This window comes from Streptomyces canus, assembly GCF_001514145.1.
In the GTDB taxonomy this organism is placed as follows: Bacteria; Actinomycetota; Actinomycetes; order Streptomycetales; family Streptomycetaceae; genus Streptomyces; species Streptomyces canus.
On the sequence record NZ_KQ948666.1, the window covers coordinates 73,513 to 122,774 of the forward strand.

General features: G+C 71.5%; 48 protein-coding genes and 2 pseudogenes (1 of these 50 running past the window's edge). 27 read left to right on the forward strand and 23 right to left on the reverse strand.

Translation table 11 applies throughout. The features are described 5' to 3' along the window. Positions 1 to 652, forward strand: the 3' portion of a protein-coding gene (locus AQJ46_RS30990) for an aldo/keto reductase family protein (protein WP_059208698.1). 347 nt of this gene lie to the left of the window's left edge; the window shows 652 of its 999 coding nt (coding positions 348-999); the start codon falls outside the window, past its left edge; it ends in the stop codon at positions 650 to 652. A 260-nt stretch (positions 653 to 912) separates the two neighbouring features. Here the strand turns inward: AQJ46_RS30990 and AQJ46_RS30995 are convergent, their stop codons facing one another. Together AQJ46_RS30995 and AQJ46_RS31000 are read right to left on the reverse strand one after the other, a co-directional pair. Then, complete coding sequence (locus tag AQJ46_RS30995; RefSeq protein WP_059208699.1) at positions 913 to 1,290, reverse strand: peptidase inhibitor family I36 protein; 378 nt, start codon at positions 1,288 to 1,290, stop codon at positions 913 to 915. A gap of 45 nt (positions 1,291 to 1,335) precedes the next feature. Continuing rightward, complete coding sequence (locus AQJ46_RS31000) at positions 1,336 to 2,013, reverse strand: hypothetical protein (RefSeq protein WP_059208700.1); 678 nt, start codon at positions 2,011 to 2,013, stop codon at positions 1,336 to 1,338. Positions 2,014 to 2,413: 400 nt separating this feature from the next. On the opposite strand from AQJ46_RS31000, the gene AQJ46_RS31005 reads away from it, so the two are divergent. The 4 genes from AQJ46_RS31005 (at position 2,414) to AQJ46_RS31020 (ending at position 6,252) form a co-directional block, all read left to right on the forward strand. Continuing rightward, positions 2,414 to 3,883, forward strand: a complete 1,470-nt coding sequence (locus AQJ46_RS31005; protein WP_059208701.1) for a purine-cytosine permease family protein — start codon at positions 2,414 to 2,416, stop codon at positions 3,881 to 3,883. Next, a complete protein-coding gene (locus AQJ46_RS31010; RefSeq protein ID WP_059208702.1) occupies positions 3,880 to 4,422 on the forward strand; it encodes a cysteine hydrolase family protein in 543 nt (180 codons plus the stop codon). Before AQJ46_RS31005 ends, AQJ46_RS31010 begins: the two co-directional genes overlap by 4 nt. A 101-nt stretch (positions 4,423 to 4,523) precedes the next feature. Further along, the gene (locus AQJ46_RS31015; RefSeq protein WP_059208703.1) at positions 4,524 to 5,753 is read left to right on the forward strand and encodes an acyl-CoA dehydrogenase family protein; all 1,230 of its coding nucleotides are present in this window, start codon (positions 4,524 to 4,526) and stop codon (positions 5,751 to 5,753) included. 109 nt (positions 5,754 to 5,862) lie between these two features. Beyond that, a complete protein-coding gene (locus AQJ46_RS31020; RefSeq protein ID WP_057617732.1) occupies positions 5,863 to 6,252 on the forward strand; it encodes an SseB family protein in 390 nt (129 codons plus the stop codon). A gap of 258 nt (positions 6,253 to 6,510) precedes the next feature. Here the strand turns inward: AQJ46_RS31020 and AQJ46_RS57390 are convergent, their stop codons facing one another. The 11 genes and pseudogenes from AQJ46_RS57390 to AQJ46_RS31070 all read right to left on the reverse strand — a co-directional run bounded on the left by AQJ46_RS57390 (position 6,511) and on the right by AQJ46_RS31070 (position 16,245). Continuing rightward, a complete protein-coding gene (locus AQJ46_RS57390) occupies positions 6,511 to 6,999 on the reverse strand; it encodes a helix-turn-helix transcriptional regulator (RefSeq protein WP_225887430.1) in 489 nt (162 codons plus the stop codon). 67 nt (positions 7,000 to 7,066) lie between these two features. Then, positions 7,067 to 7,555 (reverse strand): annotated as a pseudogene (locus tag AQJ46_RS58510) (AraC-like ligand-binding domain-containing protein); the annotation flags it as partial. A gap of 24 nt (positions 7,556 to 7,579) precedes the next feature. Next, positions 7,580 to 8,956, reverse strand: coding sequence for an FAD-binding oxidoreductase (locus AQJ46_RS31030; protein WP_059208704.1), 1,377 nt, complete (start codon positions 8,954 to 8,956; stop codon positions 7,580 to 7,582). Next, positions 8,953 to 10,059: an acyl-CoA dehydrogenase family protein gene (locus AQJ46_RS31035; RefSeq protein WP_059208705.1), complete on the reverse strand. Its 1,107-nt coding sequence runs from the start codon at positions 10,057 to 10,059 to the stop codon at positions 8,953 to 8,955. Before AQJ46_RS31035 ends, AQJ46_RS31030 begins: the two co-directional genes overlap by 4 nt. Continuing rightward, on the reverse strand, positions 10,056 to 11,051 hold the full coding sequence (locus tag AQJ46_RS31040) for an ABC transporter substrate-binding protein (protein WP_059208706.1): 996 nt from the start codon (positions 11,049 to 11,051) through the stop codon (positions 10,056 to 10,058). The genes AQJ46_RS31035 and AQJ46_RS31040 overlap by 4 nt, the downstream gene beginning before the upstream one ends. Positions 11,052 to 11,061: 10 nt before the next feature. Then, positions 11,062 to 12,162: an LLM class flavin-dependent oxidoreductase gene (locus AQJ46_RS31045; protein ID WP_059208707.1), complete on the reverse strand. Its 1,101-nt coding sequence runs from the start codon at positions 12,160 to 12,162 to the stop codon at positions 11,062 to 11,064. 19 nt (positions 12,163 to 12,181) lie between these two features. Continuing rightward, positions 12,182 to 13,147 carry an ABC transporter substrate-binding protein gene (locus AQJ46_RS31050; protein ID WP_059208708.1) on the reverse strand — a complete coding sequence of 322 codons (966 nt, stop codon included), beginning with the start codon at positions 13,145 to 13,147 and terminating at the stop codon, positions 12,182 to 12,184. Continuing rightward, entirely contained in the window at positions 13,144 to 13,860 is a 717-nt protein-coding gene (locus AQJ46_RS31055; protein ID WP_059208709.1) for an ABC transporter ATP-binding protein, read from the reverse strand. The genes AQJ46_RS31050 and AQJ46_RS31055 overlap by 4 nt, the downstream gene beginning before the upstream one ends. A gap of 2 nt (positions 13,861 to 13,862) precedes the next feature. Then, entirely contained in the window at positions 13,863 to 14,717 is an 855-nt protein-coding gene (locus tag AQJ46_RS31060) for an ABC transporter permease (protein ID WP_059208710.1), read from the reverse strand. Continuing rightward, complete coding sequence (locus tag AQJ46_RS31065; RefSeq protein ID WP_059208711.1) at positions 14,714 to 15,553, reverse strand: sulfurtransferase; 840 nt, start codon at positions 15,551 to 15,553, stop codon at positions 14,714 to 14,716. The genes AQJ46_RS31060 and AQJ46_RS31065 overlap by 4 nt, the downstream gene beginning before the upstream one ends. After that, positions 15,550 to 16,245, reverse strand: coding sequence for an alpha/beta hydrolase (locus AQJ46_RS31070; protein ID WP_059208712.1), 696 nt, complete (start codon positions 16,243 to 16,245; stop codon positions 15,550 to 15,552). Before AQJ46_RS31070 ends, AQJ46_RS31065 begins: the two co-directional genes overlap by 4 nt. A gap of 316 nt (positions 16,246 to 16,561) precedes the next feature. Between AQJ46_RS31070 and AQJ46_RS31075 the strand changes: the two genes are divergently transcribed. Further along, positions 16,562 to 17,497, forward strand: a complete 936-nt coding sequence (locus AQJ46_RS31075; protein ID WP_079072495.1) for a LysR family transcriptional regulator — start codon at positions 16,562 to 16,564, stop codon at positions 17,495 to 17,497. On the opposite strand, the gene AQJ46_RS31080 is transcribed toward AQJ46_RS31075, so the two are convergent. From AQJ46_RS31080 to AQJ46_RS31095, 4 genes are all read right to left on the reverse strand, one after another. Continuing rightward, positions 17,417 to 18,319, reverse strand: coding sequence for an acyl-CoA thioester hydrolase/BAAT C-terminal domain-containing protein (locus tag AQJ46_RS31080; protein ID WP_059208713.1), 903 nt, complete (start codon positions 18,317 to 18,319; stop codon positions 17,417 to 17,419). The genes AQJ46_RS31075 and AQJ46_RS31080 overlap by 81 nt on opposite strands. Positions 18,320 to 18,357: 38 nt before the next feature. Then, positions 18,358 to 18,747: a MarR family winged helix-turn-helix transcriptional regulator gene (locus AQJ46_RS31085; protein WP_057617721.1), complete on the reverse strand. Its 390-nt coding sequence runs from the start codon at positions 18,745 to 18,747 to the stop codon at positions 18,358 to 18,360. Between the two features lie 65 nt (positions 18,748 to 18,812). After that, complete coding sequence (locus tag AQJ46_RS31090) at positions 18,813 to 19,163, reverse strand: VOC family protein (RefSeq protein ID WP_059208714.1); 351 nt, start codon at positions 19,161 to 19,163, stop codon at positions 18,813 to 18,815. Positions 19,164 to 19,681: 518 nt separating this feature from the next. Beyond that, a complete protein-coding gene (locus tag AQJ46_RS31095) occupies positions 19,682 to 20,713 on the reverse strand; it encodes a LacI family DNA-binding transcriptional regulator (RefSeq protein ID WP_057617718.1) in 1,032 nt (343 codons plus the stop codon). A gap of 197 nt (positions 20,714 to 20,910) precedes the next feature. Between AQJ46_RS31095 and AQJ46_RS31100 the strand changes: the two genes are divergently transcribed. From AQJ46_RS31100 to AQJ46_RS57400, 14 genes are all read left to right on the forward strand, one after another. Then, on the forward strand, positions 20,911 to 22,932 hold the full coding sequence (locus AQJ46_RS31100; RefSeq protein WP_059208715.1) for a beta-galactosidase: 2,022 nt from the start codon (positions 20,911 to 20,913) through the stop codon (positions 22,930 to 22,932). Positions 22,933 to 23,991: 1,059 nt separating this feature from the next. Next, positions 23,992 to 24,279 (forward strand): ArsR/SmtB family transcription factor, encoded by a 288-nt coding sequence (locus tag AQJ46_RS31105; protein WP_057617716.1) that lies wholly within the window; start codon positions 23,992 to 23,994, stop codon positions 24,277 to 24,279. Between the two features lie 28 nt (positions 24,280 to 24,307). Beyond that, positions 24,308 to 25,270, forward strand: coding sequence for an SMP-30/gluconolactonase/LRE family protein (locus AQJ46_RS31110; RefSeq protein WP_059208716.1), 963 nt, complete (start codon positions 24,308 to 24,310; stop codon positions 25,268 to 25,270). A 165-nt stretch (positions 25,271 to 25,435) separates the two neighbouring features. Beyond that, a complete protein-coding gene (gene crcB, locus AQJ46_RS31115) occupies positions 25,436 to 25,891 on the forward strand; it encodes a fluoride efflux transporter CrcB (RefSeq protein WP_059208717.1) in 456 nt (151 codons plus the stop codon). Beyond that, positions 25,888 to 26,280, forward strand: coding sequence for a DUF190 domain-containing protein (locus tag AQJ46_RS31120; RefSeq protein WP_059208718.1), 393 nt, complete (start codon positions 25,888 to 25,890; stop codon positions 26,278 to 26,280). The genes crcB (AQJ46_RS31115) and AQJ46_RS31120 overlap by 4 nt, the downstream gene beginning before the upstream one ends. Continuing rightward, the gene (gene crcB / locus AQJ46_RS31125; RefSeq protein ID WP_059208719.1) at positions 26,277 to 26,651 is read left to right on the forward strand and encodes a fluoride efflux transporter CrcB; all 375 of its coding nucleotides are present in this window, start codon (positions 26,277 to 26,279) and stop codon (positions 26,649 to 26,651) included. Before AQJ46_RS31120 ends, crcB (AQJ46_RS31125) begins: the two co-directional genes overlap by 4 nt. Positions 26,652 to 26,724: 73 nt before the next feature. Further along, positions 26,725 to 27,561 carry an undecaprenyl-diphosphate phosphatase gene (locus AQJ46_RS31130; RefSeq protein WP_059208720.1) on the forward strand — a complete coding sequence of 279 codons (837 nt, stop codon included), beginning with the start codon at positions 26,725 to 26,727 and terminating at the stop codon, positions 27,559 to 27,561. Between the two features lie 92 nt (positions 27,562 to 27,653). Further along, positions 27,654 to 28,391: a FadR/GntR family transcriptional regulator gene (locus AQJ46_RS31135; RefSeq protein ID WP_079072497.1), complete on the forward strand. Its 738-nt coding sequence runs from the start codon at positions 27,654 to 27,656 to the stop codon at positions 28,389 to 28,391. Next, positions 28,388 to 29,836: an amino acid permease gene (locus tag AQJ46_RS31140; RefSeq protein ID WP_059208722.1), complete on the forward strand. Its 1,449-nt coding sequence runs from the start codon at positions 28,388 to 28,390 to the stop codon at positions 29,834 to 29,836. Before AQJ46_RS31135 ends, AQJ46_RS31140 begins: the two co-directional genes overlap by 4 nt. A 79-nt stretch (positions 29,837 to 29,915) precedes the next feature. Further along, positions 29,916 to 30,932: an asparaginase gene (locus tag AQJ46_RS31145; protein ID WP_059208949.1), complete on the forward strand. Its 1,017-nt coding sequence runs from the start codon at positions 29,916 to 29,918 to the stop codon at positions 30,930 to 30,932. Between the two features lie 115 nt (positions 30,933 to 31,047). Beyond that, on the forward strand, positions 31,048 to 32,457 hold the full coding sequence (aspA, locus tag AQJ46_RS31150) for an aspartate ammonia-lyase (RefSeq protein WP_059208723.1): 1,410 nt from the start codon (positions 31,048 to 31,050) through the stop codon (positions 32,455 to 32,457). A gap of 57 nt (positions 32,458 to 32,514) precedes the next feature. After that, positions 32,515 to 33,444: a glutaminase gene (locus AQJ46_RS31155; RefSeq protein WP_059208950.1), complete on the forward strand. Its 930-nt coding sequence runs from the start codon at positions 32,515 to 32,517 to the stop codon at positions 33,442 to 33,444. A 90-nt stretch (positions 33,445 to 33,534) separates the two neighbouring features. Next, the gene (gene mptB / locus AQJ46_RS55595; protein ID WP_059208724.1) at positions 33,535 to 34,938 is read left to right on the forward strand and encodes a polyprenol phosphomannose-dependent alpha 1,6 mannosyltransferase MptB; all 1,404 of its coding nucleotides are present in this window, start codon (positions 33,535 to 33,537) and stop codon (positions 34,936 to 34,938) included. Between the two features lie 11 nt (positions 34,939 to 34,949). Beyond that, a complete protein-coding gene (locus AQJ46_RS57400; protein WP_059208951.1) occupies positions 34,950 to 36,305 on the forward strand; it encodes a glycosyltransferase 87 family protein in 1,356 nt (451 codons plus the stop codon). Positions 36,306 to 36,388: 83 nt separating this feature from the next. Here AQJ46_RS57400 and AQJ46_RS52660 read toward each other — a convergent pair. From AQJ46_RS52660 to AQJ46_RS31180, 3 genes and pseudogenes are all read right to left on the reverse strand, one after another. Further along, positions 36,389 to 37,225: pseudogene (locus tag AQJ46_RS52660) on the reverse strand (D-alanyl-D-alanine carboxypeptidase family protein); the annotation flags it as partial. Positions 37,226 to 37,334: 109 nt separating this feature from the next. After that, positions 37,335 to 38,471, reverse strand: a complete 1,137-nt coding sequence (rho, locus tag AQJ46_RS31175; protein ID WP_059208726.1) for a transcription termination factor Rho — start codon at positions 38,469 to 38,471, stop codon at positions 37,335 to 37,337. A 240-nt stretch (positions 38,472 to 38,711) separates the two neighbouring features. Beyond that, positions 38,712 to 39,539 carry a class I SAM-dependent methyltransferase gene (locus tag AQJ46_RS31180; RefSeq protein WP_059208727.1) on the reverse strand — a complete coding sequence of 276 codons (828 nt, stop codon included), beginning with the start codon at positions 39,537 to 39,539 and terminating at the stop codon, positions 38,712 to 38,714. A 212-nt stretch (positions 39,540 to 39,751) separates the two neighbouring features. Here AQJ46_RS31180 and AQJ46_RS31185 point away from each other — a divergent pair, with 212 nt between their 5' ends. Genes AQJ46_RS31185 through AQJ46_RS31200 form a run of 4 tightly spaced genes read left to right on the forward strand, consistent with a single transcriptional unit; the run spans position 39,752 to position 43,468 of the window. Then, entirely contained in the window at positions 39,752 to 40,414 is a 663-nt protein-coding gene (locus AQJ46_RS31185; RefSeq protein ID WP_059208728.1) for a YciI family protein, read from the forward strand. Beyond that, positions 40,411 to 40,752, forward strand: a complete 342-nt coding sequence (locus tag AQJ46_RS31190; RefSeq protein WP_057617697.1) for a YciI family protein — start codon at positions 40,411 to 40,413, stop codon at positions 40,750 to 40,752. The genes AQJ46_RS31185 and AQJ46_RS31190 overlap by 4 nt, the downstream gene beginning before the upstream one ends. Then, complete coding sequence (locus AQJ46_RS31195; RefSeq protein ID WP_059208729.1) at positions 40,749 to 42,032, forward strand: RNA polymerase sigma factor; 1,284 nt, start codon at positions 40,749 to 40,751, stop codon at positions 42,030 to 42,032. The genes AQJ46_RS31190 and AQJ46_RS31195 overlap by 4 nt, the downstream gene beginning before the upstream one ends. After that, positions 42,029 to 43,468: an MFS transporter gene (locus AQJ46_RS31200; RefSeq protein ID WP_059208730.1), complete on the forward strand. Its 1,440-nt coding sequence runs from the start codon at positions 42,029 to 42,031 to the stop codon at positions 43,466 to 43,468. The genes AQJ46_RS31195 and AQJ46_RS31200 overlap by 4 nt, the downstream gene beginning before the upstream one ends. Before the next feature lie 265 nt (positions 43,469 to 43,733). Here AQJ46_RS31200 and AQJ46_RS31205 read toward each other — a convergent pair whose 3' ends face one another. Continuing rightward, positions 43,734 to 44,141 carry a nuclear transport factor 2 family protein gene (locus AQJ46_RS31205; RefSeq protein WP_059208731.1) on the reverse strand — a complete coding sequence of 136 codons (408 nt, stop codon included), beginning with the start codon at positions 44,139 to 44,141 and terminating at the stop codon, positions 43,734 to 43,736. Between the two features lie 67 nt (positions 44,142 to 44,208). Between AQJ46_RS31205 and AQJ46_RS31210 the strand changes: the two genes are divergently transcribed. Both AQJ46_RS31210 and AQJ46_RS31215 read left to right on the forward strand, forming a co-directional pair. Next, positions 44,209 to 44,772: a PadR family transcriptional regulator gene (locus AQJ46_RS31210; RefSeq protein ID WP_059208732.1), complete on the forward strand. Its 564-nt coding sequence runs from the start codon at positions 44,209 to 44,211 to the stop codon at positions 44,770 to 44,772. Positions 44,773 to 44,777: 5 nt separating this feature from the next. Then, positions 44,778 to 45,542, forward strand: a complete 765-nt coding sequence (locus AQJ46_RS31215; RefSeq protein WP_059208733.1) for a class I SAM-dependent methyltransferase — start codon at positions 44,778 to 44,780, stop codon at positions 45,540 to 45,542. A 36-nt stretch (positions 45,543 to 45,578) separates the two neighbouring features. Here AQJ46_RS31215 and AQJ46_RS31220 read toward each other — a convergent pair whose 3' ends face one another. Both AQJ46_RS31220 and AQJ46_RS31225 read right to left on the reverse strand, forming a co-directional pair. Further along, a complete protein-coding gene (locus AQJ46_RS31220; protein WP_059208734.1) occupies positions 45,579 to 46,745 on the reverse strand; it encodes a serine hydrolase domain-containing protein in 1,167 nt (388 codons plus the stop codon). A gap of 111 nt (positions 46,746 to 46,856) precedes the next feature. After that, positions 46,857 to 47,825, reverse strand: coding sequence for an acetylxylan esterase (locus AQJ46_RS31225; protein WP_059208735.1), 969 nt, complete (start codon positions 47,823 to 47,825; stop codon positions 46,857 to 46,859). A gap of 105 nt (positions 47,826 to 47,930) precedes the next feature. On the opposite strand from AQJ46_RS31225, the gene AQJ46_RS31230 reads away from it, so the two are divergent. Then, positions 47,931 to 49,262: 8-oxoguanine deaminase (locus tag AQJ46_RS31230; protein ID WP_063803864.1), on the forward strand; the 1,332-nt coding region annotated here is incomplete at its 3' end.

Sequence of the window (49,262 nt, forward strand, 5' to 3'; positions counted from 1 at the left end):
CCTGTACCAGGCCCACCGTTTCGACTTCAGTGTGCCGATCGAGGACACCGTCGAGGCGTTCCAGAAGGTCGTCGAGCAGGGCAAGGCCCGCTACATCGGCTTCAGCGAGTGGACCCCCGAACAGATCCGGGCCGCGATCGACGTCGCCGGCCCCGATCTGTTCGTCTCCTCCCAGCCGCAGTACTCCATGCTCTGGCAGGCACCCGAGGCCGAGGTGTTCGGCCTGTGCGCCGCCAACGGCATCTCCCAGATCGTCTGGTCTCCGCTGGCGCAGGGGGTACTGACCGGCAAGTACAAGCCCGGACAACCCGTCCCCGAGGGAAGCCGGTTCGCCTCCGCGGACATGGCGGTCTCCCAGGACCTGGTCTACAGCGACGCCATTCTCGAAGCGGTCCAACGCCTCGTCCCGATCGCGGAGGAGGCCGGGATGAGCATGGCCACCCTGGCGCTCGCGTGGGTCCTGCGCCGCGGCGAGGTCGCCTCCGCGATCACCGGCGCCTCCCGCCCCGACCAGGTCCACGCCAACGCCGCCGCCTCCGGCGTGGAGCTGTCCGACGACCTGCTGACCGCCGTCGACCAGGCCCTCGGCGACGTCCCCGTCACCGAACCCACCCTCGCCCCCGGCGCCGAGGCCGGCATCAAGCACCGCTGAACTCGTACGGCCGACCACCCTGGTCGGCCCGACCGGCACCCTGCCCGCCCTCACCCTCGCGGCCGGCCCCCGGGTTCGGTCTCGTGGATGCGACGCAGCAGCTTCCCGCAGCTCAGCAGGACCTGCCAGGCGGCTCCCGGAACGCGACGGCCTGTGCGGTCCGCGTGCAGCCCGCCACCACGGCACCGGCCGCGGCGTCGATGACGCCGGGCCGGCTGATGTGGCCGCCGCGGGCCGGCGCGCCCGCGGGGAGCGTGTGTTCAGCAGCTGCTGGTCCAGGTGTGCGAGTCCCCCCGGTCGTTGGCCGCTGCGTTGTACGGCACCTCCTGCCCCGGGCTCAGGCAGATGGTGACGCCGCCGCCCTGCCAGGCACTGGCGTACACCTTTACGTGGTCCTTGATGCCCGGGCCCGAGATGCCGTGGTTGGCCCACGAGCTGTCCTCGTCCGCGATGTTGCTCTCCCACCAGCCGTCGTCGCCTGTCCAACCCACCGACAGCCCACCGTAGTTGGCGTCGGTGTAGGCGCAGAAGCTCCCCTGGGCGCAGGGTGCGGCGGCCTGGGCCGTACCCGGTACGACGGCCAGGGCGGTGCCGGCGGCGAGGAACAGTCCGGCCGCGGTGATGAAGGTCTTGCGCATGATGTCGATCCCTTCGATGTGGTGGTGAGGTGACAGGAATGAGCCTCAGAGGCCGTGCCGCACGGCATACCGCAGCCCGTGGTCCCGCAGCTGCCGGTGCTCGGCGATCACGTCGGCGTACTCGGTGCGCAGCTCGGCGGCGTGCCGCTTCTCCAGCCGGGCACCGGTCCGGGCGAGGTCCGTGCGCCGCACGCACCGCGCCTCGGTCACGGCGAACCGCTGTTGCAGAGCGGTCGCTTCCCGCGGAGCGAGGTCACGGGCCCGGCGCTGCCACGCACTGCGCAGCTCCCCGGGGCTGTCGGCCTGCTGTACGGGGGCGACACAGCGCGACCAGCGCGCGAGCGCGGCCCGGTAGACCGGGTCCTGAGTCACCCGGCGGTGAGCGGCGGCACCGAGGTTGTTGACCGCTACCTCGGTGCGGAACCAGCGGCCCAGGTCGCCGTACAGAACCCGCTTCGCCTCGGCGAGACAACCGTCGCTGTTGGCCTGGACGACCAGTCCGGTGGCCGTGCGGGTGGACAGCTCGCGGCGCCCGGTGCCGAACAGGGCGTCGGACAGGCGTTGTTGCTCCTTGGAAGCGCTGACCCCCTGCTCCCGCGAGCCGTGCTCCACCGGGATGCCGAACCCGTGCCGGGCCGCCCAGCCAGGATCGTCGATCCCGTACGGGAACTCCCGCTGCGGTGCGACTCCCCGCCCCTGCCCGTCGCCGCCGTCGGAACGCACCGATATCCGACGCTCCGTCAGACACCTCCTTGCAAGGGTGGATTCGGCGCTCTTCAGCAGATCGTCCTGGGCGCGGACGGACCGCGGCACGGAACCCGGGCCGCCCCCGTCGCCGCCGTCCGCGCAACCGCCCGCCAAGGTGGTCACACACACGGACAGCGCCACTGCGGAGACAAACCTCGAAGCCCGCACCGCGGACACCCCCGTCCTTTGCCCGGCCGTACCCCAGCGGGCTCGGCCGTTTCCGACTCCTCGTCGGCTCGCCATCCAGTACAGGGGAGCGCGGGACGGCTGTGATCCTCGGAAGTCATAGGGCGGGTCTGGCGGGCGTCGCGTGATTGACGCCCCCGCGCCCCCTGCCTACCGTCGCCCCAACACATCTGAACAGGCAGGTTCGACGATGACAGACTCCTCGGGATCCCCCGACAGCAGATCCACCGTCCGGCAGCTCCAGGTGGAGACCCACGGGCTGGACGTGATCGGCGACGCCGAACGCAAGGGCACCCCGCGGACGTTGTTCTGGCCGTGGTTCGGCGCCAACGTGTCCATCCTCGGCCTGAGTTACGGCTCCTTCGCGCTGGGCTTCGGGATCTCCTTCTGGCAGGCGCTGGTGGCCGGCGTGATCGGGATCGTCTTCTCGTTCCTGCTGTGCGGCTTCGTCGCGGTCGCCGGCAAACGGGGCTCCGCGCCGACGATGGTGCTCGGCCGTGCCGCCTACGGAGTGCGCGGCAACCGCCTTCCGTCGGTGGTCTCCTGGGTGCTCACCGTCGGCTGGGAGACCGTGCTGTGCTCCCTCGCCACCCTGGCCACGGCGACCGTCTTCGGACGGCTCGGCTGGGGCGGCGGCACCGAGACCCAGGTGATCGCCCTGATCGTGGTCGCGGGGCTCACCGTCGTCGGCGGGGTGATGGGCTTCGACCTGATCATGCGGCTCCAGACCGTGATCACCGTGGTGACGGGCGTACTGACCGTCGTCTACGTCGGGCTGGTCGCCGACCACATCCACTGGAGCACCGTCAGCGCCCTCCCGGCGGGCTCCGCCCAGGAGTTCATCGGCGCGCTGGTCTTCATGATGACCGGCTTCGGACTCGGCTGGGTCAACGCCGCCGCCGACTACTCCCGCTATCTGCCGCGGACTTCGTCGAGCCGGGGCGTGGTCGGCTGGACCACCTTCGGCGCCTCCGTGGCCCCGTTGCTCCTGCTGGTCTTCGGACTGCTGCTGGCCGGATCGTCCACCGAGCTCAACCAGGCCGTCGCCGCCGACCCGATCGGCGCCCTCACCACCCTCCTGCCCACCTGGTTCCTGGTGCCCTTCGCCGTGGTCGCGGTTCTCGGCCTGGTGGGCGGCGCGGTCCTCGACATCTACTCCTCGGGCCTCGCCCTGCTCTCGGCGGGCCTCAGGATCCCGCGCCCGCTGGCGGCGCTCGTCGACGGCGTCCTGATGATCGCGGGCTCCCTCTACATCGTGTTCTTCGCCGATGACTTCCTCGGCCAGTTCATGGGCTTCCTCACCACCCTCGGCGTCCCCATCGCCGCCTGGTGCGGCATCATGCTCGCCGACCTCTCCCTGCGCCGCCGTGACTACGACGAGGCCGACCTCTACCGTCCGAGCGGCCGCTACGGCGACGTGCCGCCCACCCCGCTGATCCTGACGGTTCTCGCCACCGCCCTCGGCTGGGGACTGGTCACCAACTCGGCCGCGAGCTGGCTGGACTGGCAGGGCTATCTCCTCGACCCCTTCGGCCTCGGCGGCAAGTCCGGTTCCTGGGCGTACGCCAACCTCGGCGTGCTGGCCGCCCTGGCGCTCGGCTTCCTCGGCACGCTGGCCTTCGGCCGCGGGCGGGTCCGCGCGCAGGAGGGCGTCGTATGACGACCGGCCTGCTCGCCGTCATCGACATGCAGCGCGTCTTCGCCGAGCCCGGCAGTCCCTGGGCCACCCCGCGTTTCGCCGAGGCGGCGGCAGGCGTACGGCGGTTGCTGCCGGCCTTCGCCGAACGGGTCACGTTCACCCGCTTCGTGGCTCCCGACGAGCCCGCCGGCGCCTGGCGGGCGTACTACGCCCGGTGGCCCTTCGCCCTGCAGCCGCCGGACGCCCCGCTGTGGCGGCTCACCGACGAGTTCGCCGACCGGGCACCGCACATCATGGACGCGACCACCTTCGGCAAGTGGACCCCCGAACTCGCCACCCGTGTCGGCCGCGAAGGCCGCCTGGTGCTGGCCGGTGTCAGCACCGACTGCTGCGTCCTGTCCACGGCCCTCGCCGCCGCCGACGCGGGCGTCGAGACCCTGGTGGTGTCCGACGCCTGCGCCGGCGTCGACGACGACTCCCATGCCAAGGCGCTGGACGTGATGGAGCTGTACGGGCCGCTGATCCGGGTCGTCACCGTGGATCAACTGATCGGAGCCTGACGGCACTTGGCGATATCCGGTCGGTACCGGGCAGCGCTCGGCCGTGTTGAATCGCTCGTAACGCAGCACGAACGGACGGCTCCCACACGCCAGGAGGCATCGTGACCGCCGCACCCGAGACAGGCCTCACCGAGCGGGAGATCATCGAACGGGCCGTGGCCCTCAGGCCCGCGCTGCTCGCACGCCAGGCGGAGACCGAACGGCTCACGCACTACCCCGAGGACACCCACGACGACTTCCTGAGGGCCGGCTTCTACCGGATCCTGCAGCCGCGCCGCTACGGCGGCCACGAGTTCGGCCTGCCCGTGTTCTACCGTGTGGTCGTCGAGATCGCCCGCGGCTGCCCGTCCACCGGCTGGGCCCTGTCCCTGACCGCCGCCCATGTCCTCCAGGCCTGCACGGTCTTCGACGAGAAGGCCCAGGACGAACTCTTCGGAACCGACGGCGACTTCCGGGCCGCCTCCACCGTCGCGCCGGTGGGCATCGCACAACCCGACGGCCCCGACCACGTGATCCTCGACGGCACCTGGCCCTACTCCTCGGGCGCCCCCTACTCCACGCACTACCTGGGCCAGACCCTGCGCGCGGGCAGCCCACCGGGCCCACCCGTGCTGTTCGTCGCCCCGCGCTCGGCGTGGACGGTCCTCGACGACTGGCGGGGCGCTCTCGGTCTGCGCGGCACCGGATCCAACAGCATCCGCATGGACCAGGCCCGTGTCCCCGCGCACTTCACATGGGAGACGAGCCTGCTGGACCTGCCGGTGGAGGGCGGCAGCGTCGGCTCCAAGCTGCACGGCAACCCGATGTACGCGGGACGCGCGCCCAGCTTCTTCCACGGCGAGCTGGCCGCCGTGATGATCGGCATCGCGTACGCCGCCGCCGACGAGTACGCCCGGATCGTCGCCGCCCGCCCCCTGCTCCTGGAGCCCGACCGCACCCGCGCCGACCTGCACGACTACCAGCGCCACCTCGGCGAGGCCCTCGGCGTGATCCACCTGGCCGAGGCGGCCCTCAGGCAGACCGCCGAGGACTGGATGGAGGCCTGCCGCCGCAACGTCAGCGGCGAGGCACCCTTCACCGCGGTCGAGGACAACCGGCTCGCGCTGACGTTCCTGAACGCGGGGCGTATGGCGTGGGACGTCCTCCAGGGCATCCTGTTCCGCACCGCGGGCTCCCGCCACGCGCGCGACGGCGAACGGATGCAGCGCTACTTCCGGGACGCGGCCACGTACTGGACCCATGTGGGACCCAGCATGTACGAGCCTCTCCTGCGGCGGGTCGGATGCGACACCCTCGGTCTGCCCTCGGAGCACATCTCGCTGATTCCCTGACGTCCCGAACGCATGCTCTCGGCACGCTCGGGTACGCGAGCAGGACCGCGCCCCGGGCGATCATGTCCGTGGGCGGGGCCGCACGACCGCCGCTACCAGGGGATCTGCCATGGACACACCCGCCAATGACAACACCGCCACACCGGCCCAGCGGGCGCTGGACGCGCTGACGCAGAACACCGAGGACGCGACGGCGCTGGACACGCTCGCGACCAGCGACGTACTCATTCCGGTGCCCGACGACGCCGCCGACGAGGACACCACCGTGGCGCTGCCCGTGCTGGAACAGCAGGACGGCGCTCCCGTGGTGCCCGTGTTCACCTCGGAGACGGAGATGGCCGAACTGCTTCCGTTCGTGTCCCGCTACCGTCTGGTTCCGCTGGGCGCGCTCGCCGCGCAGTGGCCGGACGGCGATCTGTCACTCTCGATCGACGCCAGCTCCACGCATCCGCTGACCCTCACGTCCGAGGGCGTGCGCACACTGCTGGCTCGGCCCTAGCGCTGATCACACAGTGGGGCCCGGCCACCACATGCGACGGAGGGGGAGCGGCCGGGCCCGCAGAGGGGTGCGGACCTCTTCCCGCCGCCGCACCCCGGTTCTCGCATGCGAAAACAGAGATGAGCGGCGCCGACCCTGCTCATCCCCGGCGCGCTGTGCGATCACCGTGACCCGACCATAGGACCGATCCGGCAGGCCGTCGCTCCGGAATACGTGGCGCATGTCCGCAAAACGCGGCGGATAGGCGGACGTAACGGCTCACGCGGCGCGCAGTGTCTGCGAGGGTGACTCCCCGTAGCGCTCCCGGTACCGCCGCGCGAAGCGGCCCAGATGGACGAACCCCCACGCGTGAGCCACTTCCGTCACGGTCGTCGTGCCCGGCGTCGCCGCCCGCAGCTGCCGGTGGACGCGCTGGAGTCGTACCTCGTGGACGTATGCCATGGGCGACATGCCGACATTGCTGCGGAAAGCTTCCTGCAGTGTGCGCAGACTGACCTGGGCGATGGCCGCGAGCCGGTTCGCGTCGTACGGCTCGGCGGGCAGCTCCTGTACGGCGTCCATGACCCGCTTCACCGACGCCGGGCGCATCGGTGGGGGAGGGGCCTCCAGCGCGTCGCGGAAGGTGTGGTCGGTGGCCAGCAGCATTCCCTCCAGGAGGGTCTGTTCGAGACGGCCGCGGATCATCGGATGGCTCAGCAGTCCGAGCGGGACGTTCCGCTCGAGCAGGTTCCACATCGCCAGGCGCATCCAGCTCAGGCCCCCTGGAGACGTCCATGTACGGCCCGAAGCGCGGCGGGCGCCGCACCGACCGGCCCAGCAGCACCTCCAGTTGCCTGAGCACGGCCGCCTTTTCGATCTTGACGGTGAGTGCCTGGCAGTCGGCGGACCAGTTGTCGATGTGGATCTTCCGCGCCGGATCGAAGACCAGCGCCCGCTGCTCGGTCGCGAAATCCGTGACCCGGTGCCCCTCCTGGACGCTGAAGCAGCCGCCGAAGGGCACGGCGACGTGGTACACGCCCGGCTCGCCGAAGCTCATCGGCATCTCGGTGCCGAAGCGGACGTCGCCCACAGTGAGCGCGCCGAGGTCGACGACGCTGAGGCTGGTCTCGAACTCCGTGGCCCGGCCGACGACTTCGAGACGCATGTCGTAGTAGTGGGCCGCGATCGCGTCGTGCGCCTCCTCCAGGGAGTTCGTCGCGTAGCTGTGGAACCCGGCGGCCCGGTCCTCTCCCACGGCCAAGGCGTCCACCACCTTCCCCGCTCGGCGTCTGCTGTTCAACATGACCCGCGGACGGGCGGTCATGCCGGTCAGGAGCGGACGCGGGTTTCACAGCGCCTTTCCGGGGTTGAGAATGCCCCGCGGATCGAACACCTCCTTGATCCGGCGCTGCAACGCGTGTACGGCGGACCCGAGTTCCTCGGCCACCCACTGCCGCTTGAGCACGCCCACCCCGTGTTCGCCGGTCAGCGTGCCCCCGAGCCTGAGCGCCAGCGCGAAGATCTCTCCGGCCGCCTCCCACGCGGCATCCGGCAGCCGGTCCAGGTCCGGGTCGACGACGATGATCGGGTGCAGGTTGCCGTCCGCCGCGTGCGCGAGGGTGAACACCGGAACGTCGTGCCGGGCCGAGATCGCCCGGATCTCCCGCACGGCCTGAGCGAGCCGGGACCGCGGCACCGCGATGTCCTCGATCAGCGGCCGGCCCAGCCGCTCCAGCGCGGGCAGCGCCAGCCGGCGGGCAGCCAGCAGCGCCTCCGCCTCCGCGGGATCCTCCGTCGTCTCCACCGTCGAGGCGAGGGGCCCGAGCAGCCGGGCGACGGCTGCCGCCTCGGCCGCCGCACCCGCCCCGTCGCACTGCACCAGGAGCAGCGCGGCCCCCCGCTCCCGCAGCGCCGGGTCGATGGCGTGCAGCACGGGCCCGTCGACGAGCTCGGCCAGCGCGGGCTCGACACCGGCCCGGGCGATCGCGTACGACGCCTCGGCCGCCGCCTCGAAGGACGGGAAGTACGCGGCGAGCGTGGCCGTCGCCATGGGAACCGGCCTGAGCCGAAGCGTCGCCGCGGTGATCACCGCGAGGGTGCCCTCCGAGCCGGTCAGGAGCGCGGTGAGGTCATAGCCGGTGACCCCCTTGACCGTACGACGGCCGGTGCCGATCACCGTCCCGTCGGCGAGGACGGCCTCCAGACCGAGCACGCTGTCCCGGGTCACCCCGTACTTCGCGCACCGCAGCCCGCCCGCGTTGGTCGCGATGTTCCCGCCGATCGTGGACAGGGCCGCACTCGCCGGATCGGGCGCGTACCGCAGTCCGTGCGCCCCCGCCGCCCGGTCCAACTCGGCGGTGATCACGCCTGGTTCGACGACGGCGAGCTGGTCGTCGGCCGAGAGTTCGCGGATGCGGTTCATCCCGGAGAGATCCAGCACCAGGGCGCCCTCGTCCGCCGTCGCCCCGCCCGACAGCCCGGTGCCCGCGCCCCGGGGGACGACCGGGACCCGCAGTTCGTGGGCATGCCGCAGCGTGACGGTCACGTCCTCCCTGCGCCGGGCACGCACCACCGCCAGCGGCTCGCCGGTGGGCCGGGTGCCCGAGCGGTCGGTGGCGTGGGCGGCGAGCACGCCCGGGTCCGTGCTCAGCCTGTCGGGCGGCAGATCGCGGGCCAGCAGCCCCAGGAAGCGCGCCGACACGGTGGTGTCCTGCGTTGCCGTCATGGGTTCAGCGCCTTCGTTCCGATCGTGAGCAGGGAGATGTCCTCCTGGGGCGCGTGCACCGGCGCGCACTGGATGTCCCGGAAGTGCCGCTCCAGAGGATTGCCACGGGACAGCCCCGGATTACCCAGCAGCCGTACCGCCAGCTCCACGGCCCGCACACCGTGCCGGTCCGCCAGCACGCGGGCTCCCAGGGCCTGTTCCGGCGCGTACGACGTGTCGCCGGTGTCCAGTTTCGCGGCACCGTCGAACACCAGCTGCTCGGCGGCGGCCAGCAGCACCTCGATCTCCCCGGCCGTACGGCGGAAGCGCTCCGTACGGGCCACCGGGTGACCGAGGTTGGCGGGCACGCGCGCGTGGGCGAAGGAGTGGAACAAGGACTGCGCGGCCCGGGCGACACCCAAGTAGAGGGCAGCGAGAGGGAGATGGAGGGCGGCCCCGGCCCGGTTGTCCTGCTCGGCGGCAGGGCCGTGCGGCCCGATCCCGATCACCTGCCCGTGCGGTACCTCCACGTCCCGGAAGGTCACGTCGTGGCTGCCGCTGGCCCGCAGCCCCAACTGGTCCCAGCGGCCGGTGATCTCGATGCCGGGCGAGCCGCCGGGCACCAGGAAGGTGCCCACGCGCGGCTCGTCCTCGTCGGTGGTCGCCCACACCAGGAACCAGTCGAGCCCCTCGGCCCCCGTCACGAACCGCTTGGTGCCACTGATCGCCCACCCGTCCGCCGTACGCCTGGCGCGCGTCGCGGGCAGTCCGCCCCGGGCGGGGGACCCCAGATCGGGCTCCACGCGCGCGTGGTTGAGCAGCACGGGACGCTCGAAGGACTCCTTCACCACGCGCGCGTACAACTCCTCGGGCCAGTGCGGCTGTACGGCCTGACGGGCATGGCCGGCGAGCGTCATCGCCGCGATCAGGGCGACGGACGGGTCGGCCCGGCCCAGGGAGTGCAGGATGCGGGCGCTCTCCTCGACGCCCGCGCCCCCGCCGCCGTACTGCTCGCCGATGGTGGCGGTGAGCAGGCCCGCTTCGTGGGCGATGCGCAGGGACTCGGCCGGAAACGCGGCCGTGCGGTCGTACTCCGCGGCCAGGTCCGCGATGCGCCCGGTCACAGGGCCTTCTCGAGATCGGTGTTCAGTTCGGTCGTCCAGAACGTCTTCACGTCCAAGTGCTCCTTCAGCGCTCCGAGTTCGGTGAACACGTCCGCGACCTTCTGCTGCGAGGCGATGGTGTCGGCGCCCACCGTGCGGGCCTGCGTGGGGCGTTGTGCCTGGGCGTCCGTGAGGTCCTTCCTGGCCTGGGCGAGGGGCTGGTGGGTGGCGTCGGCGGTGACCTGCGCGAAGCCGTCGAGGTGGCCGTCGCGGACGTAGGCGTACGCCTTGGTGATCCGGGCGATCAGGTCGGCGGCGGCGGCCTTCTGCTCCGGACTGTTCAGCACGCTGTCCCGCGCCGACCAGAGGAAGTTGCCGGACAGGATGTCCTTGCCGGAGCCGACCGTCCTGGCGCCCTGCTGGTGGGCGGTGATGATCGAGGTGCCGTAGGAGGCGAAGGCGTCGATGCCGCCGCCGTTGAGGGCGGCCAGGCCGTCGTTGGGGAGGAGGGGCTTGGCGTCGACGTCGGACCACTTCAGGCCCGCCTGCTTGAGCAGTTCGTAGAGGAAGTAGTGGGCGGTGGTGTTCTGGACGTAGCCGATCTTCTTGCCCTTGAGGCCGGCGATGCCGGTCACCTTCGAGCCCTTGGGCACGACGACCTCCTGGTTCAGGGTCGCGCCCTTCTGCACGGCGACGACCTTGAAGTTCGCGCTGCCGTCGGCGGCGGCGAAGACCGGCGGGATCTCGCTGGAGGAGGCGAGGTCGAGGGCGCCCGCGCGGATGGCTTGGAGCTGCTGGTCACCGCCCTGGAAGAGGCTCCATTTGATCTTGTACGGGGTGTGGTCGAGACCCGCGTATTTCAGGACGGCCTCCTCGGCCTTCCAGCCGGTGGCGCCGACTGCGAGGGTGACGGTGGAGGACTCCGCCTGCGCGTCGGTCCCGCAGGCCGCGGCGAACGGCAGGAGCAGGGCGAGGGCGGCGGCGGACGTGCGCAGGGAACGTCGGAACAACACGGGGTCTCCATCAGGCGGCTTGGCCGGTGGCGGCGCGGTGGGCGAGTTCCTGCCGCACGAGCGGCAGGACGTGACGGGCGTAGTCGATGGCGTCGTTGAGCGGGTCGTAGCCGCGGATCGACAGCAGATCGCAGCCGATGTCGACGTAGTCGAGCAGGGCCTGCGCCACGGTCTCCGGAGAGCCGACCAGGGCGGTGGACGCGCCGGCCGCGTTGGTGGCGACCGCCGGAGCGGTCCACAGGCAGCGGTCGTGGACCTCGCCCCGCTCGGCGATGTCGAGGAGGCGCTGCGAGCCGACGTTCGCCGGGCGCCCGGTGGTGCGGTAGTGCCGCAGCAACTCGGTGTTGCGCGCCTGGTCCTTGAGGACGCCGAGCGTGCGGTGCGCCTTCTCCCAGGCCAGTTCGTCGGTGGGCGCGATGATCGGGCGGAACGACACCCAGATACGGGGGTGGGGGCGACCTGCGGCCTCGGCGACCGCGTTCACGGCGGCGATCTGTTCGCCGGTTTCCTTCAGCGGCTCGCCCCACAGGCCGAAGATGTCGCCCTGCTGTCCGCCGACCCGGTACGCGTCCGGCGAGGAGCCGCCGACCGAGATGGGGATCAGCCCGTTCACCGGCTTCACGTCCGAGTAATAGCCCTCGAACCGGAAGTGTTTGCCCTCGTGCGAGACCGGCCCGTCGGACTGCCACACCTTCCTCAGGATCTGGATGTACTCGTCCGAACGCTCGTACCGCTCGGCCTTGTTGAGATAGTCGCCCTCCCTGCGCTGTTCCTCGTCGCTGCCCCCGGAGATGATGTGGACGCTCAGCCGCCCGTCGCTGATCCGGTCCAGCGTGGCGAGGGCACGGGACGCGTGCGTGGGGAAGACGACGCCCGGCCGGTGGGCCAGGATCGGGCGGATGCGTTCGGTGTGGGTCGCGACGAACTGGGCGACCTGGAAGGCGTCCGGCGACGCCGAGTGATAGGCGACCAGGGTGTGGTCGAAGCCGCCGTCGTCCAGGGCACGGGCGTACCTGCGCAGATGGTCGCGGTCGAAGCCGGTGCGGCTCGCGGCGGCGGGCCCTGAGGCTCCGGAGTCGGTGTGGACGGCACTGATGAACTCGACAGGCATGAGGGCTCCTGGTTGAGACCTAGTGGAGAAGGGACGTGTCGGCCGACTTCGCCACGTCGACGTTCGGCTCCAGGACCCCGATCCCGTTCATGAGGTCGGCCACGTCCTGAACGGTCCTGTTCACGTCGTCGGTGATCGGCAGGACCTTGCTGTACGCCGCCGAGGCCAGCGTCGTCGCCACGGAGGCGTCGGCGCCGTTGCGGGTCTCGATGGCCTTGGCGTAGGCGTCCTGGTGGGTGCTGGTCCATTCCAGGGCGGTACCGAGCCGCCTGAGGAAGTCGGCGAGCGCGGCCTTCTTCGCAGGGTCGGCGAGGGCCTGGTCGGAGGCGCCGATGAAGCCGTAACCGCTCACCCGGCCGTCGGCGCCGTCCACGAGCAGCTTGCCGCCCTGCTCCAGGCCGACTGCCTGGTAGACGCCGAAGGTCGCCCAGGCCTTGATCTTCCCGGAGGCGAAGGCGGCCTGCGCGTCGGTCGGCAGCAGGTACTGCACCTTCACGTCCGAGTAGCGGAGCCCGTTCTGCTGGAGCGCATTGGCCAGCAGGTACTCGGCGATGCTGCCCTTCGCCGAGGACACCACGACCTTTTGGCCCTTGAGGTCCTTGACGCTGTCGATGCCGGAGTCCTTGCCCACGACGATGCCGACATGCCGGCCGTCGTTCTTCAGAGCGGCCACGTTCTTGAACTTCACCCCACCGCTGAGCGCCTGGAGGGCCGGGAGATCCGCGGAGTACGTCGTGTCGGCGGCGCCCGCCTGCACGGCCTGGTAGAGCGGGGCCGCGCCCTCGAACTCGGCCCACTTCACCTTGTACTTGGCGCCCTTGAGGGCGTCGGAGGCGGCGACGATGGTCTGGAGGGTCTTGGCCTGGTCGCCGATGACGAGGGTGCCGTCCTTCGACGAGGCGTCCGCCGAGGAGTCCGCGCCGCAGCCGGTCAGCGCCAGCAGGGCGGACAAGCTCAGGGCGGCGGCTGCGATTCTGCGGATCACGACGGGGTTCCTTCCAGCGTACGGGTCACGCCGAGCCAGTTCAGGAGGCGGGCGCGCAGGGAGACGAACTCGGGGGCGGTCAGGTCGCGGGGGCGGGGCAGGTCGACGGTGAGTTCGTGCGCGATGCGGCCCTCGTCCATCACCAGGACCCGGTCGGCGAGCAGCAGCGCCTCCTCCACGTCATGGGTGACCAGGAGAATCGCGCAGCCGTGCCGTTGCCACAGCTCGGCCACCAGCTGCTGCACCCGGCCCCGGGTGAGGGCGTCGAGGGCGCCGAACGGCTCGTCCAGGAGCAGCAGTTCGGGCTCGCGGACCAGGGCGCGGGCCAGGGAGACGCGCTGGGCCTGGCCCCCGGAGAGCGTCTTGGGCCACACGGAGGCCCGGTCGGCGATGCCGACCTCGGCGAGGGCCCGCTCGGCCAGGGCACGGTTCGGACGCCCGGGAAGCCCGAGGACGACGTTGCGCCACACCTTCAGCCACGGCAGCAGCCTCGGCGACTGGAAGGCGGCACTGCGGCGGGCGGGCACGGTGACCTCGCCGCCGATCTCCTCGTCGAGCCCGGCGAGGATCCTGAGCAGCGTCGACTTCCCGCAGCCGCTGTGGCCGAGCAGGGCCACGAACTCGCCCTCCCGGATGTCGAGATCGAGTTCGTGCAGCACGGTGTTGCCGTCGAAGGCCCGCGAAAGCCCCCGTATCTCCACACTGTCGGCCATGGCTAAGCCTCACCCTCGAAGTTGGCCCGCCAGGTCAGCAGGCGGCGCGAAAGGATCCGTACGGCGAAGTCACAGGCGAGCCCCAGCAGCGCGTACACGACGAGGCAGAGCACGATGACGTCCGTGCGGAAGTACTGCTGGGCGTTGCTCATCAGATAGCCAAGCCCCGCGTCCGCGTTGATCTGCTCGGCGAAGACCAGCGCCAGCCAGGCGGTGGACAGCGCGTACCGGAGCCCCACGAGGGCGCCGGGCAGCGCGCTCGGCAGGATCACGTAGGTGATCAGACCCAGCCTGCCGAGCCCCATCATCCGTGCGGCCTCGACGAGTTGGGAGTCGGTGGAGCGGATGCCGCCGTAGATGTTGAAGTACAGCGGATATGTCACGCCGAGCGCGACGAGGGCGATCTTCGGCGTCTCCTCGATGCCGAACCAGACGATGAACAGCGGGATCAGACCCACCCACGGGATCGCCCGGAACATGCCCATCGAGGAGTCGATGACGTCCTCGCCGAGCCGGAACAGCCCGGCGAGCAGGGACAGGCTCAGCGCGATCGTCGCTCCGATGAGGAAGCCGGTCGCCGCGCGACGGCCCGAGGCGGCTATGGCGCTGGGGAGTTCGCCGTTCCTCGTCAGCTCCACAGCCTGTTTCAGCACGTCGACCGGCGAGGCAAGGACGGACTCCGGGAGGACCCCGGTGGCCGAGGTGAGGAACCAGAGCAGGACGAGACCGACGGGGCCGGCGGCCCTCCGCACGGAACGGGGGATCGTGACACGGCCACCCGTCTTCGCGGTCCCGCGGATGGTGATCCGGGCGGGCTTGTCCAAGGTGGTGGGCAGCGGCGGCGAATGCGTCGTCATGGCCGGTTTCCCTTCGTGGCCGGGCGGTCCGGGTCGGCGGACCACGCGGACCAGGAACCGGGGAAGAGGGTTGCTTCGAACCCGGCGATCTCCAGCGCGGCGATCTGGTGGGCGGCGGTGACGCCCGAGCCGCAGTACACGCCGATCCGGTCCGCCGTACCGGCACCCAGCTCCTCGAACCGCTTCCGCAGCTCCTCGGCCGGCCGGAAGGTGCCGTCCGCGGCGAGGTTCTCCCCGGTCGGCGCGGACACGGCGCCCGGGATGTGACCCGCGCGCGGGTCGACCGGCTCCACCTCCCCGCTGTACCGCTCGCCCGCCCGTGCGTCCAGGAGCAGCCCGAAAAGGGGGAGGCCGGCGGCTTCCTCCGCATCGAGAACGGAGAGCGCGTCCGCGCGCAGGACGACGTCACCCGGCGACGGATCCGTCGGAAGCCCTGACTCCAGGGGCAGTCCGGCGGCCCGCCAGGCACCGAGTGCCCCGTCGAGCAGCGTCACCCGGTCGAGCCCCGCGCTTCGCAGGAGCCACCAGGCCCGAGCGGCGGCCGTGTTGCCCAAGTCGTCGTAGATGACGACCGGTTGTCCCTCGCGAACGCCCCAGGCGCGTGCCGCCTGCTGAAGGTCCCCGATCGCGGGCAGCGGATGCCGGCCGCGATCGGGGCTCGGGGCGGAGGCGAGTTCCGTGTCCAGGTCGACGTAGACCGCGCCCGGGATGTGACCCTCGGCGTAGTGCTCGCGTCCGTGCGGATCGCCCAGCGCCCAGCGGACGTCCAGCAGGGTCGGGGGAGTGGCGGAGGCGAGCTGCCGGCGGAGCTCCGCGACGGTGGTCGTGACGGTCATGCCCGCTCCTCGGCGATCAGCGGAAGGTCGGGGGACAGGCGCAGCCGCTCCAGGAAGAGGACGACCGTGGCGGCGGCGGTGCGGTGCAGGGCGTCGTTGAGGACGTCGTGCCGGCCGCCGTTGAACAGGACCGTCCGGACACCCGCGTACGCGGCGAGGGCCTTCTCGACCGGGCTCACCATGTCGTCCTTGCCGTGCAGCGCCAGGACGGGGACCTGAACCCGGTCGAGGTGGAGTTCGGGCAGTTCCGGGGCCGAGTCGAGCGCGCCCCGCCGGAAGTGCGGGTCATGCGCGAGACGCCCCTGGTGAGTGGGGCAGCCGGTACGGGCCTCGACCTCGGCCTCCCAACTCCCCGACGTCCAGGGGGAGGTGGGCAGACCGACGAGGATCAGGGCGTCGACGCCGGGCGTGCGCTCGGCGGCCAGCCGGGCGGCGTACAGCGCGCCGGTGTCGGAGCCGACCAGCACCTTCGGGCCGGGCAGCGACTCGTCGGCGAGGAGCTTGGCCGCCTCGTCGAGCACGGCCGGATCGGCGGACGCGTCGCCGAGGGCGCGGACCCGGTAGGCGTCGAAGGCGAGCCGTCGGCCGAAACGCTCGTACACACCGCCGTGTTCGCCACGGCCGGCCAGCACGATCACGGTGCCGCGCGCGGCGAGACCTTCGGGTTCGTGCCAGGAGAAGGATGAGGGCATGAGGGGGTCAGCTCCCGTTTCAGGGCAGGGGGCATCCGTACGGAAAGGAGCAGCCGGAGACGGCTGTCACGTGTCAGCGGGAAGAGAGCGCGGCCGACTCGGGCCGCGAGGAGGGGTTGCGGAGGATCAGCGACAGCGCGCGCTGCACGCCACGCCGAAGTCGATGACTCGGCGCTGCGTCAGAAGGGCAGCGGAAGCGGTCGCGTGCAACATGCGTTCATCATGACCGGCCCTGACGCACCGCGTCCAACGACGATTCCGCATCGAAACCGATCAGGGATCGCGATCGATCGCGCCGAGCGGTTAGGGTCACGGCATGCCCCAACCCGTCCTGGACATCGTGGCCCTGCGCAGCCTGACCGCGATCGCCGACTGTGGCGGCTTCCATCGCGCCGCCCTGGCCCTCACCCTGAGCCAGTCCGCCGTCAGCCAGCACGTGCGCAAACTCGAGAAGGTCCTGGGGCGGCCCGTCGTCGAGCGCGAGGGACGCGGTACCCGTTTCACCGCCGAGGGGCGCCTGCTGCTCGAACAGGCCCGCCGGATCATCGCCGTCCACGACGAGGCCGTACGCACACTCCTCGGTGCCGACGGCGACACCGTCACGATCGGTTCCACCGAGCACGCCGCCGACCAGTTCCTGCCCCGGCTGACCGCCGCCGTCGAGGCGGTACGGCCCGGCTGCCGGGTCCGCTTCCGCATCGACCGCTCCGCACGGCTCGTCGAGGCCGTGGAGCGCGGGAGCGTGGACGTCGCGGTGTACGTCACCGAGGCCGCCGCGACCGAGGGCACTCGTGTCGGCGGCCTGCCGCTGACCTGGCACGCCGTGCCCGGCTGGGAGCCGCCGCGGGCGCCCGCTCCGGTGCCGCTGGTGGCCATCGAGGACCCGTGCGCGATCCGCCGCCGGGCCATCGCGACCCTGGCCGCGCGGGGCGTGCCCGCCACGGTCGTCGGAGACGCAGGCTATCTGGCGGGCGTCCTGGACATCGCCCGTACGGGGCAGGGGGTCGCGCTGCTGGCGGCGGTCGGCCCCGCCCCCGACGGGCTGACTCCCTGCGAGGGGCTGCCCGAGGTCAGCCCGATCCCCATGAGCGCGCTCGCCCGCCCGGGCGCGGACCCGGCAACCGTCGAGGCAGCCTTCGCCGCCGTACGGGAGTTGTTGGTGGAGGGCGTGTCAGCCACTTACGGAGACGGAAGCGGTCCCCGTGGCACCGAGCGCGTCGATGACGGGCGCCCAAGCGGTCTCGCCGAGTGAGGCGTCGGCGTGCGGTGTTCCGCCGTAGCGGAATGTCTTCGAGGACTCGGCGGGGCCCTCGCCGGGGAACCGCGGCCGGTGTCCTGCGTCGTCATGGCTGATCAGGCGAATCGAGCCGCCGGCCGCGCGACGTCGGGCGGCCAGTTGTTCCGCATACCGCAGGGAGGGCCACATCGCGTCATCACCACCGGCGATCAGCAGCACGTCGGCGCGCGCCCGCTCCACCGGAATCGCGGCGCCCTCCCGGTGTGTGGCGAAGGTCTGCTCGCTGAGGTCGTACCACCCGCCGATGGCCACCGGGCCGTCGGCCCGCTCCGCCGGTCGCCAGGAGTCGTCCATGGGCACGAAAGGCAGCGGCCGCCCACGCCAGGTCCAGGAGGAGCGATACGGATGCCGACGGCCGTCAAGGCCGGGCCCCACGTTGCACCAGACCAGCGCGGTCGGAGACACGGCGACGACCACGTCCACGAGCGGCTCGTGGACCGCCGTGAGCAGTGCGGCCTCGGCGCCCTTGGACACGCCGAGCACGCCGACGTGCTCCACTCCGCGAGACCGCAGCAGGTCCACTCCCGCGACGAATGTCTCCAGGGGGACCTCGCAGATCCCGGCCGGCTGGCCGGGCCCGCCGAACCAGCGGATGGCCAGGGCGACAAGGCCCTGCTGGGCCAGAAGGCGCGCTCGCCCCCGGTCGACACGACCGCTCGATCCCGCCAGGACCAGGACCCCGGCGCCGCTGCCCGCGGCCGGCTCCAGCAGGACGCCTTCCCAGGGAGTCGTCACCTCGTGCTCGACGATCTCCGACACGCTCTCTCCGTCACGCATGCGCGGGGTCCGCGTCTTCGATCACCACGCAGGCGTCCCTAGCCGTCGAGCATCTTCGCCAACACTCCGCGCTGCAGCGGCAGCACTTCGGAGTGCAGGTCACGGCCCTTGCGGGTGAGGGACACCCATACGCCACGCCGGTCCTCCACGCACATGGACCGCTCCACCAGGCCGTCCTTCTCCAGACGGCCGATCAGCCGGGACAACGCGCTCTGACTCAGATGCACCCGCCCGACGAGGTTCTGCACCCTGCACTGGTCGCCCTCCCGGGGCGACTCGGTGGCGAGGATGTCGAGCACCTCGAAATCGCTCGCTCCCAGCCCGTGCGGGTGCAGCACGCGGTCGATCTCGCACATCGTGCGCGCGTGCACCGCCAGGATGTCCCGCCACCGCTCCTCGAGGCCGGTCGAGACCGTGTTCACCGCCATACCTGCACGGTAACACCGATGCGGCCATTTGTTTACTGTGCAACTAGTGCATACGCAAGAAAGCGTCAGGCCTGTGGATCCTGAGTGATCCCGACCAGGTTGCCGTCCGCGTCCTTGACGAAGGCGATCAGCTTGCCGCCGCCGACGTCCTGGACGTCCTGCAGCGTCTCGGCACCGGCCGCCACCAGCGCCGCGAGCGTCGCCCGGATGTCGTCGACGTGCCAGTACGGCACGGGGCCGGTCATGCCCCGGGCGTGCCCGTTCGGGTCGAGGCCGACGTCCTGTCCCGCGTCCTTGAAACCGACGTAGTACGGCTCATCCGTATACGGTTCCACCCCCAGCAGCGCGCTGAACAGGGCCTTCGCCGCGGTCAGGTCCTTAACGGGGTAGATGATCGTCTTGAGGCCGGCGGTCATGGCGTGCTCCTTCGTGAGGTTCCCGACGGTCGGTGTCGGTGGTTTCACGCTAGGCCGGGGGAGGGCAGGCGCGCTTCTCCGATCCTGATCGGTCACTGCCCGCCGGAGACGAAGGCGCCGGGTCAGGTTGTGGTGAGCGCGTTCCGGCGCACGGTCGCCCGGTCGCGGGGCCGCGTTCTCTTGTACGGCTCGCCGGGCGCCGCCGCGTCGGGCTCCGCACGCCGACTCGGTGATCGCGGACGCTTGCGCGCCGACTCTTGCGGACCGCTGCATGCAGAACTGACACGTCCGCCGGGGCTGCCCCGGTCTCGCCCGTCCCGACCGTGTGATCGTCCACGTGCGGGCCGACCTGGCCGCCCCCCCGAACCGCCCGCAGCTACCGGCGCCCGCAGCTACCGGCGCCCGCACCTACCGGCGCCCGCAGCTACCGGCGCCCGCACCTACCGGCGCCCGCTCCGACTGTCCGCGGCCCTGCCGAATTCGTGGCGCCGACCACCGGCCCGTCCCGAAGCCCCGCCTCAGGTCGACTCGCGCCGGACCAGCTCTGTCGGCAGGATCACCGCTGCCGGATCCTCTCCACCCAACTGGGCCAGCAGCACCCGCACCATCTCGGCGCTGATGCGGTCGTAGGGCTGGCGGATCGTGGTGAGGGGAGGGGTGGCCTCGGTCGCCGCGATGGAGTCGTCGAAGCCGCCGACGGCCACGTCCTCGGGGATCCGGCGGCCCGCCCGGCGCAGTGCCGTCAGGGCGCCCAGCGCCATGAGGTCGGAGGCGACGAACACGGCGTCCAGGTCCGGAGCCTGCGCCAGCAGCCGTTCGGCGCCCGCCTCCCCGGCGGCCCGGCTGTAGTCGCCGGAGACGACGAGCCGCTCGTCGATCCCGACGCCCGCCTCCGCCAGCACCTCCTTGTAGCCGGCGAGACGGTCGACACCGCCCGGCGAGTCCAGCGGGCCGGTCACGATGCCGATCCGGCGGCGGCCCAGGGACAGCAGATGGCGCACCATGTCACGGGCGCCGTCGCGGTCGTCCGCGGCCACGTAGCTCACCTTGGAGCCGGACCTCATCGGCTTGCCGCACTGCACGACGGGTACGCCCGCCTTGTGCAGTTCCTCGGCCACCGGGTCGGCGGAGTGGCTGGTGACCAGCAGCACGCCGTCGAGGTGGCCCGCCGTGATGAACCGCTTGATCCGGCGCCGCTCGTCCTCGGTGCCCGCCAGCATCAGCAGCAGGGGGATGTCGTGCGCGGCCAGCGCCTGGGTGCAGCCGCGCAGCAGCACGTTGAAGTTGGGGTCCTCGAAGAAGCGCTCCTGGGGCTCCGTGAGCAGGAAGCCGACCGAGTCGGAGCGGCCGGTGATCAGCGAGCGGGCGTGCCGGTTGACGACGTAACCCGTCTTGCGGATGGCGGCGTTGACCGCCTCCAGGGCGGGCGGGCTGACGTAGTGTCCGCCGTTGAGGACGCGCGAGACGGTGCCCCGCGAGACCCCGGCCTCGCGGGCCACGTCGTGGATCGTCGGTGGTCTGCGCCGGCCCCCCGCATTGTTCATGGTCAAGACTCTAAGCCCCTGTGGGCGGCACGAGGGTGCTCGAGCGGCGGGACGGCACAGGCGGGATGCGACCGTTCTGGGATCGTGCACAGAAAAGTCTGCTGTAAGGCACTTGGCAAGGGTTACCTCTGTACGGTTATCTTGGGCCGCACACTTCTGGAGCCGTGTGTGCACGTTCCCAACGATTCGAAACGGGAGAGACCATGCCGGAGACCACCCCCAGGGGCCTCACCAGGCTCGCCTTCGGCGGGGACTACAACCCGGAGCAGTGGCCCGAGAGCGTCTGGGACGAGGACGTCCGTCTGATGCGCGAGGCCGGGGTCACCATGGTCAGCGTAGGGATCTTCTCCTGGGCGCTGCTGGAGCCGGAACCGGGCGTGTACGACTTCGGCTGGCTGGACCGGATCCTCGGCCTGCTGCACGAGAACGGCGTCAGGGTCGACCTCGGCACGCCCACGGTCGTCCCGCCCGCCTGGTTCTACCGCGCCCATCCCGACGCACTGCCGGTCACGGCAGACGGCACCCGCCTGGCGTTCGGCTCGCGCGGCGCCATCTGCCACAGCAACAGTGCCTACCGGGCGGCCGCCGCGGACATCACCACGCGGCTCGCCGAGCGTTACGCCGACCACCCGGCCCTGGCGATGTGGCACGTGCACAACGAGTACGGGGTCCCCGTCTCCGCCTGCTACTGCGACTCCTGCGCCGCCCACTTCCGCCGCTGGCTCCAGGCGACGTACGGCGGCGTCGACGCCGTCAACGAGGCCTGGGGCACCGCCTTCTGGGGCCAGCACTACACGAGCGTCGAGCAGATCGACCCGCCGCGTTCCGCGGCCACCGTCGGCAACCCCGGCCAGGCGCTGGACTACAAGAGGTTCGCCGACGCCACCATGCGCGAGAACTTCGTGGCGGAGCGGGACATCCTGCACCGGCTCTCCCCGGGCGTCCCGGTCACCACCAACTTCATGACCGCGCTCAGCCAGTGCGACTCGGTCGACTACTGGGCCTGGGGCCGCGAGGTCGACATCGTCACCAACGACCACTACCTCATCACCGACGGCCGCCGCACCCACGTCAACCTCGCCATGGCCGCCGACCTCACGCGCTCGGTCGCGGGCGGCGCCCCCTGGATCCTGCTGGAGCACTCCACCTCGGGCGTCAACTGGCAGCCCCGCAACCCCGCCAAGGCCCCCGGCCAGATGGCCCGCAACTCCCTGGCGCACGTGGCCCGCGGCTCCGAGGGCGCCATGTTCTTCCAATGGCGTCAGTCGCGGCGCGGCGCCGAGAAGTTCCACTCGGCGATGGTCCCGCACGGAGGCACCGACACCCGCGTGTGGCGCGAGGTCGTCGAACTGGGCGCCTCCCTGGACTCGTTGAGCACGATCCGCGGCACGCGCACCCAGGCGGACGTGGCCGTCCTGTGGGACTGGCACTCCTGGTGGGCGCAGAACCTCGACTGGCGCCCCAGCGAGGACCACGACGCGCGCGAGCGTGCCGACGCCTTCTACGAGGCCCTCTACGACCGTCACCTCACGGTCGACTTCGCTCACCCGGAAGCCGACTTGTCGGCTTATCCCCTTGTCGTCGTACCCGCCCTGTACCTGATGACGGAGGCCGCCGGGGACAACCTCAAGACGTACGCCGAGAACGGCGGCACCCTCGTCGTGTCGTACTTCTCCGGCATCGTCGACGAGCACGACGCCGTCCACGCGGGTGCCCATCCGGGCGCGCTGCGGGACGTCCTGGGCCTGACCGTCGAGGAGTTCTCGCCGCTCCTGCCGGACCAGGTGGTGAGGATCACCGGACCCGACGGCTCCGAGCTCACCGGTGACGTGTGGACCGAGTTCGTCGTGCCGCGCGGCGCCGAGACGGTGTGGACCTACGCCGACGGCCTGGCCGCCGGTCACCCCGCAGTCACCCGGCACCGCCACGGCGAGGGCACGGCCTGGTACGTCTCCACGCGCCTGGCCGCCCAGGGCCTCGACGTGCTGCTCGGCTGGGCCGCCGAGGACGCCCAGCTCCCCTCGCGCGCCGACCTGCCCCACGACGTCGAGGTGGTCCGGCGGAACGGAGAGACCGGTTCCTACGTCTTCGTGATCAACCACACCGCGTCGGAGGTCAAGGTGCCCCTGGACGCGGCGGGCACCGAACTGCTGACCGGCGAACGTGCCGCGGGCCGCCTCGCCGTCCCGGCGGGCGCTGTCCGGGTCGTACGGCTCGACGCCTGAACCGACTCCCCTCCGCCCGCGAGACCACGAGCCGCGGGCGGAGGGGCCTCACCGTTCCTGAGGACTGAGCAGGAGTGAGTCCGCTCAGCCGTACGCCCAAGTCCCCGGCGTACTCGACCCCGGGTCAGCGACACGGACCCTGTCCGTGGGCCAGGCGGGTGCAGTCAGACGCGACGGGGAGGCCCCGAACCATCACGCCGGTGGAGCGGGGGCCCGCACGCCGGCGCCGTACCCTGCGTCCCGGATTGCACGATCCCCCTAGCCCGAACGGACCAGAACGCCGCAAGCCCGAAAGCCGACCATCACACGACCGAGTCAAACCGTCCGCGTGCGCATGCCCCGGCCAACAGCCGGCAACCCCCAGGCGGCGCAAGCCTGCGGGACCGGCCTCACCGCCCGAATCCGCCCGCGATGCGCCTCGGCACTGGGTCCGGGTTCTGCCTCATGGCCCGGATCGGCCACGGGTACCGCATCGGCTCCGGTTCCGGCTGTGCCTCGCGGTCCGAATCGGTCTCATGGCCCGGATCGGCCCCGGGTTCCGGCTCTGCCTCGCGGTCCGGATCGGCCACAAGCCCGCAGATCGGCCTCGCGGCCCGTACCGGCCCGTGTCCCGGACCGAGCCTCGAACCCCGGGTCTGCCCGCGGTGCGGACCGGCCCCGGGTCCCGGCTCTGCCTCGCGGTCCGGATCGGCCACAAGCCCGCAGATCGGCCTCGCGGCCCGTACCGGCCCGTGTCCGGGACCGAGCCTCGAACCCCGGGTCTGCCCGCGGTGCGGATCGGCCCCGGGTTCCGGCTCTGCCTCGCGGTCCGGATCGGCCACAAGCCCGCAGATCGGCCTCGCGGCCCGTACCGGCCCCGTGTCCCGGACCGAGCCCCGAACCCGGACCAGCCCCGAGTCCTCCGGACGCAGCCGTGTTTCGCTCCCCGACCGCCGTGCGCGCCAACAGCCCTTTGTTCCCAGAGGAGTTCCATCTCGGACAAGCTCGCCTACTCCGGGACAGGGCGGCTTCGGCTGCGGGACAGTGGACGCATGCAGAAGCAGGGGCGGAGGGGACGAGATGCTGAGGATCCCGGCCGGCCAGTGGCGTCTGGACATCCTGGAGTGGCTGAAGGACCCGGCCGCACACTTCCCGCCGCAGCGGCACGGTGACCCCGCCCGGGACGGAGTCACCGCCCACGCCATCGCACGCAAGCTCGGCGTGTCCCGCTCCGTCGCGGAGACCCACCTCGGCCTGCTCGTCGACATCGGCCTGCTGCGCACCAGGAGAATCCGGTGGCGCACGTACTACCGTCGCGACGAGATGCGCATCGCCGAGGTGGCGCGCATGTTCGAGAAGGGCTGGTAGCGACCCGCACCGGAAGGGCAGGCACCTGATGGACCGTTCCACCGCACTGACTCCCCGCCACTACATCGCGATCGGCGGCCACGGCCCCGAGGACGTCGTCGCCGACGCCCGCGGCCGGGTCCTCACCGGAGTGGCGGACGGCCGCATCCTGCGCATCGACGGACTGACGGAACCGCTCGCCGCCCGCGTCGAGGTGCTCGCCGAGACCGGCGGCAGGCCGCTCGGCCTCGAACTCCTCCCGGACGGCGCCCTGTTGGTGTGCGACGCCGAACGCGGACTACTGGGCGTCGACCTCGCCGACGGCACTGTACGCGTCATCGCCGATGAGGTGGCGGGGGAGCGGCTGCGGTTCGCCAGCAACGTGGTCGCGCTGTCCGACGGCAGCGTGTACTTCACCGTCTCCAGCCGTCGTTACCCCCTGGACCAGTGGATCGGCGACATCGTCGAACACACCGGCACCGGCCGCCTCCTGCGCCTGGCGCCCGGTGACGACACTCCCGAGGTCCTGCTGGAGGGACTGCAGTTCGCCAACGGCCTCGCCGCGAGCGGTGACGAGTCCTTCCTGGTCGTCGCCGAGACCGGGGCCCGCCGGCTCGCCCGCTACTGGCTCGACGGACCACGGGCCGGACGCGCCGAACCCCTGGCCGAGAACCTGCCCGGCATGCCCGACAACATCTGGCGCGGCGGACCCGACGGCCCGATCTGGGTCTCGCTCGCCGGTCCCCGTGTGCCCCCGCTCGACCTGCTGCACCGTGCCGCCCCACCGGTCCGGCGAGCCGCCGCCCGCATCGCCGTACGCGCCCCCTACCGTCCCACGGGCGGCATCGGCGTCCTCGCGGTCGACGACACGGGCGAGGTCGTCCACCACCTCGCCCGCAACCGTTCCCGCTTCCGCATGGTCACCAGCGTCTGCGAGGCCTCCGGCCACCTGGTCCTCGGCAGCCTCTGGGAGCGCGGGATCGCGCTGTGCGAGCCGCCCGCCGCGAAGTGACCCCGGTGGTGCCCCGGCGTTACCCTGGTCCTCGGTCGCGATCACCCTCGCGGCGCGGCGGTGGGGCCCGCCGTACCCGAACCGCGGCGAAGGCGCCGCCAACGGTCCCTACTTGCGATGGAGCGCGCCCGTGCCCGGGCCCCGGCGAGTAGGAGAGATACGACCATGACAGCCCCGGAGAGCCTCCGTGCCCCCGCCAGATCCGGGCGCCCGTCGCTCTGGCACGGTCAGGCGCCGGTCGTCGCCGTGGTCGCCCTCGGCGGCGCCCTCGGGGCCGCCGCCCGGTACGCCCTCTCCCTCCACTGGCCCACCCCGCCCGGAGGATTCCCCTGGGCGACCTTCTGGACCAATGTCGTCGGCTGTGCCGTCATCGGCGTGTTCATGGTCGTCATCACCGACGTGTGGGCCGCCCACCGCCTGGTCCGTCCCTTCTTCGGCACCGGCGTCCTCGGCGGCTTCACGACCTTCTCGACCTACGCCGTCGACATCCAGAAGCTCGTCGATCACGGCCGGCCGGCCATGGGCCTGGCCTATCTCGCCGCGACGCTGCTCGCGGCCCTCACCGCGGTGTGGCTCGCGTCCACGGCGACCCGCCGCGTCCTGAAGTGGAGGCAGCCATGACGAGGCTGACCGGCAGCGCCCTGCGCGTGACCGTCTACATCGGCGAGAACGACACCTGGCACCACAAGCCCCTCTACACCGAGATCGTGCACCGCGCGCACGCGGCGGGGCTCGCCGGGGCCAGCGTCTTCCGCGGCATCGAGGGTTTCGGTGCCTCCTCCCTGATCCACACCTCCCGGCTGCTGTCCCTCAGCGAGGACCTGCCGGTGGCCGTCGTCATCGTCGACACCGAGACCCGTGTACGGGAGTTCCTGCCACAGCTCGACGAACTCATCACCGAGGGCCTGGTGACCCTCGACCACTGCGAGGTCATCCGGTACGTCGGCCGCGACGGGACCCGGGACGCAAGCCGGGGCAGAACGGGCATGAAGGGTAAGAAGTCGTTGTGAACTGGCTGCTGGTCGTCACGGGCGCCATGGTCGGTGCCCCGCTCCGCTATCTCACCGACCGCGCGGTGCAGTCCCGGCACGACTCGCTCTTCCCCTGGGGCACCTTCGCCGTCAATGTCACGGGCTGTCTGATTCTCGGCCTGCTCACCGGGGCCGTGGCCGAAGGGGCTGCCGGATCCCACCTCCAACTCCTCCTGGGCACCGGTCTGTGCGGGGCCCTGACGACGTACTCGACCTTCTCCTACGAGACGCTCCGGCTCAGCGAGACCGGGGCACGCTTCTACGCCGCGGCCAACGTGGCCGCGAGCGTGGTGGCCGGTCTCGGGGCGGCCTTCGCGGGGGTGGCGCTGGCGCAGGCCGTGTGGGCGTAGGCCTCGACGCTTGTCCGCGTGTAGTAAGACTGTGCCCTCCGCACCTGCCTTCCCCTGAGAAGAACTGGATCCCATGAGCGTCATCAGCGTCGGTCAGGCCGTCGTCCTCGGAGCCGTCGAGGGGGTGACCGAGTTCCTGCCCGTCTCCTCCACCGGCCATCTGAAGATCGTCGAGGGCTTGATGAACATCCCCGTCGACGACGACGCCGTCGTCGGGTTCTCGGCCGTCATCCAGGTCGGCGCGATCGCCGCCGTGCTCGTGTACTTCTTCAAGGACATCGTGCGGATCGTCTCCGCGTGGGGGAGAGGGCTGGTCAACAAGGAGGAGCGTTACCACCACGACTACAAGTTCGCCTGGTGGGTGATCGCCGCGACCGTTCCGATCGTCATCGTCGGCCTGGCCGCCAAGCCGCTCATCGAGGGACCGCTCGCGTCCCTGTGGGTGGTCGCGGGCTCCCTGATCGTCGGCAGCGGTGTGATGTGGGCGGCGGACCAGATGGGGCGGCACAAGCGCGGTGAGGACGACACCTCGTTCAAGGACGCGATGCTGGTCGGCAGCTCGCAGATCCTCGCGCTGCTCTTCCCCGGCTTCTCCCGCTCCGGCGCGACCATGTCCACGGCGCTGATCCTCGACCTGGACCGCGTGGCCGCCACCCGCCTGTCGTTCTTCCTCGGCATTCCCGCCCTCACCGGCGCCGGCATCTACGAGCTCAAGGACGCCCTCGGTGCGGGCGTGGGCGCGGCCCCGCTCGCCGTCGGCACGGGCGTCTCCTTCGTCGTGGCCTACGCCTCCATCGCCTGGCTGCTGAAGTTCGTGGCCAAGCACTCCTTCAACGCCTTCGTGGTCTACCGGCTCGTCGTGGGCCTGCTGCTCTTCGGCCTGCTGACCACGGGAACGCTCAGCAGCTGACCGTCGCGGGGGTGCGAGGCGGTTCTACTCCTCGCACCCCCTGCGCCCCGCCCCCTTGACAGCACCCTCTCGCCGCCCGGAGTATCTCTCCCGTGAACCTGTCAGACAGCCGGACAGCCAGTCAGCCTCCGCGTCGCATCAGCGCCATGGAGGCGGTGCTGGCGCATCTGCGTGACGCCATCGAGCGCGGGGAGTACGCCATCGGCGACAAGCTCCCCTCCGAGGCGGAGCTGTGCCGCACCCTGGAGATCAGCCGGCCCGTCCTGCGCGAGGCCCTCAGGGCCCTGCAGACCATGGGCCTGACCGTCTCCAAGACCGGCAAGGGCACCTTCGTCGTGGCCAACGCGGTGGAGGACCCCACCTTCGGCGACTACGCGGCCAGCGACCTCCTGGAGGTGCGCCGCCACGTCGAGATCCCGGTCGCCGGGTACGCGGCCCGGCGCCGCACCCCGGAGAACCTCGACCACCTGGCCCACCTGCTGGACCGGATGGAACGGGAGACCGACACCACGGCGTGGGTCGCGATGGACACCCTCTTCCACCTCGCCGTGGCCGAGGCCGCCCAGAACCCGGTCTTCCGCCGGGTCATCGAGGAGATCCGGGACGCACTGGCGCGTCAGTCGGCGTTCCTCAACGAGCTGGGCGGCCGCCGGGAGCAGTCCAACCGCGAGCACCGCGCGATCGTCGAGGCGCTGATCGACGGTTCCGAGCACGACGCGGTGGAGGCGATGTCCCACCACCTCGACCGCGTAGAGACCACCCTCACCGACATCGTGCGTTCCCCGAACACGGGCACGGACACCCCCACGGAAGGCGAGTCCCAGGCGTGAGCGAGCAGTCCCTGCACGACGGCGTGCAGAAACGTTCCGGCCATGTCGACGCCGGAGACGAGGGCTACAGCAAGTCCCTCAAGTCACGACACGTCAACATGATCGCCATCGGCGGCGCGATCGGCACCGGCCTCTTCCTGGGCGCCGGCGGCCGCCTCGCCGACGCCGGCCCCTCCCTGTTCATCGCCTACGCGGTGTGCGGCGTCTTCGCCTTCCTCGTCGTGCGCGCCCTCGGCGAACTCGTCCTGTACCGGCCCTCCTCCGGCGCCTTCGTGTCGTACGCCAGGGAGTTCCTCGGCGAGAAGGGCGCCTACGTCGCCGGCTGGATGTACTTCCTGAACTGGGCCACCACCGGCATCGCCGACATCACCGCCGTCGCCCTCTACACCCACTACTGGGGCATGTTCTCCGACATCCCGCAGTGGGTGATCGCCCTCATCGCGCTCGCGGTCGTCCTCACCGTCAACCTCATCTCGGTGAAGATGTTCGGCGAGCTGGAGTTCTGGTTCGCCATCATCAAGGTGGGCGCGCTCGTGGCGTTCATGCTGATCGGCATCTTCCTGCTGGCCACCCAGCACCCGATCGACGGCCACCACCCCGGCCCGTCCCTGATCACCGACAACGGCGGCGTCTTCCCCAGCGGACTGCTGCCCATGCTCCTGATCATCCAGGGTGTCGTCTTCGCCTACGCCTCGGTCGAACTGGTCGGCGTCGCCGCGGGCGAGACCGAGAACCCCGAGAAGATCATGCCCAAGGCGATCAACTCGATCATGTGGCGCGTCGGCATCTTCTACGTCGGCTCGGTCCTCCTGCTCTCGATGCTGCTGCCCTGGAACAAGTACACCGCCGGCGAGAGCCCCTTCGTGACCGTCCTGTCCAACATCGGCATCCCGGCGGCCGGCGGAGTGATGAACCTCGTCGTCCTCACCGCGGCCATGTCCTCGCTCAACTCCGGCCTGTACAGCACCGGGCGCATCCTGCGCTCCATGGCGATGTCCGGCTCCGCCCCGAAGTTCACCGGCGTGATGAGCCGCAGCCAGGTCCCCTACGGCGGCATCCTGCTCACCAGCGGCATCTGCGTCCTCGGCGTCGGCCTCAACTACGTGGTCCCCGCCGACGCGTTCGAGATCGTGCTGAACTTCGCCGCCATCGGCATCCTCGCCACCTGGGGCATGATCATGGTCTGTCACCTGCTCTTCTGGCAGAAGACCGAGAAGGGCGACCTCACCCGCCCCGGCTACCGACTGCCGGGATCCCCCTGGACCGAACTCGTGACGCTGGCCTTCCTCGCCTCCGTCCTGGTCCTCATGTACGCCGACGGCGGCGCCGGCCGCACCACCGTGCTGTGCCTCCCGCTGATCGTCGCGGCCCTGGTCGCCGGCTGGTTCGCCGTCCGGGGCAGGGTCTCCCGTACCTCCACCGAGAGTGAGTCCACCGGCGCGTGATCGCTCGCGCGCACACCGAGCCCGAATCGACCGGCACGCACGCGTGACCCGCGTGACGTTCCCGGAGAAGCAGGAAGTGATGCACAGCAGTCCCGTCGCGGCCGCACCCCTGGTCCGTGAACCCCTCCACGCTCCCGTCGCCCACCTCATCCGCGGTGGGCTGATCGAGGGCACCCACTACGGTTCCGTCGTCGTCCTCGACGGCGACGGGGACGTCCGTCTCCAACTCGGCGACATCGAGGCCGCGTTCTATCCGCGGTCGGCGCTCAAGCCGGTCCAGGCCGTCGCCATGGTCCGGGCCGGGCTGCCGCTCGACGGCGAGCTCCTCTCGCTCACCGCGGCCAGCCACTCCGGCGAGGAACGCCACCTCGCCGGGGCCCGGCGGATCCTGGAGCTCGCGGGTGTGTCCGAGGACGCCCTGCGCAACGTCCAGGACATGCCGTTCGACCCGGCCGTTCGGGACGCGTGGATCCGGGAGGGCCGAGCGCCCTCGCGGCTCGCGCAGAACTGCTCCGGCAAGCACGCGGCGATGCTGTACACGTGCGTGCTCAACGACTGGCCTCTCGAGGGGTACCTCGACCCCTCGCATCCGCTCCAGCAGGCGATCGCCGAGATCGTCGAGGACCTGACCGGGCAGCGGATCGCGCGAGTGACCGTCGACGGGTGCGGGGCGCCTTTGTTCTCCGTCTCGCTGCACGGCCTCGCCCGGGCCGCCGCACGGATCACCACGGCGGCTCCCGGTACCCCTGAGGCCCGGGTCGCCGACGCGATGCGGGAGCATGCCGAGATGGCGTCGGGGGCGGGACGGGACGTGGCCGCGCTGATGAAGGCCGTGCCCGGGCTGCTCGCGAAGGACGGGTTCGAGGGCGTTCAGGTCGCCGCGCTTCCGGATGGGCGCGCGGTTGCCGTGAAGATCTCCGACGGGGCGAATCGGGCGCGGGTGCCGGTTGCCGCGGCGGCGTTGGCGTGGGCCGGGGTTTCGTCGGATCTGCTCACGGAGTTCCAGGGTGAGGCGCTTCTTGGAGGCGGCCTTGAGGTCGGGTGTGTGCGGCCCGTGCGTTCGCTGGAGCCGGTTGTTGCCTCGGCGTGCGCCTAAGGGCTCGGGCCGACATGTCGTTGTGCGGCTGCGGGTCGGCTGTGGCTGGTCCCGCAGTTCCCCGCGCCCCTGAAAAAACTCACCTGACCCCCTTCAGACAAGGACCCGTACCCTCATGACCGCCGTCATCCGCCGTGAGCACGATCTGCTGGGCGATCGTGATGTTCCCGCAGACGCCTACTGGGGTGTCCACACCCTGCGTGCCACGGAGAACTTCCCCATCACCGGTACGCCGATCTCCGCCTACCCGCACCTCATCGACGCGCTCGCCGCCGTCAAGGAGGCAGCGGCTCTCGCCAATGAGGAACTCGGGCTGCTGGAGCCCAGGAAGGCCGCCGCGATCGTCGAGGCCTGCCGGGAGATCCGGGACGGGAAGCTGCACGACCAGTTCGTGGTCGACGTGATCCAGGGCGGGGCCGGTACCTCGACCAACATGAACGCCAACGAGGTCGTCGCCAACCGGGCGTTGGAGCTGCTGGGGCACGAGAAGGGGGAGTACTCCTTCCTGCACCCCAACGAGGACGTCAACCTGGGCCAGTCGACCAATGACGTCTACCCGACCGCCGTCAAGATAGCGACGGTGTTCGCGGTACGTGGACTGCTCGAGGCGATGGCCGTACTGCAGGACGCGTTCGCCCGTAAGGCCGTGGAGTTCCGCGACGTGCTCAAGATGGGCCGTACACAGTTGCAGGACGCGGTGCCCATGACGCTGGGGCAGGAGTTCTCGGCCTATGCCGTCATGATTGACGAGGACCGGTCCCGTCTTGACGAGGCCGTCGAGCTGATCCACGAGATCAACCTGGGTGCCACGGCGATCGGGACAGGGCTCAATGCTCCCGTCGGGTACGCCGAGTCGGCCCGGCGCCACCTGGCCGCCATCACCGGGCTGCCGTTGGTCACGGCCGCCAACCTGGTGGAGGCGACGCAGGACTGCGGTGCGTTCGTGCAGATGTCCGGTGTGCTCAAGCGGGTCGCGGTCAAGCTCTCCAAGAGCTGCAACGACCTGCGGCTGCTGTCGTCGGGGCCGCGGGCGGGGCTGGGTGAGATCAACCTGCCGCCGGTGCAGGCGGGTTCGTCGATCATGCCGGGGAAGGTCAACCCGGTGATCCCGGAGGTCGTCAACCAGGTGGCCTTCGAGGTGATCGGCAACGACGTGACCATCACGATGGCCGCGGAGGCGGGACAGCTCCAGCTCAACGCCTTCGAGCCGATCATCCTGCACTCCCTGTCGGAGTCCATCACCCACCTGCGCGCCGCCTGCCTCACCCTCGCCGAACGCTGCGTGGACGGCATCACCGCCAACACCGAGGCGCTGCGCCGTACGGTCGAGAACTCCATCGGCCTGGTCACCGCCCTCAACCCGCACATCGGGTACACGGCCGCCACCGACATCGCCAAGGAGGCCCTCGCCAGCGGCCGGGGAGTGGCCGAACTCGTCCTGGAAAAGGGCCTGTTGCCCGCCGAGACACTTGCCGACCTGCTGCGGCCGGAAGTCCTCGCGGGCAGCGGCTCCGCTCGGGCCTGACGGCGGCCGACCCACCGTGACACGCACCAGGACCGGCCCGGAGGCACAATAGTGATCATGACCACGACGTCGTCGCTCGCCTTCCAGCCGGTCCTGGAACGCATCGCCGAGGAGATCGAACGGACCCCGGGCCGGGGCCGCGCCGCCGACTACATCCCGGCGCTCGCCGCCTGCGATCCGCGCAGCTTCGGCATGGCCGTCGCGGAGCTGGACGGCACCGTGTACGGCGTCGGGGACTGGCGCGAGCCGTTCTCGACGCAGTCCATCACCAAGGTCTTCACCCTCGCGCTCGACCTGGCCCGTGAGGGCGACGAACTCTGGGAGCACGTGGGCCGCGAGCCCTCCGGCAACCCCTTCAACTCCCTGATCCAGCTGGAGTACGAGAACGGCATCCCGCGCAACCCGTTCATCAACGCGGGCGCGCTCGTCGTCACCGACCGCCTCCACAGCCGTACCGGAGACGCGGCGGGCGAGTTGTTGTCGTTCCTGCGCGCGGAGAGCGGCAACCCGGCCATGGACTTCGACGAGGAGGTGGCCGCCTCCGAGTCCGCCCATGGCGACCGCAACGCCGCCCTGGCCCACTTCATGGCCGCGTACGACAACATCGACAACGACATCCCGGTGCTGCTCGACCAGTACTTCCGCCAGTGCTCGATCAGGGCGTCCTGCGCCGACCTCGCCCTGGCCACCACCTTCCTGGCCCGCCACGGCATCCGCGCCGACGGCACCCGCCTTCTCACCCTCAGCCAGGCCAAACAGATCAACGCCATCATGCTGACCTGCGGCACGTACGACGCGGCGGGTGACTTCGCCTACCGCGTGGGCCTGCCCGGCAAGAGTGGTGTGGGCGGTGGCATCATCGCGGTGGTCCCCGGCCGCTGCACCCTGTGCGTATGGAGCCCGGGCCTGGACGAGCGCGGCAACTCCGTGGCGGGGGTGGCGGCCCTGGACAGGTTCACGACGTTGACGGGTCTCTCCGTGTTCTGAGAAACGCGTCCCGCACCCGACCACGCACCGGTCACACCCCGGTCGTCACCTCGTCGCCTTCCAGCCACCCGCAGCTGACACGCTGCCGATGTGTTGGCCAAGGTTCCCGTAGATCTCCGCCGCTGCCAGATCCTCGGTCTGGTCGGCACCGCCTTCCTCGCCGCGGGTGGTGAGACCTCAGGGGCTCTGCCCGTCCGCGAACTCCTCACCCCTGCCTCGCCCCAGGCGGCACTCGGCCTGGTCGGTGCCTACTTCGGCGTCGTCCTGCTGATCGCGGCCTGGCTCCTCCTCGGCCGCCTCGTACGCAGCGCTGAGAAGCGGCCCAGCACGCGCGAGCTCATGGCCGTCCTCGTCATCTGGTCCCTCCCGCTGCTGCTCGCCCCGCCCCTGTTCAGCCGGGACGTCTACAGCTACCTCGCCCAAGGCGCCATGGCCGACGCCCACATGGACGTCTACAGCCATGGCCCGGCCCTGCTCGGCGGTCCCCTCGCGGACGAGGTCGCCCCGATGTGGCGCAACACGGCCGCCCCGTACGGCCCCGTGTTTCTCGGCGTGGCCTCCGCCCTGGCCAAGGCGTCCCACGGCGAACTCCCGGCCGGTCTGCTCGGGATGCGGCTCGTCGCGCTGCTCGGCGTGGCTCTCATGGCGGCGGTCCTGCCGCGCCTGGCCCGCCACAGCGGCGCGGATCCGGCGGCCGCGCTCTGGCTCGGCGCCCTCAACCCGCTCGTACTGCTCCACCTGGTCGCGGGCGCCCACAACGACGCCGTCATGCTCGGTCTGCTCGGCCTCGGCCTGGTCTCCGCACTTGGCCGGTGGCCGGTTCTCGGCGTGGTCCTCGTGACGCTCGCCGCGCTCGTGAAGGCGCCCGCCGCGCTGGGACTTGCGGCGATCGTCGTGCTGCGGATCCGGGCCGGTGACCACCCGGCGAGGGCCGTCCTGACAGCCGTCGTCCCGGCAGCCGCCACCACGGTCGCCGCTACGACCGTCGCGGGCACCGGCTACGGCTGGATCGGCGCCCTCAACACCCCCGTGTCATCCGGGAACTGGGCCCTCACCAGCCTCCTCGGCCGCGCCACCGGAGCCCTGCTGGAACGTCTCGGCAGCGATCTGGCCCCGCTGGCCGTCCCGGCCTGGCATGCCCTTGGCGTCGTGATCGCCGTCGCCGTCATCGGCCGCATATGGCTGCGCCTTCGCCCACGCCCCGTCTACGCTCTGGGCCTGAGCCTCGCCACCGTCGCCGCCCTCGGCCCGGCGATCCGCCCCTGGTACGCCCTGTGGGGACTGTTCCTGATAGCGGCTGCCGCGCCCAGCGCCTCGGTACGGCACCGGGTGGCCGCCGTGACGGGTGTGCTCGCGCTCGCCACCCTCCCGAACGGCGGCCCGGCCGACGCCGGGCAACTCGTCCTCGCCGTCTCCGGAGGCGTCCTCGCCCTGGTCGTGCTCGTCCAGGCCCACCAGACGGCCCAGGCCCCGGTGACGGGACGTACGGCATGAGGACGTACGGCCTGAGGGCGCCGACCACGGATCGTGGCCGACTGCTGCTGGTCCTCGTCGCCGTCGCGGCCGTCGGCGCCTTCACGGCGACCGTGCCGCTCCTGCGCGACTGGTTCGACCTGCGCGTCTATCACGGAGCCGTCGACACCTGGGTCCACCACGGCGGACGGCTCTACGACTACCGGGTGCCGGGGACGGCGTACGGGTTCACCTACCCGCCGTTCGCGGCCGTCGCCATGCTTCCGATGGCCCTGTTCGACCTGCGCACCGCGATCGCGGTGGGCCTGCTGCTCAACCTGGCGGCCCTGGCCGTGGTCGTGCTCCTCCTCACCGGCCGGGCCTGGCGGCGGCACGGCTGGTACGGCTGCGCTCTCGGCGCCTGTGCGCTCGCGCTGTTCGAACCGCTGCGCGACACCTTCAGCTTCGGCCAGGTCAACCTCCTGCTGCTGGCGCTCGTCCTGGTCGACGCGTGGCTGCTCGCGACGGGCCGGGAACGCCGGGCCGGGGTCGGGATCGGTCTGGCCGCCGCGGTGAAGCTCACACCGGCCCTCTTCATCGGCCTGCTTCTGGTCGCCCGGCGCTGGCGCGCGGCGGCGGTCGCCACGGTCGTGGCCCTGGCGGCGACGGGGTTCGCGTCCGTCGTGGCACCGGACGCCTCCCGTTTCTACTGGACCGACGCCCTGTGGGACACGACCAGGGTGGGCCGCCTCGACTATGTCTCCAACCAGTCGCTGCAGGGCATCCTGGCGCGGCTCGGCGAAACGGACCGCACGGTCTGGGCGGTGGCCGTGGTGCTGACCCTCGCGGTGTGGGCGGTACGGGGTCGGCGTGCCGTGGTGGTGGGGGACTGGGCGGCCGCGTTCGCGCTGACCGGGCTGACCGCGTGTCTGGTGAGCCCCATCACCTGGGTGCACCACCTGGTGTGGCTGCTGCCCTCCTTCGCCGTGCTCGTGCGTACCGGGCACCTGCGGATCGCGGGCGCCCTGTACGCGGTGCTGTGCACGAGCGTGGTGTGGTTGTGGTTCGACGACGCGTCGGGCATCGACGGCTTCCTCGGCAGCAACACGTACACCTGGATCACCCTGGGCCTGCTGCTGTGGCTTCCGGTGGGTCAGCCGCGAGTCGCGCGCCCGATCCGGGACCGCAGGGCCACGGCCATGGAACCCGCACCGAGTCCGGCGGCGCCGAGGATGGCCCAGGTCTCCAGCCAGCCAGGCCCGTCGTCGTGTGCCGCGACCGCCGCCGCGACCGGCACGGCGTCGGGCCCCGGCCGCGGTCTCGCCCGCAGTGCGTCCAGCGAGCCCACCGGATCCACCCGCCCCGCCGCGCCGAACCCCCAGTCGAGCAGCCGGCGCGCCTCCTCGTAGACCGCGAAGCCGCCGCCCGACTGAGGGTTCATCACCGTCACGACCAGCATCCGGCCGCCCCGACGGGCGGCGGCGACGAGCGTGTTGCCGGCATGACTCGTATAGCCGTTCTTGATCCCGATCAGCCCGTCGTAGGGCTCCACCCCGTCGGCGCCGGTCAGCAGCCGGTTGGTGTTCCGGATCCCGTACGACCATCCGCCCGGGCCGGGGAACCTCGCCTCGGCCGTGCCGCAGTACCGCGCGAAGTCCGCGTTGCGCAGCCCCGCCCGGCCGAAGACCGCGAGGTCGTACGCGGAGGAGACCTGGCCCGGGGTGTCGTAGCCGTCGGGGGAGCGGACGTGGGTGTCACGGGCGCCCAGGGCACGCGCCTTGGCCTGCATCCGGGCGGCCGTCGTGCGCCAGCCGCCGCTGAGCCTGGCCAGGACGTGCACGGCGTCGTTCCCGGAGTTGAGGAAGACCCCGCGCCACAGGTCGGCCACTTGGTAGGTCCGGCCCTGGGCGACCCCGACGAGACTGCTGCCGGGGCCGATGCCCGCGAGGTCCTCCGCGCCGACCGTATGCCTGAGGCCGCCGGGCAGCACCGGCAGGACGGTCAGGGCGAACAGGGTCTTGAGCGTGCTGGCCGGCGGGAGCCTGCGGTGGGCGTCGTGCGCCGCGAGGACCTCCCCGCCGTGGGCGTCGGCCACCACCCACGACAGCGCGGACACGTCCGGGACCCGGGGCGCGCCCCGGTGCGGCCGGACCTGGGTGCCGGAGTGGTACAGCAGGTCGGGCGAAGCGGCCGCGGCCGGTGCCCCGCCGGGGGCGACGGGGTCGGAGCCCGTGTGCGCGGCCGCCGTCGCGGGGGCGCACACCAGAAGTCCCGTCATGCACAGTGCGCAGGCCGAGACCGCAAACCGGGAGGGAAATCCGATAGTCATACCGCAAAGCTAGGAACGGACCGGCCCTGCATCGCGCTGGCCGGGCCGTGGGGCGGGCGCGAACACCCGGATGCCGCACACCGCCCCGGCGTGTCGCCGAGGGCGCGGGCTATCCGGCGGGCAGCGTCGGCTGGATCCGGCGCAGGAAGGTCGCGTTGTCCGGCGTCTCGCGGATGCGCTCCAGGAGGGTCTCCAGGTTGGCCTGGCCGTCCCGGCTCTGCAGCGCCCGGCGCAGACCGTACACGGTCGCCAACTCGGCCGGAGGCAGCAGGAGTTCCTCGCGGCGGGTGCCGGAGGGGTTGATGGCGACGGCCGGGAAGACACGCCGGGAGGCGAGCTCGCGGTCCAGTCGGAGCTCCATGTTGCCGGTGCTCTTGAGCTCCTCGAAGTAGAAGTCGTCGGCGCGCGAGCCGGTCTCCACCAGGGCGGTGGCGAGGATGGTGAGCGAACCGCCCTCCTCGGCGAGCCGGGCGGCGCCGAAGAACTTCTTCGGCCCGATCAGCGCGGTCGCGTCGACGCCACCGCTGAGGGTGCGGCCGTTGCCGGGGGCCGCGTTGTTGTGCGCCCGGCACAGCCGGGTCAGGGAGTCGAGCAGGATCACGACGTCCTCGCCGGCCTCGACGAGCCGCTTGGCCCGTTCGATCACCAGCTCGGCGAGCGCGATGTGCTGTTTGGGCGTGCGGTCGAACGTCGAGGCGTACACCTCGCCGCGCACGGAGCGCCGCATGTCGGTGACTTCCTCGGGGCGTTCGTCGAGCAGCACCACCATCAGGCGGCACTCGGGGTGGTTGCCGGCGACGGCGGCCGCGATCTGCTGGAGCAGTACGGTCTTGCCGGTCTTGGGCGGGGCCACGATCAGCCCGCGCTGGCCCTTGCCGACGGGTGCGATCAGGTCCGCGACCCGCCCGGTCAGGCCGGACGCCGGATGTTCGAGGCGGATCCGCTCGCGCGGGTGCAGCGGAGTGAGGTCGTGGAAGGCCCGCCGCTTCGTGCCGGGTGTGCCGCCGTTGACCCGGGCGACCTCGGTGAGGGCGCGCTGGGTGCCGCGCACCCCGTCGACGAGATCCCCCTTGCGCAGGCCGAACCTGCGGATCAGCGCGGGGGAGACCTGGAGGTCGGTGGGCGAGGGCAGCAGGCCGGCGGCGCGCAGGTGGCCCTTCCCGCTCGCGTCGATGTCGAGGACGCCGGTGACGGCCCGGACCGGGGGCTGCTGCTGGACTGGAGGGTGTTCGAGAGTGGTGGTCATGGTGGTGTGTCCTTTCGAGGACGGAAGGCATGGGACATGCGCAAGGGAGGGGGGAAGCCGCGAGAGGGAAGGCGGACAGCGCCTTCGGCGGCGGGAAACAGCACCTCGGGTAGGGCAGGGCCACTGATCACGAGGTGGTGAGGAGAAGCCGGTACACCGACCGGCGAACTGAGGAGGAACTGGCACCGGCGCCCACAACAGGGCGTACACAAGTGCTGTTTGCAGAGTAGCACGCGACTGTCAGCGATGGGCCAGAAGTCCGTAGAGAAGTGGGATCCGCGGCTCGGGAAGGCGCCACCAGCCGGACGGCGTGCGGTTCATGTGAGGCCAGCGGGGCCACGGCAGCTCCTCGCTCTCCCGGAGCCGCCGGACACTCAGTCCCGCCCCCGTCAACGCGCCCAGTACCTCACCTATTCCGTGCATCCACTCGTAGCTCTCGGTGGCCCCCTCGACGGGCGGGCCGTCGGTGTAGGTGCGGGTCGCGTCCCGGTGCACGGGCCCCTCACCGCCCAGGTAGTCGTGGCGCAGCAGCAGCTCGGGTCCCTCGCCCGGTGCGGGCTTCGGGCCCAGCGAGTTGAGCAGCGGATGGAACTCGACGACGTACAACAGGCCGCCCGGACGCAGCAGTCGGGCGATCACTTCTGCCCATCGCTCGAGATCGGGGAGGTAACACAGCGCGCCCTTGCCGGTGTAGACGACGTCGAAGCGCCGCCCGCCCAACGCCTCGACGGCGTCGTAGACGTTCGCCTGCACGTACTCGACGGCCACACCCGCCCGCGCCGCGACGCCGGTCGCGGCCGCCACCGACGCCTCCGAGAAGTCGAGCCCCACCGCGCGGGCGCCACGCCGGGCCAGGGCGAGAGTCTCGGTGCCGAGATGGCACTGGAGGTGGAGTACGTCGCGGCCGGTGAGCTCGCCGAGGTCCTCCCACTCGAAGGAGGCGAACCAGCGCTCGGGGTCGAGGTCCTGGTCGAGGCCGTAGAACCGGCTGGCGAGGTGGACGGGGGTGCGGGCGTCCCAGTTGGCCTGGTTGGCCCGCATCAGCCGCGCGTGCTCGTCGGACGTCATGGCACCATCCAACCGCGAACCGGGCCGCGACGCGCCGCATACCAGCTGTACGAACGCCCGATGGCGATGTCATGCACCGCAGCGCCCTCAGGGGCAGCCGACATGAGAGGGCATATCTCCGGCCCCTCATTTTTCGTGCGCGTCGGGTGTCGATTCGGGTCGGTCCTGTTCGTCGGGTGGGTGTAGGAAGCTCATGAGGACCGGGAGGATCCATGAAGTACATGCTGCTCGTCTGCGGCGACGACACCAATGACGCCTCGGGCATGGCCCCTGTCGAACCCTGGGTCGAGGAACTCGGTGACCGTGGCGTACGGCAGCACGGGCACCGGCTCGCGCTGCCCGCCGACGCGGTCACCGTGCGGGTGCGCGGCGGTGAGGTGCTGCGCACCGACGGGCCGTTCGCGGAGACCAAGGAGTACGTCGCCGGCTTCGACATCCTGGAGTGCGACAGCCTGGAGGAGGCGATCGAGGCGGCCGCGAAGCACCCCGTGGCCACGATCGGTGCGATGGAAGTACGCCCGTTCTGGGAGGACGAGGATGCCGAGGGGGAGATCCGCCGGCTCGACACCGAACTGACGGACGCGGCGCGCGCGGGCGACGTCGAGCGGGCGGTCGCCTGCTACGCGCGGGACGCGGAGGTCGTGGAGAACGGCCGACACCGCAGGGGCGTCGAGGCGCTCCGCAAGGCCTGGGAGGCGCTGGGGCCGGTGGCCCGCGAGGTGCTGGAGTTCCGGGTCCACGTCGACGAGAGCATCGCGTTCGGCCACGCCCTCGTCCGCACCGACGGAAACCTGTTGCGCGTCACCACCGGCTACCGCAACGTCGGTCCGCGCTGGCTGATCGTCCACGAGCACGTCACGGAGGCCACGTCATGAAGTACGTCCTGCTGATCTGCACCCCCGTCGGCGGCGCGGAACTGAGCCCCGCCGAGATCGCCGAAGACCCCCGCTTCACCTCCTACATCGAGGAGGTCCGCAGCCGCGACCTCGTCAAGGGCGGCGCCCGTCTGCGTCCCGCCTCCGACGCCACCACCGTGCGCGTCCAGGGCGACGAGGTCCTGCTCACCGACGGGCCGTTCATCGAGTCCAAGGAGTACATCGCCGGCATCGACATCATCGAGGTCGCCGACCTGGACGAGGCGATCTCCCTGGCGTCCCGGCATCCGGCGGCGCTCGGGGGCGGCTCGGTGGAAGTACGGCCAGTGTGGGAGTGACGGCTGAAGAGGCGGTCGCCGCCGCCTTCCAGGAGGAGTGGGGCCAGGTCGTCGCCACCCTGATCCGGGTGACCGGCGACTGGGACCTCGCCGAGGAGTGCGCGCAGGACGCCTTCGCCCAGGCCCTCGACCGGTGGCGGCGCGACGGCGTCCCGCGCCGCCCCGGCGCCTGGCTCACCACGACCGCCCGCCACCGGGCCATGGACGTACTGCGCCGGGAGGCGGTCGGGGCACGGAAACTACGGGAGGCGGCGATGCTCACGGCACCCGAGGAGCCGTACGACGACAGCGGAGTCCAGGACGACCGGCTGCGGCTGATCTTCACCTGCTGCCATCCCGCGCTGCACATCGAGGCCCGGGTCGCCCTGACCCTGCGCACCCTCGCGGGCCTGACCACACCGGAGATCGCCCGCGCCTTCCTCGTCCCCGAGGCGACGATGGCACAGCGCCTGCTGCGCGCCAAGAAGAAGATCCGCAACGCCGGCATCCCCTACCGCGTTCCGCCCGCCCATCTCCTGCCCGAGCGCACGACCGGCGTGCTCGGCGTGCTGTATCTGCTGTTCAACGAGGGGTACGCGGCCACCTCGGGGGCCGATCTCGTACGACGGAACCTGTGCGCGGAGGCGATCCGGCTGGCCCGCGTGCTGGCCCGGCTGATGCCCGACGAACCCGAGGCCCTCGGTCTGCTCGCGCTGCTGCTCCTGCACGACGCCCGTCGCGAGACCCGTGTGGACGCGGACGGCGAACTGGTGACGCTGGAGGCCCAGGACCGCACCGCGTGGGACCACGCAGAGGTCGACGAGGGCGCCGCGCTGCTGGAGACCGCGCTGCGCCGGGGCCGTCCCGGGCCGTACCAGATCCAGGCCGCCATCGCCGCCTGTCACACCACCGCCGCCACGGCCGAGGACACCGACTGGGCCGACATCGCCGCCCTCTACGGCGAACTGGTCCGCCTCGTGCCCTCGGCCGTGGTCCGCCTCAACCGTGCGGTGGCCGTCGGCATGGCGCGGGGCACGGACGCGGGACTGGCCATGGTCGCGGAACTGGAGCAGGAGGGTGAGCTGAGCGGCTACCACCTGCTTCCGGCCACGCGCGCCGACCTGCTGCGCCGCAGCGGCCGTACGACCGAGGCGGCGCAGGCGTACGAGCGGGCCCTGGAGCTGGTGGAGAACGACGCCGAGCGGCGCTTCCTCGAAAAACGTCTCGGGGAGTGTCGATCCGCTCAGCGGCCGTTCGTCGGTGGGGTGAAGGCAACCCCGAGACACCGGAGGTCTCCATGAGCGCCACCGACTCCCGCCGCTGGTACGCCCTTTGTCTGCTCTGTGTCGCCGGCTTCATGGTGATCCTGGACGCGCAGATCGTCGTCCTGGCCCTGCCGTCGATCGCCGACGGCCTCGGGTTCTCGGCGAGCGGCGCTCAATGGGTGATGAGTGCCTACCTGCTCAGCTTCGGCGGACTGCTGCTGCTCGGCGGCCGGGTCGCGGACCTGCTGGGCCGCCGCCGGGTCTTCATGACCGGCACGCTGCTGTTCGGGCTCTCCTCGCTGCTGTGCGGGTTCGCAGGTACGGCGGCTGTGCTGGTCGCCGCGCGTGCCGTGCAGGGCGTCTCGGCCGCTGTCATGGCGCCCACCGCGCTGTCGATCCTGCTGAACACCTTCGAGGAGGGCCCCGAGCGCAACAAGGCCCTCGCCCTGTGGTCCGGCAGCGGCGGCTTCGGCGCCACCGCCGCCCTGCTGATCGGCGGCCCCCTCACCGACGTCCTCGGCTGGCAGTGGGTCTTCTTCCTCAATGCACCCGTCGCCCTGGCCCTGCTGGTCCTGAGCCCGCTGCTGCTGCGCGAGAGCCGCACCGAGGCGCGCACCCGCGCCTTCGACCCGATCGGCGCCCTCACCGCCACCGGCGCCCTGGTCGCCTGTGTGTACGCCGTCGTCGAGGCACCCCGCGCCGGATGGCTGTCGCCGCGGACGACCGGCCTGCTGGCCCTCGCCGTCGTCCTCGCCCTCGTCTTCCTGCGCACCGAGTCCCGGACCGCGGCCCCGCTCGTCCCCCTGCGCCTGCTGCGTTCCAGGACGGTGAGCGGCGCCAACCTGATCGTGTTCCTGCTCGGCGCCACCGCCTTCGGGATGTCGTACACCCTGTCCCAGTACGGCCAGGGCGTCCTCGGCTGGTCGCCGCTGCGCTTCGGCCTCGCCAACGTCGTGATGCCGCTGGGCGCGGTCGCCGGGTCGTACGCCGGACAGGCCCTGGTCACCCGGATCGGCGCCCGCCCGGTCGCCGTGGGCGGGCTGACGCTGTGCGCACTCGCCGCGCTGCTGCTGGCCGGGGTGCCGGTGGACGGCGGCTTCCTGCGCGACCTGCTCCCCGCGCTGCTGCTCTTCGGGCCGGGCGTCGGAGCCTGCGCGGTCGCCGGGTCCATCGCCGCCCTGACCGGCGTCGGCGAGCGGGACTCGGGAGTCGCCTCCGGCATCCAGACGGCCGCGTTCCAGATCGGCGGGGCCTTCGGGGTCGCCGTCGTCACCTCCGCGAGCGTCTCGCACACCGTCGGCACCGAGCGACTCGCCGCCCTGACGGCGGGCCATCAGGCGGCGTTCACCGCGTGTGTCGCGCTCGCGGTGGCGGGCATCGCCTGCGCGTCGGTACTGCTGCGCACGCCGCGCAGCAGTACTGCGGAGCCCCTGCCGAAAGCCGCGGTCACGCGCGGTCGAGTGCGTTCGTGAGGCGCCACCTCGTCCGGTTTCATCGCGAGGTGCGCCCTCACGAGGACCGGGTTCGCGGAGGCCATCAGCGGGGTCTCGATGCAGCCGAGGTGGACGTAGTCGACGAGGCCGTGCACGACGTCCAACTTGCCCGCGAGCGAGGCCCAGTGGTCGAGGCGCTGACGGTCGACGGGCTCGAGACCCCCTCACCGTCGGCACCACCCGCACGGGTGCACTCACCCTGACCGTCGCGGGGGCGGAACCCCCGAGTTCAGAACCCCTGCGCTCAGGAGGCGGACGCGGCCCGTGCCTCCGCCTCCTTCGCGATCTGATCGAACCGCGCCCCCATGGCCGCCGCCAGGGCCTGCGCGCCCGACAGCGGACGGACCATCACCATCGGCCGGTCGATCAGGCCGCTCTCGTCGAGGTGGATGAAGTCGCAGCCGTCCAGCGCCCGTTCGCCGACCCGGGTCGCGAACACCAGCGCGTGGTCGCGGCCGTCCTCGCTGCTCAGCTCGCTCACATAGCGGAAGTCCTCGAAGACCTTGACGACAGTGCCCAGGATCGCCGCCGTGATGGCCTTGCCCTCGTACGGCTTGAACACCACCGGGCTCGTGAAGACCACGTCCTCGGCCGGCAAGGCCTCGACGGCGTCGAGGTCGCCCGCTTCGACCGCTTCTCGGAACGCTCGCATCGAACCTTCAAGTCAATTTGTTGAGTAGGTGTGGAGTAGGTTAATCACCTGCTGCCAGCGGGTCCATATGTCGCTCAAGTACGCCGTCCTGGCGGCCCTGCTGGAGGGCGAGTCCTCGGGCTACGAACTGTCCAAGGCCTTCGATGTCTCGCTGGCGAACTTCTGGCCCGCGACACCTCAGCAGCTCTACCGTGAGCTGGAACGACTGGCGGGGGACGGGCTGATCGAGGCCCGCGTGGTGCTGCAGGAACGCCGGCCCGACAAGCGGCTGTTCACCCTCACCGAGACCGGCCGGCGCGAGCTGAGCGCGTTCGCCGCCGAACCGCCCCGCAGACCGGCCGCCCTCCGCGACGAGTTCCTGATCAAGATCCACGCCATGGACGGCGTCGACCCCGAGGCCACCAGGGCGCTGGTCGAGGAGCGCCTGTCCTGGGCGCGCGGAAAACTCGCCCGCTACGAGCGCGTACGGGAGCGGCTCCTGGACGGCCGGACCGAAGAGCGCGGTCTCGCGGAGGCCGAGCGGATCGGCCCCTACCTCACGCTCCTGGGCGGAATCACCCTCGAAACGGACATCATCCGCTGGTGCGAGCGCGCTCTTGCCATTCTGAAACGCCGCGCTCCCCTAAGCTGACGCGGATGTTCAGCCCAGAAGGCCCCAGCCTCCGAGAACTCGCCGTCCAGGCGCTGTCGTCCGTCGAGCGCGGCTACGACCTGCTCGCCCCCAAGTTCGACCACACCCCCTTCCGTACGCCGGACTCGGTGCTGGACGCGGTCGCGTCCGCGCTGCGCCGCATGGGCCCCTTCGACGCCGGGCTCGATCTGTGCTGCGGCACCGGCGCCGGAGCCCGGGTGCTGACGCGGGTCTGCCGGGACAGCGTGACCGGGGTCGACTTCAGTGCCGGGATGCTCGACGTGGCCCGGAAGCGGACGCGGTCCGGGCGGCCGCGCGTGTCCTGGGTACGGGGTGACGCGCGCGCCCTGCCGTTCGCCCCCGCCTCCTTCGACCTCGTCGTGAGCTTCGGGGCCTTCGGTCATTTCCTGCCGGCCGAACTGCCCGGCCTGTTCGCCCAGGCCCGCGAGGTGCTCCGGCCGGGCGGCACGTTCGCCTTCCCGGTCGTCGCCCCACCCCGCCCCTCGTCCCCCGCCTACTGGATGCTCCTCGGTTTCGACGCCGCGATGCGGGTGCGCAACGCCCTCTGGCGGCCGCCGTTCGTCATGTACTACCGGGCCTTCCGGCTCGGGGACGTACGACGGGAACTGGAGCGGGCCGGCCTTCGGGTGGAGTTGCACGCCCTGCCCGAGTTCGGTGTGCGCCGGGACGGCAGCCCACGGGTCCGGATGGTCGTGGCGAGGCGTCCGGTCCAGGCGGTCCGGAGGTCCGCCGTGTCCGGGTCGTCGTGAACCTTCGCGGACGTCCCGCTGTCACAGCGCGCTGTCTCACAGCGCGCTGTACAAGGCGTCGATCAGCGCCATCTTCCGGGGATCGTCGGCTATGTGAGGACCCATCCGGTTCATCACATAGCCCAGTGAGACCCCCGCCTCCGGATCGGCCAGACCGCACGATCCGCCGAAGCCGTCATGTCCGAAGGCCCGCGGATTCGGCCCGTACGAGCCGTTCGGTCCGCTGAGCCACAGGCCGAGCCCGAGCTCCGTCTCGCTGTCGAGCCCCGCGCCCAGCACCAGGTCGCGGCACCTGCCCTGGCTCTCGCGGACCCGCTCGGCGGCCTCGGCGGACAGGACCCGGTGGCCGCCGTGGGCACCGCGGCCCGCGAAGATCCCGTAAAGCGCGGTGACGGCCCGGGCGGTGCCGTGGCCGTTCGCGGCGGGGATCTCGGCGGCTCGCCACTCGGGCGTGTTCGCCTCTGCGGCTCCCGCCCCGGGGTTGGCCAGCGCGGCGATCGCCGCGGGCGCCAACTGGGCGAAGATCGCGGCCTGTTCGCTTGCCGACGCGGCCGGCGGATGCACCAGCTCGGCGGCCCGCCCGGCCTCCTTCTCCGGCAGCCCGATGGTGAAGTCGATGCCGAGCGGCCCCGTCACCTCCCGCTCCAGGAAGGCGCCCGGCAGCAGCCCCGAGACCCGCCGGACGACCTCCCCGACCAGGAAGCCGTACGTGAACGCGTGATACCCGGAGACCGTGCCCGGCTCCCACCAGGGCTCCGTCGCCGCGAGCCGCTCCGTCGTCAGCTCCCAGTCGAAGAGCTCGGCGAGGGAGTGGGGCTCGCGCAGCCCGGACAGCCCGGCCCGGTGCGACAGCAGATGCCGTACCAGCACCTTCTCCTTGCCCGCGGCGGCGAACTCCGGCCAGTAGGCGGCCACTGGGGCGTCGAAGTCGAGCAGGCCCCGGTCGGCGAGGATGTGGGCGCACAGGGCCGTCGGGCCCTTCGTCGTCGACCACACGTTGACCAGCGTGTCGCGCTCCCAGGGGCGGGTGCGGGCCGCGTCGGCCCAGCCGCCCCACAGGTCCACGACCGTCTCGCCGCCGACCATGACGCTCACCGCGGCGCCCAGCTCGGCACGGTCCTGGAAGTTCTCCTCGAACGCCGTGCGCACTGCCGTGAAGCGCTCGTCGCAGTGGCCGTGGACAGGTGGCTGGTGCTCGGACATGGGCCCTCCGTCGTCGCCGGAAGCCCGGACCGCGACACTGCGATCCGGGTCTCCCGAACGTACCGACTGGTCGGACTGGAGGGAAGGTTCAGGCGGGACTTCGGACAGGACTCAGGCGTAACTGCGCAGCCAGCCGAGCTTCGTCGCCTCCTGGTAGGGGCCGCCGCCCTCATGGTCGTTGAAGTCGTAGACCTCGATGGCCTTGTCGTCGTGGCCCCAGGCGTTGAAGGCCGCGAAGACGGTGGAGGGCGGGCAGGTCTGGTCCTCCAGGGCCGCCGAGAAGAGCGCCGGCGCACGGCCGCGGCTCGCGAAGTGCACGCCGTCGAAGTAGGCGAGGGTGCCGAGGACGTCCTCGGAGCGGCCGCGGTGCGTCTTGAGGTAGAGGCCGATCTCCCGGTACGGGTGACGGTCCGTCACGGTCGCCGCGCGCGGGAAGTCGCACAGGAACGGCACGTCCGGGGCGACCGCCGCCAGATCCGGGACCAGGCCGCCGACCGCGATCGAGATGCCTCCGCCCTGGCTGCCGCCGAGCACGACCGTGCGCGCGGGGTCGGTCAGCGGGTGCGAACGGGCCGCCTCCACCGCACGCACCGCGTCCGTGAACACCCGGCGGTAGTAGTAGTTCTCGGGCGCGTCGATGCCCCGCGTCATGAACCCGGGATACGCGGGCGCGCCGGCCACCGGGTCCGCGGTGCCGCCACCGCCGCCCCAGGCACTGCCCTGACCACGGGTGTCCATCACGAAGTGGGCCCGGCCCGTCGACGCCCACAGCAGATGTTCGTGCGGCAGACCGCGCCCGCCGCCGTACCCGATGAACTCCACGACCACCGGCACCGGGGAGGAGACCTCGGCGGGGATCGTGAACCAGCCCTTGACCGGGTGGCCGCCGAACCCGGCGAACGTCACGTCGTACACCTTGACCGTGGTCAGGCCCGTGTCGACGAGGTCGAAGCGGGCGTTCAGGTCGAACTCGCGGGCCTCCTGAAGGGTCTTGGACCAGAACGCGTCGAAGTCCTCGGGCTCGGTGGACTCGCTGCGGTACTCGCGCAGCTCGTCGATGGGGAGGTCGAACAGGGCCATGTAGGACCGCCTTTGCGAAAGGGACAGTGCCGGATGATCACACCGTACGTGCGTGGTCGGACGACTCGCCAGGCCTTTGCCGTGTCGGCTGGCTACCATGACGCCATGTCGACAGCCGTGGATCTGCTGGTCAAGGACGCCGGACTGCTGGTCGTGGACGGCGAGCGGGAGATCGCCGGCGGCTGGCTGGCCGTCGTGAATGGTCGGGTCACCGCCGTCGGCTCCGCGGGCACCGAACCCGAGGCCCGGACGACCCTCTCGGCGGCCGGCCGCCTCGTCACCCCGGGCCTGGTCAACACGCACCACCACATCTACCAGAACCTCACCCGCTCCTACGCCCCCGCCGTGAACGGCTCCCTCTTCGACTGGCTGACCACCCTCTACCCCCTGTGGGCCGCTCTCGACGAGGAGGCCGCCTACGTCTCGGCGTACGTCGGCATGGCCGAGTTGCTCATGGGTGGCTGTACGACGTCCTCGGACCATCTCTACGTCCATCCGCGTCCCCTCCTCGTCGACGCGGAGATCCGCGCCGCCCGGGACATCGGCTTCCGTTTCCACGCGACGCGGGGTTCGATGACCCGCTCGGTGGAGGACGGCGGGCTCCCGCCGCGGAGCGTCACCCAGACCGAGGAGGAGGTCCTCGCCGACAGTGAGCGACTCATCAAGGCACACCACGACGCCTCGCCGGGCGCGCTCATCAGGGTCGCCCTCGCTCCCTGCTCCCCGTTCTCCGTCACCAAGGAGCTGATGACGGCGACCGCCGAGCTCGCGGAGCGCTACGACGTCCGGCTGCACACCCACCTCGCCGAGGACCGCGACGAGGACACCTACTGCCTCGAGACGTACGGCTGCCGGCCCGTCGAGTACTTCGAGGAGACCGGCTGGATGAGCGACCGTACCTGGGTCGCGCACTGCATCTACCCGAACGACGCCGAGCTGCGTCGCCTCGCGGCCGCGGGTGTCGGCGTGGCCCACTGTCCGAGCTCCAACATGCTCATCGGCGGGGGGACCGCGCGGGTGGCGGAGATGCGCGAGCTCGGGATGCCGGTCGGTATCGGCTGCGACGGCTCGGCCTCCACCGACCACGCCTCGCTCTGGATGGAGACCAGGGGAGCGCTGCTGCTCGGCCGTTACCGGGGCGGACCCGGCGCGATGACCGCACGCGACGCGCTGGACCTCGCGACCAGGGGCTCGGCCCGCTGCCTGGGCCGCGCGGACGAGATCGGTCACCTGCGCCCGGGGGCCTGCGCCGACCTGGTCGTCTGGGACCTGCACGAGGTGGCGCTCGCGGGCGCGCTCACCGACCCGGTGGAGGCGTGGCTGCGCTGCGGTCCGGCCCGCGCCTGGACGACGGTGGTCGGCGGACGCACCCTCGTGGACCGGGGCGAACCCGTGCTGCCGGGTCTGGCGGACGCACTGCGCACGCACGGGACGATT

What these genes read in the sequence shown, in the direction of transcription:
- AQJ46_RS31045 (WP_059208707.1), bottom strand. Translation starts at nt 12,162, where the DNA reads ATGCCTGTCGAGTTCATCAGTGCCGTCCACACCGACTCCGGAGCCTCA.
- AQJ46_RS31225 (WP_059208735.1), bottom strand. Translation starts at nt 47,825, where the DNA reads ATGGCCCTGTTCGACCTCCCCATCGACGAGCTGCGCGAGTACCGCAGC.
- AQJ46_RS31200 (WP_059208730.1), top strand. Translation starts at nt 42,029, where the DNA reads ATGAGCGCCACCGACTCCCGCCGCTGGTACGCCCTTTGTCTGCTCTGT.
- AQJ46_RS30995 (WP_059208699.1), bottom strand. Translation starts at nt 1,290, where the DNA reads ATGCGCAAGACCTTCATCACCGCGGCCGGACTGTTCCTCGCCGCCGGC.
- AQJ46_RS31080 (WP_059208713.1), bottom strand. Translation starts at nt 18,319, where the DNA reads ATGCGTGACGGAGAGAGCGTGTCGGAGATCGTCGAGCACGAGGTGACG.
- AQJ46_RS31010 (WP_059208702.1), top strand. Translation starts at nt 3,880, where the DNA reads ATGACGACCGGCCTGCTCGCCGTCATCGACATGCAGCGCGTCTTCGCC.
- AQJ46_RS31145 (WP_059208949.1), top strand. Translation starts at nt 29,916, where the DNA reads ATGCACAGCAGTCCCGTCGCGGCCGCACCCCTGGTCCGTGAACCCCTC.
- AQJ46_RS31185 (WP_059208728.1), top strand. Translation starts at nt 39,752, where the DNA reads ATGAAGTACATGCTGCTCGTCTGCGGCGACGACACCAATGACGCCTCG.
- AQJ46_RS31155 (WP_059208950.1), top strand. Translation starts at nt 32,515, where the DNA reads ATGACCACGACGTCGTCGCTCGCCTTCCAGCCGGTCCTGGAACGCATC.
- AQJ46_RS31215 (WP_059208733.1), top strand. Translation starts at nt 44,778, where the DNA reads ATGTTCAGCCCAGAAGGCCCCAGCCTCCGAGAACTCGCCGTCCAGGCG.
- AQJ46_RS31205 (WP_059208731.1), bottom strand. Translation starts at nt 44,141, where the DNA reads ATGCGAGCGTTCCGAGAAGCGGTCGAAGCGGGCGACCTCGACGCCGTC.
- AQJ46_RS31055 (WP_059208709.1), bottom strand. Translation starts at nt 13,860, where the DNA reads ATGGCCGACAGTGTGGAGATACGGGGGCTTTCGCGGGCCTTCGACGGC.
- AQJ46_RS31110 (WP_059208716.1), top strand. Translation starts at nt 24,308, where the DNA reads ATGGACCGTTCCACCGCACTGACTCCCCGCCACTACATCGCGATCGGC.
- AQJ46_RS31190 (WP_057617697.1), top strand. Translation starts at nt 40,411, where the DNA reads ATGAAGTACGTCCTGCTGATCTGCACCCCCGTCGGCGGCGCGGAACTG.
- AQJ46_RS31020 (WP_057617732.1), top strand. Translation starts at nt 5,863, where the DNA reads ATGGACACACCCGCCAATGACAACACCGCCACACCGGCCCAGCGGGCG.
- AQJ46_RS31065 (WP_059208711.1), bottom strand. Translation starts at nt 15,553, where the DNA reads ATGACCGTCACGACCACCGTCGCGGAGCTCCGCCGGCAGCTCGCCTCC.
- AQJ46_RS31180 (WP_059208727.1), bottom strand. Translation starts at nt 39,539, where the DNA reads ATGACGTCCGACGAGCACGCGCGGCTGATGCGGGCCAACCAGGCCAAC.
- AQJ46_RS31130 (WP_059208720.1), top strand. Translation starts at nt 26,725, where the DNA reads ATGAGCGTCATCAGCGTCGGTCAGGCCGTCGTCCTCGGAGCCGTCGAG.
- AQJ46_RS31100 (WP_059208715.1), top strand. Translation starts at nt 20,911, where the DNA reads ATGCCGGAGACCACCCCCAGGGGCCTCACCAGGCTCGCCTTCGGCGGG.
- AQJ46_RS31075 (WP_079072495.1), top strand. Translation starts at nt 16,562, where the DNA reads ATGCCCCAACCCGTCCTGGACATCGTGGCCCTGCGCAGCCTGACCGCG.
- AQJ46_RS31210 (WP_059208732.1), top strand. Translation starts at nt 44,209, where the DNA reads ATGTCGCTCAAGTACGCCGTCCTGGCGGCCCTGCTGGAGGGCGAGTCC.
- crcB (WP_059208717.1), top strand. Translation starts at nt 25,436, where the DNA reads ATGACAGCCCCGGAGAGCCTCCGTGCCCCCGCCAGATCCGGGCGCCCG.
- rho (WP_059208726.1), bottom strand. Translation starts at nt 38,471, where the DNA reads ATGACCACCACTCTCGAACACCCTCCAGTCCAGCAGCAGCCCCCGGTC.
- AQJ46_RS31085 (WP_057617721.1), bottom strand. Translation starts at nt 18,747, where the DNA reads ATGGCGGTGAACACGGTCTCGACCGGCCTCGAGGAGCGGTGGCGGGAC.
- AQJ46_RS31120 (WP_059208718.1), top strand. Translation starts at nt 25,888, where the DNA reads ATGACGAGGCTGACCGGCAGCGCCCTGCGCGTGACCGTCTACATCGGC.
- AQJ46_RS31060 (WP_059208710.1), bottom strand. Translation starts at nt 14,717, where the DNA reads ATGACGACGCATTCGCCGCCGCTGCCCACCACCTTGGACAAGCCCGCC.
- AQJ46_RS31005 (WP_059208701.1), top strand. Translation starts at nt 2,414, where the DNA reads ATGACAGACTCCTCGGGATCCCCCGACAGCAGATCCACCGTCCGGCAG.
- aspA (WP_059208723.1), top strand. Translation starts at nt 31,048, where the DNA reads ATGACCGCCGTCATCCGCCGTGAGCACGATCTGCTGGGCGATCGTGAT.
- AQJ46_RS31090 (WP_059208714.1), bottom strand. Translation starts at nt 19,163, where the DNA reads ATGACCGCCGGCCTCAAGACGATCATCTACCCCGTTAAGGACCTGACC.
- AQJ46_RS57390 (WP_225887430.1), bottom strand. Translation starts at nt 6,999, where the DNA reads ATGCGCCTGGCGATGTGGAACCTGCTCGAGCGGAACGTCCCGCTCGGA.
- AQJ46_RS31105 (WP_057617716.1), top strand. Translation starts at nt 23,992, where the DNA reads ATGCTGAGGATCCCGGCCGGCCAGTGGCGTCTGGACATCCTGGAGTGG.
- AQJ46_RS31220 (WP_059208734.1), bottom strand. Translation starts at nt 46,745, where the DNA reads ATGTCCGAGCACCAGCCACCTGTCCACGGCCACTGCGACGAGCGCTTC.
- AQJ46_RS31070 (WP_059208712.1), bottom strand. Translation starts at nt 16,245, where the DNA reads ATGCCCTCATCCTTCTCCTGGCACGAACCCGAAGGTCTCGCCGCGCGC.
- AQJ46_RS31030 (WP_059208704.1), bottom strand. Translation starts at nt 8,956, where the DNA reads ATGACGGCAACGCAGGACACCACCGTGTCGGCGCGCTTCCTGGGGCTG.